The sequence below is a fragment of the Psychrosphaera sp. HA2-10 genome (genome assembly GCF_055693745.1).
In genome coordinates, this window is the sequence record NZ_CM146341.1 from 227,538 (window position 1) to 285,208 (window position 57,671).

The window sequence follows — 57,671 nt, forward strand, 5'->3', positions numbered from 1 at the left end:
TTTGAGTGCCAACTATTATCATTGGCTTGCCAGCGTTAATTTTATTTAGTTTGTCGTCGAACTCGCCTTTTTTACTAGTACTGTCACGATCTAATCGGACTATTTCTGTGTCTGGAAATAAATTAGCTAAATTTGATTCTATTTGCTCAGTGCCTGTGCCAACGGGTGTCATTCTTGTTGAACCACATCCTAAACACTGATGTAACGTCGGGTGTTGAAAACCACAGTGATGGCAAATTAGTAGATTACTATTTTTGTGATAAGTGGTGAAACTACTGCAACGACCGCACTCTGTTAGCCAATGACACTCCTCACACATAAGAACGGGAGCGAAACCTCGACGATTAATAAACAGCATAACTTGGCGGCCTTTATCTAATTGAATTGAAATTTCATCAATTAAAGGTTGGCCTAGTGCAGCTTGAGTTTGGCAACGATTGAGATCTAATAAGTGAGTTGTTGGCATCTGACTGCCTCCGGCCCGACGTTGAAGCTGTAAGTAGCTAAACTTTCCTTGCTCAACGTTATATAAGGTTTCTAAGCTAGGCGTCGCAGAACCAAGTACAACAGGTATGTTAGCTTGATGGGCCCGATATAAAGCCAAGCTACGACAATGGTATTTGAAACCATCCTGCTGTTTAAATGACGCATCATGCTCTTCATCAATAATAATCATGCCAAGTGATTTAAACGGGAGGAAAATGCCAGAGCGAGTTGCGATAACGATGCGGGCTTTACCGCTACGAGTTTGTTGCCAAGTATCAAAACGTTGTTTGTCGGTCATCGCAGAGTGCCAAAGAGCAACAGGGACATCAAATCGTTGCTTAAATCTTGCTATCGTTTGGGGCGTTAGGCCAATCTCTGGAACACATACTAGGACTTGCCACTGATTTAGTAAGCGGTGTTCAATGGCTTGCAGATAAACTTCGGTCTTTCCGCTACCCGTTACGCCATCAATCAAAAAACATTGATGCTGATTAACAGCATTAATTGCAGCCACAGCAATAGCTTGTTCGGTATTAAGCGCTAATCCTTCATTGATGTGACTTGCAGTCACTTCGCTACTGTCTTGACCGCTAGTTGTCCACTCCGCCCAATTTTTATCGATAAACTTTTTGATAGTGGTGCTAGCGATGTCTTTTTTGTTTAGCTCGTCCCTCGTAAAACTTCCAGAACTTATAACATCATATAATTTATGTATTTGTTTGGCGTTTTTAGGTAGCGCTTGCTTGTCTGGAAGTTCATCGCATTTTTGTAAAACTTTGGGTAACTGTTCGTCGATGGTTTTTGTGCTGCGTAAGGCACCAGGTAAAGCCATAGAAAATACATCACCAATTGGGTGTTGGTAATATTCTGCAGCCCAGTTTAATAGTTTAAGTTGTGCGGCGTCAAAACTGGCTTGGTTTTCCACAAATGATAATGCAGGTTTTAATTTGGCTACATCTTGATCAGTGTGGGTGTCGACAGCTAGAACCACGCCGACTAATGTTTGTCGTCCAAAAGGTACAACAACTCTCTGTCCTATCGTAACTTTTTCAATCGTGTTAGCGACATCTACAGCATCAGTGTCCAGCTCACTAGGCAATAAGTAATCAAAAAGCCTTCTTAAGGGAACCGGCAATGCAACGTGCAAAATAACTTGGGAAAATAGCGCCATTAATTAGCAGACCTTTGCTTCTCTTGACAACAAGTGAACAATCACTTACTTTTTTAATGTTGTAATTTATAGTGTTTGTCGATTATTTGTTTTTCAACAACCGCCATTCAAAACTTTTAAACGTCAAAGTAAGGTTAAAATGCGTCATCTAATATTTAGTATTCTGTTTTCGACTTCTTTTTTTATGTTAGCGTTTACTGCACACGCACAAGAAGCTCGCGTTTATTCTACAGAAGGATACTGCATTCTCGCATTTGAGCAAGTGGATCGTGAGTTCTTAGTTAACTATGAAAAGCGCTTAGGGTTTCGACCGAAAAATAAGCTTTGTAATAGAGTGAATCGATTAGTATCTGAGTTTCAGCCAGCCAAGTGGGACTACCAATTTGGTCAACCATATCCAGGTAGTAGTATATATTTAAGCCCAGAACAAATAGCGCAAATTGATAAAGCAAGAGAGAAGCAAAGACAAGCTCGTCGATAGTTACATAAAAAGCGGTTTGACTTTATTTATTGCTTGATCTTTACCCGATACTCATTATAATTCGCGCCCTAATTTTATATAAATCTCGTATGGTATTCGGCATTATTTTTTAATAAGTGACCGTTTGGCGATACGGCCCAATGAGGTAATCCCATGCAAAAAGATATTCACCCTAAATACGAAGAAATTAACGTTTCTTGTTCATGTGGTAACAAGTTTGTAACTCGTTCTACAGTAGGTAAAGATTTACACTTAGACGTTTGTTCTGCGTGTCACCCGTTCTACACAGGTCAACAACGTAACGTTGATACTGGTGGTCGTGTTGATCGCTTCAAGAAACGTTTCAGCATGCTTGGTAAAAAGTAATTTTACCATCTTGCTAAAAGAAGCACCTTCGGGTGCTTTTTTTATGCTTGCAGTTTAGTGTTTTACAAAGACACACTCGTTATGTCGTAAATAGATAACGTGGTAATTATCTTTCAGTTGGCTTTTGTTATCGCATTTCAAAAATCAGAGTTAGACCTTATATTTGTATCGATTTCGACATAAAAAACGCCTTCTGTCGCAATCTCTCACCAATAGCTTTTAACTCCCTAGACTTACGAAAAATTCCTGTTGGCGTCAGATGTTGTTATTATTTTACCAACTGGTATGAGTTCTACTTTTAGCGGTAACTTCTTATCGTTAAAGGCTTTTTAATCCAGTACAGTGGCGACGTTTTGTCACCATACTGGAAGTAACTTAATGTCAGATTTTAAGCAACGCGCACTCGATTATCATAGCCAACCGACCCCAGGAAAAATTAGCATCGCACTAACTACAGCGGCCGAAACGGTAGATGATTTATCTTTAGCCTATAGTCCTGGCGTAGCAGAACCGGTGCGGGAAATCGCAGCAGATCCAGACAATGCCTACAAGTACACTGCAAAAGGCAACACAGTCGCCGTAATTAGCAACGGTACAGCAATTTTAGGTCTGGGTAATTTAGGTCCGTTAGCTTCAAAACCTGTAATGGAAGGCAAGGCATTACTATTTAAGCGCTTTGCAAACATTGACTCCTTTGATATTGAGGTAACCCATCGTACCGTCGATGAGTTTATCAATACGGTGGCTAATATTGCCGACTCTTTTGGTGGTATCAATCTAGAAGATATTAAAGCTCCAGAGTGTTTTGAAATTGAGCAAGAGCTAAAAAAACGCTGTAGCGTGCCTATTTTCCATGATGACCAGCACGGCACGGCGATTGTGACTGCAGCAGGAATGTTAAACGCGCTTGAAATTCAAGGTAAGGAACTACACGACTGTACGATTGTTTGTTTAGGAGCGGGTGCAGCTGCAATTGCTTGCATGGAGTTACTTATTAAATGTGGTGCTCAGAGAGAACGCATTTACATGTTAGATAGAAAAGGTGTTATTCACACCAGACGTGATGACTTAAACGAATATAAGCAATTATTCGCGAATAATACCGACAAACGAACATTAGAAGACGTGATTGATGGCGCTGACGTTTTTGTTGGTGTGTCTGGGGCAAACTTATTAGCACCAGAGGCGTTAAAACTGATGGCGCCTAATCCTGTGGTTTTTGCTTGTTCAAATCCAGATCCTGAAATCAAACCTGAATTGGCGCTCAAGGTACGCGATGATTTAATTATGGCAACTGGACGCTCTGACTATCCAAATCAAGTAAACAACGTACTATGCTTTCCGTTCATTTTTAGAGGTGCGTTGGATGTACGGGCAACGGCAATAAATGATGAAATGAAAGTTGCAGCGGTTGAGGCGATTCGAAGTTTGGCAAAAGAGCCGGTGCCAAAAGAAGTGTTAACAGCATCCGGTATGTCTGAATTAAGTTTTGGTAAGGATTACATTATTCCAAAACCAATGGACCCGCGTTTGTTAGAAAAAGTTGCTAGTGCTGTATCTGCAGCTGCTATTGAGAGTGGTGTCGCAAAACTTGGTATGCCTATACCTAAGGCATAGTGACGTTATTAAGCGAAAAGCGGAGGTGCCATGGCTAATATTAATTATTAATATGCACCTCGCTATTGGTTTTAATCTTTTATGTTAGGGATATCTTTGCCCATTTCAGTAAGAATGTTACGAACTTCTTCTGGAATTTGATCTGGATTCTCTTTCTTCAAGTCATTATCCGAAGGTAATGGTTGTCCGGTAAATGCGTGAAGAAACGCTTCGCACAAGAGTTCACTATTTGTCGCGTGTCTAAGATTGTTAACCTGACGACGAGTTCTTTCATCGGTTAATACTTTTAATACATTTAGCGGGATCGATACTGTGATCTTTTTAACTTTATCCGCTTTTTTTCCATGTTCTGCATAGGGATGAATATATTCCCCGTTCCACTTGGCCATAAAACACCTGTTCATGAGTTATTGCATATACGACATCACATCGCATTTAGTTGATGAAATTGTATTGTATTAACAAAATTAGTCAAACGATCGATTTCTATATGGAAAAACTGCTAGACGGCTTTAAAGTGGAGTTTTGCTTTTCATATAAATTTATTTAGCGCTTTCATTTGATTACGCATATGCATAAGCTAGAGAAAAGACTTCTCGCCAAAGTGATTATTATGCGAAACCAATTAAAAAAAATGAAAACGGCACTAACGGTAAAAAAGAACGCCCAAAGTGCAACAAGCGCCGATGATTCAAAACAACTCAGTCAAGAGTCACAAACTGAACGTTCAGAAGTCGACGCTAATTTAGACGACATCAGTATGCAAGAGATGTGGAAAAAGCTTCACATACAAACCAAACAAATTAATGAGCAACTTCTTCAGTTAAATAACCACAAACTTGTTCACACTTATAACTCTTTACCTCGTTTTATATGGTTTAGTCTTGTTAAAGGGATTGCTGTAGGTTTAGGTAGTGTATTGGGCGCGACAGTTGTGTTGTCATTTCTTGTTTATATTCTTTCTCAAATGGAATTCATTCCTATTATTGGGGAGTGGGTATCGGCAATATTAGAGGTTGTAAAAGGCCCTGAAGCAAATTGATGCGTTAGCGTCCTTTTACTTTTTTTAATCGACAAAAATAGGCATAATGCCGGCCTTAAATTTTAAAGGCTCAATGGAGTATCTAATGTCTATCGAATCAACACTTCAAGAACGCGGCAACAATGCCTGTGAACTTTGCACAAGCGCAGAAAACTTATCCGTTTATGCGGTTCTGCCAAAGGCTGGCGACAATTCCGATGATTGTGTGTTGGTATGCGAAAAGTGTGATGGTGAACTTAACTCCAGCGACACGTTAGACGTTACACATTGGCGTTGTTTAAACGACAGTATGTGGAGTCAGATACCGGCGGTGCAAGTACTGGCCTGGCAACAGCTTAAGCTATTAACCAATCAGGGCGAAACTTGGGCTCAAGACCTTTTAGATATGATGTATTTAGAAGACGAAACCGCATCTTGGGCGGAGTCAGGTTTGGCGCACAGAAACGCTGGTGGTGATGCAGAACATGTCGATTCTAATGGCGACCGCCTATCTGCTGGCGATAATGTTTATTTGATTAAAGACTTACCAGTAAAAGGTGGTGGCTTCACAGCAAAACAAGGCACTACAGTTCGCGGCATTTCATTAACAAATAACCCTGAACATATAGAAGGGCGCGTTAATGGACAGAAGATCGTTATCTTAACTAAGTTTGTTAAAAAAGTATGATGGATAACGCAGGCAACTCTCGTTCAATCACCAGTAATCAAACTGGTGTGCATGAGGATTTAAATAAAGTTGTTGTTAAACACTTAACACACAAGTTTAAAAAGCCGTATGCACCTTTTTCGCTTGAAACATTTGCACAATTAAATCAGCAGGTTATCGATTTTTTAGCACAAGATTCAAGTCGTTACATTATTTTAGACTCATGCTGTGGAGTTGGTGAAAGTACAGTGCACTTGGCGGCGAATCACCCTAATGCTTTAGTTATTGGTATTGATAAGTCGGAGCATAGAGTTGAGAAAATTGAACATCACCTTGTTCATCAGGTTTCTAATTTTATTATTTTACGTGGCGATTTAAATGATCTTTGGCGATTAATTGCCGAAGCAGAATGGCAGGTAAAAGAACATTATTTGTTGTATCCAAACCCTTGGCCTAAAGCAAAACATTTGCAACGACGTTGGCATGGTTCAGCGGTATTTAGCAGTATTCCAAGTATTGCTGAGCAGATAACCGTTCGAAGCAATTGGTCAATTTATATCGACGAATTTGCAGAAGCACTTGTTATAGCTGGGTTTAAGCCTCAAGTTGCGGAATATAAGAGCGATGAAGCAATGACGCCTTTTGAACGAAAGTACTGGGCGAGTGGGCAACAGAGTTTTCAATTAACCTGTCGCTTTAACCAATAGCACTTTGCGTGAAGGCTTTTTGTCTGCTTAACTACAGACTTTAAGGTTAACTTCCAGTAAAGTACCGAAAAATTTATAGACAACCAATTATTTAAAATGGCAGATAAACGTTTAGCCGCAGCGTCGGAAGAAAATTTGTTTAGGATCTTTACTATTCCTGAAGCACCAGATTCAACACTGGCGCGGATTGAACAGGAAGTATCTCAAAATCTAGATGGTTTTTTACGTGACAATATAGTTGCAGTGGAAAAGCCACTTTCTGAAATTGAACAAGACTTTCAAGACTCAGTGGTGCCTGAACATCCGCAGTTTGTTTCGGCGTTAGCTGATGAACTATTAGATAAGTTGGTTGCGCAATCTGTTCATACCTCATCGCCTAGTTTTATAGGTCACATGACATCTGCTTTACCTTATTTTTTGTTACCATTGTCAAAGTTAATGGTAGGTTTAAACCAGAACCTCGTAAAAATAGAAACTTCGAAAGCGTTTACCCCGCTGGAACGTCAAGTTATTGGTATGCTGCATCGAATTGCCTATGGCGAAACTAGAAGCACTGCAGAAAACGATAGTTACTATCAAAGTGTTATGCACAGCGCAGATACCTCTCTTGGCGCATTTTGCTCAGGCGGAACCGTTGCGAATATAAGTGCGCTTTGGATTGCTCGAAATACGTTGTTAGGGCCAGACGGCGATTTTAAAGGTGTTTCAAAGGCTGGTTTGTTCCGAGCGATGAGCCACTATGGTTATGAACGCCTAGTTGTATTGGTATCAGAGCGCGGTCATTACTCTTTGGGCAAAGCCGCAGATGTACTTGGCCTTGGCCGACAAGATATTGTTTCGGTAAAGACTGATGAAAATAATAAAATTTGTATCGACGCATTAGAGCAACGTATAACTGAGTTAAAAGCTGAAAATGCAGGCATTTTAGCTTTAGTCGGTGTTGCTGGAACCACTGAAACTGGCAATATTGATCCATTGGATAAAATGGCGGATATTGCGGAACGAGAAGGCATACACTTTCATGTAGATGCAGCCTGGGGTGGTGCAACTATGATGTCGAATACGCAACGTCCGTTATTAAAAGGGATTGAGCGTGCTGACTCGATTACGGTTGATGCTCATAAACAAATGTATGTGCCTATGGGCGCTGGCATGGTGCTATTTAAAGACGCACACTCTACCGATGTCATTGAACATCATGCTGAATATATCCTGCGTAAAGGCTCTAAAGACTTAGGCTCACATACGTTAGAAGGCAGTCGGCCGGGCATGTCTATGCTGGTTTATGCTTGTTTAAAAGTTATGGGCCGCAGTGGTTACGAGATGCTAATAGATAGAAGTATCGACACAGCCAAATATTTTGCCGAACTTATAAAGCAAGAAGAAGACTTTGAATTGGTTTCTGAGCCTGAACTTTGTTTGCTAACGTACCGCTATGTACCAAAAGTTGTGAAAGACTACATGGCGACGTGTGATACGGAACAGAAGCAAATTATCAATGAGCTTTTAAATGACTTAACTAAGTTTATTCAGAAGAAGCAGCGTGAGTCAGGTCGTTCTTTTGTATCACGTACACGTCTGACACCTAAATCTCACAATGGTCAAACAATAACAGTATTTCGCTGTGTATTAGCAAATCCATTAACCACAAAAGAAATTTTAGCGGACATTTTGGCTGAGCAGAAAGAGATAGCGAAAGAGAGTTGGAGAAGTTTGCCTGCAATTATGAAAAAAGTCGCTTGCCTGTAAGCGAGCGACTTATCTATCGACTTTAGTTTAAGCGTTATTTAGCTTTACCACTAAGTTATCAATTAATCTTGCTTTACCAATAAAGGCGGCCACCAAAATTATGGCTTCCTTGGTATTATTATCCACAGGCGCAAAACTGGCTGCATCACGTATTTCTAGATAGTCAGGCTTCAGTCCCGCAAGTTCAATCATTTCTATGGCAAAGGTCTGTATCTCTGAGATATTCCTTGCGCCATTTTGTAGCGTTTCTCCCACAGCCGTTAAAGCTTGAAAAATAATTGCAGCGGTCGCTTTTTGATCATCATTCAAATAACCGTTTCGAGAGCTTTTGGCTAATCCTGACTTTTCTCGAACCGTTGGAACCGGAACGATTTGAATCGGCAAATTGAGATCTTTTACCATAGTTTGAATTAAGCGAACTTGTTGATAGTCCTTTTGCCCAAACAAGGCGGTATCCGGTTGCACCATATTAAACAGTTTTGTCACAACAGTGGCGACACCATCGAAATGACCAGGACGTTGTGTCGCTTCGGCACAAAACTCAAATTCATTGTTTGGCACTGAGACGACCGTTTGGGCTGTAAGGCCACTTGGGTACATATCTTCAACGCTTGGATAAAAAACTACGTGGTTATTTACTGCTTTTAATTTGTCGCAATCTGCTTCAAACGTGCGTGGATATGCATCTAAGTCTTCGTTTTTACCAAACTGCATTGGGTTAACAAAAATCGACGTAATAACATAGTCAGCATATTGATGCGCTTGCGTTACCAACTCAATGTGGCCTTCATGAAGGTTGCCCATTGTTGGCACAAAAGCGACGGTTTTACCGTCTTTATGACATTGTTGACGCCACGAACGTAGTTCAGTTAGTGATTGAATAATTTGCATATAAGAGGATTCTATTTAAACCAGCGGGCTTCGTCTGGGAATACGCCGCTTTGGACTTCATCAATATATAAACGAACAGCCTCTTGAAGACTGCCAGTTAACTCAATATAATTTTTTGAAAACTTTGGAATATAACCTGAGCTAATACCTAAAATATCATGCATTACCAAGATTTGACCGTCGGTTCCAGCACCGGCACCTATGCCTATCGTTGGAATATTAACAGCTTGTGTAATTGCATTTGCTAAATCAACAGGTACACATTCTAATACCAGAAGTTGTGCTCCTGCACGCTCCAAGCCTTTTGCATGTTCAATCATTTCTTTGGCTTTTTCAGCATCACGGCCTTGGATTTTAAAGCCACCAAAAACATTAACAGATTGTGGCGTTAAGCCTAAATGGCCACAAACCGGTACACCGTTTTGGGTCAACTGAGTAATCGTGTCGTACAGCCACTCTCCACCTTCAATTTTAACCATGTTGGCACCTGCGGCCATTAACGCATGACTATTTTTTAGTGCTTCAGTGGCTGAGCTGTAACTCATAAACGGCATATCCGCTATTACAAGCGCATTTTCCGTACCCGCACGTACACACTTGGTGTGATAGGCTATTTGCTCGTTGGTAACGCTTAGCGTGCTATCCTGGCCGTGCAGAACCATACCCATAGAATCACCAATAAGCATTACGTGAATGCCTTGTTGATCAAATAAGCCTGCAAAGCTGGCATCGTAGGCCGTAATCGCCGCAATTTTTTCGCCGTCTTGCTTCATCTTTAGTAGCTTAGAGGTAGTGATTTTACTCATTTTTCTATCCAGAATTATTATCTAAATTGCGTTCATATCGTTAAAAGCTAATGTTTTTGCGATGTCAGAAAGTGCTGTTCCACAAGGTAAAACTAACAGTGGGTCTATGTCTAACATTGGATAAACAACAAACTCACGTTCTTTTAAGCCATAATGAGGTACTGTCAGTTGGTCGTCGTTTATGAGGTTATCACCATAAAGCAAAATGTCTAAATCTAACGTGCGCGGCCCCCAATGCTCGCCATTACGAGTGCGTCCGTGGGCTTGTTCTAACTGACAGGTAAGTGAAAAAAGAGCGTGTGCAGATAGTGACGTTTTTAGTGCGACAACCGCGTTTACGTAATCTGGTTGGTCTGCTGGGCCCATTGGCTTGCTTGCATAAATTTTTGATTGCCCCACGAATTCACAATCAGCAAGCGTAGAAAGTGCCGTTATCGCAGAACGAATTGTGTCGTAAGGGTTATTCAAATTCGCCCCTAAGCCAATATAAACAAGTTCAGACATTGATTATTGCTCTTTTTTACGGCGACGGCTGCCTCGATACTTACTGCGTTTTGACTTAGCTTTTACACCGCTTTTATCGTCAGTGGGTACGTTTTTGTCGCCATAAGGAGCAGTATTACTGGCTCGCGCTTTTATCGACTTCGCGATGGCGCGTTTAGCTTCATCCGTTTGCTGATAATCGGTCCAGAACTGCGCTATGTCATGAAGCTCACCACCTTCGGCTTCAGCTCTTAATAGTAAAAAGTCATAAGCAGCTCGGAAGCGAGGGTTTTCAACCATTTGCATTGGGCGTTTACCTTGCATCTTCAATAACCTGTGCTGTGAGCTCCATATATCGCGCATCGTAGCGGTAAAACGTTTTGGTATTGCAACGGTTTGAACAGCGCGTTGTAAAATGTCATTCATGGCAAGTTGGAATGCATCATATGGAGACAAGCCACTTTCTAGCTCTAATTCACTGGCGTGGGCTTCAAGCGGATACCAAAACAATGCAGCCAATACGAAGGCTGGAGAAATACTTTTCTCTGCATTAATGCGTGCATCTGTATTGGCTAGCATAGTTGCCAATAAGCGTTCTTCTTTATCAAGAGGATTACCAGTTAGTACTTGCTCTGCAACCGGGAAAAAGTAGCGGAATATACCAAATTCACGAAGCGCAGCTACGTTATCAACAGCTTTGCCCGCTAAAAATAGTTTTAATGCTTCGTCAAATAAGCGCGCTGGTGGAATATTAATAAGTAAATGGTTTAACTCATAAATTGGTTGCTTAGTGCGATCAGCGATTTTCATTCTTAATTTAGTTGAAAAACGAATTGCACGTAACATTCGAACAGGATCTTCACGATAGCGCGTTTCTGGATCTCCAATTAGATCGACAACGCCTTTTTCAATATCGGCCATGCCGTTGGCAAAGTCTAATATCGAGAAATTCCGAATATCGTAATATAACGCGTTGATAGTAAAGTCTCGGCGCTCGGCATCTTCATCAATCGTTCCATACACATTGTCACGTAGCAACTGACCTTCGTCACTTTGACGAGAGACCTTTTTCGCTTGCGTGACTTCATCATTGGCTTTTGTAACACCGTCATCATCAGGTGTGTCGTGGTGACCACGCATGGTCGCTACTTCGATTATCTCTCGGCCAAACATAATGTGCGCTAAACGAAAGCGGCGGCCAATCAAACGACAATTACTAAAGCTTGCTTTTACTTGTTCAGGTGTTGCATTGGTAACAACGTCAAAATCTTTTGGCTGTAGGCCTAATAAAATATCGCGGATACAACCACCAACCAAATACGCTTCGTAACCATTATCTTTTAAACGATAAAGCACCTTTAGGGCATTTGGGCTGATGTCTTTACGAGAAATAGGGTGTGATTCACGTGGAATTAACGTCGCGTTGTTATCAAGAAACGGAGCTTGAGGCTTCTTTGGACGAGGCTTGCTGGATGAATGTTTGGCTGGCTCACGACGTTTACCTTCGAATTCTTTGCGAGGCTCTTTAGTCGCTTCTTTTTTACTTGCGCTTGAATCTTTGCCAAACCATGAAATTACTTTTTTAAAAACCACGTATTTATTTACCTACATTAAATCCAATTACCACAAATCGCTCCTGCGTTTGCGTGTTAGCGGCGCATTTTACAGCAATATGAGCAAAATAAAAAATAAATGAGTAATTAGCTTAAATGATTATTTCTTGTGATGTTGGAAGGCGCTTAAAATCGACGTGTTCTATCGCCCAATCAAGTATTTTTGCACAGCTTAAAAATGTCAATTGAGGCTCATTTTTAACAGGTAGGCCAAGTAACTGCAACGCTTTTAAAAGCTCTGGACGAGGGTTGTTAATATTGATTGCTGGCGCGTGATTTTGTTTACTTAGTTTTTGACCTACAGCTGTTGAAATTACGGGTAGATGAAAAAATTGCGGCGCGGTTACTTCAAACTCGTGATATAGCGATAGTTGCCTTGCCGTCAGTGGCATGATGTCTGAACCGCGCACCACATGCGTAATACCTTGATCTATGTCATCAACAACAACCGCTAATTGATAGCTAAAAAGGCCATCTCGGCGTTTGATCAAGTAGTCTTCTTTACTCAATGATTCTGGCGCTATTTGATGGCCAAAATGTAAATCATAAAAACTAAGTACCGGACTTAATTGTTTAATTCGGACTGGGTGATCGTTGAGCGTTAACTGTTTGTGTCGACATTGGCCAGCGTAACTAGAGCCAGACGCTTTTATTTCTTTGCGGGTACATTCACAACCATATAGCATTGATTTATCAGCTAAATAATCAAAACATTGTTGATAGCGTGTTAGCCTTTGAGTTTGTGTAAGACAACCATGGTCGCTTTGTTGAAGCTGGGATTGCGTTTGTGTATCAATATCCCATTCCATTCCAAATGCGAATAATGCATCTAAAATTTGTTGCCGTGCGTTAGCCTGAACTCGAGTTGTGTCAATATCTTCAATGCGAACAAACCACAAACCTTTGTTTGCTTTAGCATGCAGGTAACTACCTAGCGCAGCATACAAGGAACCAAAATGTAATGGACCACTCGGCGAGGGAGCGAATCGTCCTCTAACCTGAGTATTAGACTTGTTAAATTGAATCTGATTTAAAAACGGGGATGGTGTCACGAAAGGGAAAAAGAGGGTTAAGGCTAAGCCTTAACCACCCAATTGTTTTTCTTTAATTTCAGACAAGGTTTTGCAGTCGATACATTGGTCAGCTGTAGGACGGGCTTCAAGACGACGAATGCCGATTTCAATGCCACAAGTCTTACAAAAACCAAAATCATCACTGTCAATTAGACCAAGTGTCTTTTCAATTTTCTTGATTAATTTACGTTCACGGTCACGCGTACGTAATTCAAGCGCAAATTCTTCTTCTTGAGATGCGCGGTCAACCGGATCTGGGAAGTTTGCTGCTTCATCTTGCATATGGTTCTTAGTGCGATCAACTTCTTCACGCAATTGGTTACGCCATGCTTCCAAAATCTTACGAAAATGTACAAGCTGTTCATCGCTCATATATTCTTCGTTTGGTTTTTCTTGGTACGGCTCAACGCCTGCTGAGGCTAGTAATCCCAATGATTTTTTTTCTGCCATGCGTTGCTTTTCTCCTAAAATTCAACCGGTTAGCGCACAATTTATTATTTTTGTATTAGCAACCAGTGTCTAATGCCAAAAAACGGCGGCTACATATAGCAAAAATAACACTGTTTCGCAACTAAAAGCTAGATTAATGTTCAAATTGGCTTGAGTGAGTTACATATGTTTGTTGCGCGTCTATATGGGTATGCAATACTAAAATTTCTACCCCTTTGTTCACCGCATCGTCAATTAATTTCCCGTAAGCAGGATCTATATGGCGTGCAACGGTCACTTTTTTAATCCCAGTGTGTTGAACTAAAAAGACTAAAACAGCTCGATACCCTTGCTCAACCATTTCTATCAATTCACGGACATGTTTCTGTCCTCGTGTTGTTTTCGCATCTGGAAAGGCGCCCAATCCTGTTTTCTCATCGAGTAACAACGTGGTGGATTTTACTTCTACATAACAAGGCGGTTTTGAGTGTGTGGATGTGGATTCGTCTTCGTCCGATAATAAAATATCTATTCGGCTATTTTCATTGCCATATTTTACTTCGGTTTGCAGGCGAGCGTAATCAGCTAATTCAGGGATTTTGCCATTTTCAATGGCTTCTTTAACAAGGGTATTGGCCAATAAGGTATTAACGCCTATGAAATGTCCAAATTGATTAACTGTCTTTTCCAAAGAATATCTGTATTTCCGTTTGGGGTTATTACTTTCACTAAAATAAGCGCTAAAGCCAGGGTCAGCACAGCCTGTCATTGCGCCGGTATTGGCGCAATAAATAGTAAAAACATGGCTGTGTTTATTGGCATCCAGCTGCTCCACATCCACTAAAAAGCGTTTATACCGCTTTAACAACGTTGCATGTTGTAGTGTTTGTTCGAACATTAGCTTAAGACTTATGGCCAAAAGGTAATATGTGTATCAAGCCGGCGACAACTAAACCAGCCACAACGCCATAGAGACCATCAAGTAATACGCTAGCAATAGAAGTTATTAAAGAAGGCAATGCCAAATCAGTTCCAAGGTAGTTCAACACCAACTCTGAGACGTGGTGCACAGCGCCAATGTTATGCGTCAACATTCCTCCACCAACTAAAAACATCGCGATTAATCCAATGACACTCAAACTTTTCATTAACTTTGGAGCAAAGGAAAGTAAACCCGAACCTAAAAGCTGCAAGACTTTTATTGCCAATGTGTCGCCTTTCAATTGTTGCCAATGCAGCCCCACATCATCTAAACGCACAATTACCGCTACAAGGCCATACACACCGACGGTCATAACAAAAGCAATAAAGGATAACGCAACAATTTGGTTGGTCATAGTTGCTCCAGCAAAGCTGCCTAGTGCAATGATGATAATTTCTGCTGATAATACAAAGTCGGTGCGGATTGCGCCTTTTATTTTGTTTTTCTCAAAATTTAACAGTTCTTCTGGGCTTTGCTTTACTTTTTGTAGTAGCTCATTGTGGTGTTTTTGTTTGTCATCGGTTTTAGTCTGAAAGGTCTCAATAATTTTTTCAGCGCCCTCAAAACATAAAAATAAACCACCTAAAACCAATAACGGAATAATTAACCAAGGCAAAAACGCACTAATGAGTAATGCTGCGGGCACTAATATGGTTTTGTTAAGCATACTTCCTTTGGCGACGGCCCAAACAACGGGAAGTTCTCTATTGGCTTTTACGCCGCTTACTTGTTCAGCATTTACCGCGAGATCATCGCCTAACACACCTGCGGTTTTTTTAGCAGCGACTTTTGACATAGCCGCTACGTCATCGAGTAATAGCGCAATATCGTCAAATAACGCAAAAAAGCTAGCAGAAGGCATATCAAACTCCAAAAAGTTATTATTTTTATCCATGTAAACTCATTATTAAAGATTATTGATTGAGTTGCTAGATAAGAATTAAATGATTGAACATCAGGCGGATTTTACTTGTTTGTTCAAAATTAAGTCCCATATTGAACTGACGAAAGAGATTTAGTTCTCTATGATGGATATAGACTTTAAACAAAGAGATAGGCGTTATGACAAAATTACTCAGTATAAAACTTTCTACGACACCCGCACCTCAAGCTTGGGGCGAAGATAATCAATTAAGTGTGGCGCCAGATGGCTTTACAATCCACATCGGCGACCTATCTCTACAAGACTCTCTGAGTGTTATTCAAAGTACAGCTCGAAAAATTCAAGGTATGGGAGTAAACCAGCTCGCAATCGAAGGAGCCTGGGATATTGAGCAACAGTGGTCGTTATACCAGGGATTAGTGACGGCAAAAGGTGGTCAGTCAGTGGCATGGTTAGCACAAGATACAAAAGAACTAGATGCGCGCAAAAAGACTTTTGATTGGACTCGTGAAATGACTAACCTGCCGCCAGCTGACATGTACCCGCTAGAATTAGCGAATCAAGCGGTAAAGTTTATCAAAGAATTAGCCGGTGATGCGGTTACTCACTCTTTGGTCATCGGCGATGATTTACAAGAAGCTGGGTGGATAGGCATTCATTCGGTAGGTCGCGCCAGTATTCATCCACCAGTTTTATTGAGCTTAGATTATAACCCAACGGGCGATGAGTCTGCGCCAATAGAATATGCTCTAGTTGGTAAAGGCATCACGTTTGATAGTGGAGGTTATTCTATTAAGTCATCGGAAGGCATGCTAACGATGAAGTGCGATATGGGCGGTGCAGCTACCGTAACAGGCGCCTTAGGATTGGCAATTTTACGTGGATTAAATAAGCGTGTTCGTTTAATTTTATGTTGTGCCGAAAATATGATTGCGGGCAATGCTTACCGTTTAGGTGATGTTATTACTTACAAAAACGGTTTAACAGTCGAAGTGGTAAATACCGATGCGGAAGGCCGTTTGGTTTTAGCCGACGGTTTATTACATGCCAATGAATTGGGCGCGAAAAATATTATTGATGCGGCAACACTGACAGGTGCAGCGATGATGGCTGTTGGTGGCGATTACAATGCCATGTTTGCTCTTGATGACTCGATGGCAAACCGTGGTTTAGCAGCTGCTGCTGCGGAATTTGAAGGCGCTTGGCGATTACCGCTTGCTAAGTTCCACCGCAACAATTGTCCATCGGCTTATGCTGATACTGCCAATAGTCGTCCGCAGAAGGGTGGCGGTATGGGTGGCGCTTCAAATGCCGCAGGTTTTCTGTCTAGATTTGTGAATGAAGAAGGCAGCAATTGGCTTCATATGGATTTGGCCGGCGCGTTTAACAACAATTCAACGGGTAAATACGCAGCTGGCGCTACGGCAATGGGTGTAAGAACCATTGCAAAATTAATATCTGAATAATAGCGAATGAAATAAAAAGGCCGATACCGTTCATCAAACTTCGATATCGGCCTTCCCATTGGGGGCTGTGTTAACGAACAATTAGTTTGCTCTTAAAGACGCCTTTTTCGCAAGTCGTGCAGCGTGCAATAGTGGTTCTGTATAACCACTTGGCTGGTTTTTCCCTTTAATCACCAAATCAAGTGCGGCATTAAAAGCAATGGAGTTGTCAAAATCTGGCCCCATTGGTTCATAACCTTCAACATCTTGGTTTTGCTGATCAACCACAGCAGCCATCTTCTTCATAACAACAACGATACGTTGTTCGCTACATAAGCCGTGTGTCAACCAGTTCGCCATATGCTGAGATGAAATACGACACGTTGCTCTGTCTTCCATCAAACCTACATTGTTAATGTCAGGCACTTTTGAACAACCAATACCAGCATCAACCCAGCGAACCACATAACCTAATATACCCTGGGCATTGTTATCCAGTTCATGGTTTACTTTTCCTGGAGTTAACGGCTCATCTTTACTAAGTAATGGTATTTCTAGAATGTGTTCTAAACGCTGTTGTTCTTCAGCAAGCACTTTGTCGTCCGAAGTTTGTGTAACTAAACTATCTTGGATGCTAGGTACAAAAACTTGATGGTAATGAAGTGCGTGTAAAGTCGCCGCTGTTGGAGATGGAACCCAAGCGGTATTGGCGCCGGCCTTTGGATGGCCAATTTTAGCTTCCATCATGTCCGCCATGTTATCCGGAATTGGCCACATGCCTTTACCAATTTGTGCTTTACCTAAGAAACCACTATTTAAGCCACTGGCTACATTTGACTCTTCGTACGCACTTATCCACGGCATGGTTTTTAAAATTGCTTTGGGTTTAAATGGACCCGCTAACATGCTGGTATGAATTTCATCGCCTGTTCGGTCTAAAAAGCCAGTATTGATAAATACAACACGCTCTTTTGCTTCTTTGATACAGGCTCTTAAATTAACAGAAGTGCGTCGTTCTTCGTCCATTATGCCCATTTTTAGGGTGTATCTGGTTAAACCTAGCGCATCTTCAATGGCATCAAATAAATTTTGAGTAAAGGCCACTTCTTCCGGGCCATGCATTTTAGGTTTTACGATGTAAATTGAACCTTGTTGGCTATTTTTAATATCGGCAGTTGGCTGTTTGTTAACATCAATTTTGCCTATGGCAGCGGTAATAATGCCGTCCAAAATGCCTTCAGGAACATCTTCACCAGCAAATTGCATCACTGGGTTTGTCATTAGGTGGCCAACATTACGAACAAACATAAGTGCTCGTCCTGGTAATGTCTGTGCAAAACCATCTTTGCTTATAAAGTCGACATCCGCATTCATTTTGCGTTCAAACACTTTGCCGTTTTTATTGATTTGTTCAGAAAGATCGCCTTGCATTAAACCTAGCCAGTTTTTATATACCGCAATTTTGTCTTCGGCATCAACGGCTGCAACTGAGTCTTCACAATCCATAATTGTTGTTAATGCCGACTCCATTAATACGTCTTTAATAAAGGCGTTATCGGTTTTACCAACAGGGTGGTTTGCATCTATCTGAACAATAAAATGAAGATTGTTGTGTTTAAGGATTAGGCCAGTAGGGCTATCGGATTTACCTTGAAAACCAATAAACTGTTGGCTATCCAATAAAGAAGTTGTATTACCGTTAGATAGAACGATGACCAATTGCTCACCTTCTACTTTAAAAGACTTAACTTCAGTCCAACAGCCATCAATTGGCGAGTTTTCATTTAGAAACTGACGTGCGTAAGCAATAACTAAATTGCCGCGAACTGGATTATAGGTTTTACCTTTTTCAGCTCCATTTTCTTCACTTATAACGTCGGTACCATAAAGTGCATCGTATAAACTGCCCCAGCGAGCATTTACTGCATTAAGCGCATATCGGGCGTTCATTACAGGAACAACTAGCTGAGGGCCTGCCATTGTCGCAATTTCATCATCGACGTTTGTAGACTCGATGTTAAATGGTGCTGGTGGCTCAACAAGGTAATTAATATCTTTTAAAAATGCCTTGTATTCTTTTAAGTCTGTGGAGCGACCTTCGACGTGATATTCATCTATTTGGCGTTGCAATTCGCTGCGTTTTTGCAACAAGGCTTTATTAACAGGAATATATGTTTCAAAAATACTTTCTACTTTACGCCAAAATACTTCTTGCGGTAACTGGATTTGTGGTAATACAGATGAGTTTACAAAATCGTAAAAACCAGCATCTATTTTAAGCTGATTAATCTGTACGTCTTTATTGTTCAATTCTTTACGCAATGTGTTTGGCATAACTGACTCGCATTTGTTTAAAAAAGTTAGCGCGGTAATTCTAGATCCGAACCCTTATATAAAAATACCTTTGTATTTATATGTTCATCATAACTATTGTGAATAGTACTACTCAGCGCCGACATCAACAATTAATCTGCGCAACCAAATATGACCAGTATCATGGTGAAGTAGCGGAGACCAAGCCATTTTTAGCGCGATAGGTGGTATGTCAAATGGAGGTTCAACTACAACTGTATCAGGGTTGTCAGCGTAGAGTTCGGCAGCCTTAGTGGGTAGTGTAGCAATGAGACCTTGTTCTTTAGCTAGCCACATCGCCATATGGTAATGACGAGTGAACACGCTGATATCTCGTTTTTTACCAAACTTTGATAGCTCATTGTCTACCCAACCAAGCTTTTGTACTTCTGTAGGATCAATACCAACACCAACGCCAAAGCCCGTTTTACTTACCCATACGTGTTTATGCTTTAAATATGTATCTAAGTCTAAATTGGGAAGACAAGGGTGCTTTGCACTGACCATGCACGAAAAGGTGTCGTACCAAATGACTTTTTGGTGAAATGATAAAGGAAGGTCATCAAACCGGTTAATGGCCATATCGACTTTACCTAACTCTACATCATGAAAACTGACGTCTGAAGGCGTGACAATATCAAGTGTTACACCGGGTGCGCGGCTGCGTAGTCTGCCTATGACTCGTGCCAACAAAGTCGTTTCTGCATAGTCACTTGCCATGATTCTGAAGGTTCTGTTGGATTCTAACGGATCAAAATTCTTTTCTTTTTGAAGGGTTTCTTCCAGTTTTGAAAGAATATTACGTATTGTTGGCTGTAGCTCAAGCGCTCTTGCGGTTGGCACCATACCCTCTGAGGTTCTTATTAGTATTGGGTCTGAGAATAATTCTCGAAGCCTTTTTAGGCCATTGCTCATTGCGGGTTGTGTAATTGATAGCTTATCGGCAGCCCTAGTTACATTTTTTTCTCGTAATAATACATCTAGGTATACCAAAAGATTGAGATCGATCTTACTAATATTCATTTGGTGAATTCCATGTATGGAAATTATTTATTTCATGAATCCTAGTCGAATGACATAGAGTTGTCAGCAGAAAAATTCATGGAGATACAAATTAGTCTCTCCAACTAATAATAAATGATGTGAATAGAGGAAGTGCATATGTCTGCATATACTAACGAAATAGAACTATTAAAAGCAATTAAAGCGCGTCACGGTGAAAGCTGGGCTGCGATTGAGCCAGAGTATGCAGCAAGAATGCGAGCGCAAAACAAATTTAAAACGGGCTTGGACATTGCTAAATACACCGCTGATATCATGCGCAAAGACATGGCCGATTACGACCGTGACTCTTCTCAGTACACTCAGTCTTTAGGTTGCTGGCATGGTTTTATTGGCCAACAAAAAATGATTTCTATCAAAAAGCACTTCCAAACAACAGAGAAAAAATACTTGTACTTATCAGGTTGGATGGTTGCGGCACTTCGCTCTGAGTTTGGCCCACTACCTGACCAGTCAATGCACGAAAAAACATCTGTAGCATCATTAATTGCTGAGCTTTATACCTTCCTACGTCAAGCTGATGCGCGTGAGCTAGGCGGTTTATTCCGTCAACTAGACGATGCTCGTGAAGCGGGCGATGACGTACTAGCACAAAAAGTACAAAACGAAATAGACAACCACCAAACACACGTTGTTCCAATTATTGCTGACATTGATGCTGGTTTTGGTAACGCAGAAGCAACGTACTTGATGGCTAAACAAATGATTGAAGCGGGTGCCTGTGCTATTCAAATTGAAAACCAAGTATCTGATGAAAAACAATGTGGTCACCAAGACGGTAAAGTAACGGTTCCTCACGAAGACTTCTTAGCAAAAATTCGTGCTGTTCGTTATGCTTTCCTTGAACTAGGGATTGATGACGGTGTTATTGTTGCTCGTACTGACTCATTAGGTGCTGGCCTAACAAAACAAATTGCGGTAACTCGTGAGCCTGGAGATTTAGGTGACCAATACAACAGCTTCTTAGATTGCGAAGAAGTGGCACCACAAGATCTAAACAACGGTGACCTAGTCTTAAACCGTGAAGGCAAATTATTACGTCCTAAGCGCCTACCTTCAAACTTATTCCAGTTCCGCGCTGGTACAGGTGAAGATCGCTGTGTTCTAGACTGTATTACATCATTGCAAAACGGTGCAGACTTACTTTGGATTGAAACGGAAAAACCACACATTGGACAAATCGGCGGTATGGTTGACCGTATTCGTGAAGTAGTTCCAAATGCGAAACTGGTTTATAACAACAGCCCGAGCTTCAACTGGACTCTTAACTTCCGACAGCAAGTATTTGATGCATGGTTAGAAGAAGGTAAAGACTTAGCGTCTTACGACCGCGCTAAGCTTATGAGCGAAGAGTATGATGCTACAGAATTAGCACTTGAAGCTGATGCACGTATTCGTACGTTCCAAGCTGACTCGGCGCAACAAGCGGGTATCTTCCACCACTTGATTACGCTTCCAACTTACCATACAGCGGCATTGTCTACAGACAACTTAGCGAAAGAGTACTTTGGTGATGCGGGCATGTTAGGTTATGTAGCAGGTGTTCAACGTAAAGAAATTCGCCAAGGTATTGCGTGTGTTAAACACCAAAACATGGCTGGATCTGACATGGGCGATGATCACAAAGAATACTTTGCTGGTGAAGCGGCGCTTAAAGCTGGCGGTAAAGACAATACAATGAACCAGTTTGGTTAATAGCTGATTATTAATGGTTAATTGTTGGTTAATAACCTGCAAAGACCATAACTAAGCTGTAAGTTCAAAGCTTCCAAAGTTATCCTTTCTTTGGTTACAAGACGCCTGTTAGCAATTACGGGCGTTTTTTTTTTGCGTTTATCTGTTTTTAGTAAAACCGCTGCAACTTATATAGTTGAAGTTGAAATTGCATTTTAGATTGTTTGTTTAATTGTTATGAAGTTTAAGTTGAGATTGAAATTTGAGGGAGATTGTTTGGCGCAATTGTCATCAAATTGAAATTGTTTGTTCAACTTTCTGTCATCAAACTCACTTAAGTTTATTCCTGTTCGCATAAACTTAAATAGGTAAGTTCCATGATTTCAGTTGAAAGTGTGGTAGCAGAGCAATTCCCAGCAATTGAACGCAGCAATCCATTTTTGAAAAACTCGTTTTTACGCTTCTTACGATTTATTTTTCATGAACGCGAATTTCAAAGGTTCGAAGCATCTTATCCACATCTAAAAGGCCTCGACTTTGTTGAGCAAGCTCTAGAATTTTTTGAGTTTGACTATAGCGCCAATGAGCGAGAGATCCGAAATATCCCTACATCAGGAAAAGTTGTGGCTATAGCCAATCACCCGATAGGCAGTTTAGATGGCTTGGTATTGCTTAAGTTATTGAGCAAAGTTCGCAAAGACGTAAAAGTGGTCGCTAATGAGTTACTTTGGGCCATTGAACCTCTAAGACCTATGCTATTGCCTGTTAATAATATGGGTGGTCGAAATGCAAAAGAAAACATGGCGGCTATTGAGCAGCACCTAACTGATGGCGGCGCCTTGCTTATTTTTCCAGCCGGAGAAGTGTCAAGATTATCAGCAACAGGCATAAAAGATGGCAATTGGCGTAGCGGCTTTTTAAAGTTCGCACAAAAAACACAGTCTGACATTTTACCAATACATGTTGACGGCAAAAACTCGGCGTTTTTTTATGGTTTATCGATGTTGGCTAAACCTCTTAGCACCATCTGGTTAGTTCACGAAATGTTTAAACAACATGATCAAGAACTAAGGCTTAGAATTGGCGCGGTTATAAAACCAAGTACTTACAATAATATCCCTATCGATAATAAGCGATTAATTAAACTATTCAAAAAACACGTTTATGCGCTTAATAAACGTCGTTCAGTGCCAGAGTTTAGTTCTCGGCTGGAAAGTATCGCGCATCCAGAAATGCCCAGTGCCGTTCGTGAAGAGTTGAAACAAAGTCAGCGACTAGGTGAAACGACAGACGGCAAACAAATTTATTGTTTTCAGCCTAAACACACCGACTCATCGTCGGTAATGAGAGAGCTGGGGCGATTACGCGAGTTTACCTTTCGTGCCGTGGGTGAAGGTACCGGTAAAATTCGAGATTTTGACAATTACGACTGGTTTTACGACCACGTTATTTTGTGGGATGACAATCAACTGGAAATTGTTGGTGCCTATCGAATGGTATCTATGAAAAAAGTGTTTACTCACCATAGCGATATTGGCTTGTATAGCCAAACCCTGTTTAACATCGCGGAGATGCCTGAGTCTGTGCGTTTAAAAACTCTAGAACTAGGTAGAAGCTTTATTCAGCCTAAGTATTGGGGCAAACGCAGTCTAGATTATTTGTGGCAAGGTGTTGGGGCCTATTTAAAAAATAACCGTGACATCCAGTATCTTGTGGGTCCAGTCACGATTAGTAATGAATTACCTAGCGACTGTAAAGCGAGTTTAATACGATTTTATAAAACGCATTTTGGTAGCTCGTTACAATGGGTGCAACCTAAAAATCCATATCAGTTAAGTGACAGCGTTGGGCTTCATTATGAAGGCCTTGATGTTGGGACTGACTTTGTCGCGTTAAAAGCATTCATGAAATCCAAGCAACAAACAATTCCAACCTTGTTTAAACAATATACCGAACTTTGTGATGACAACGGGGCCCAATTTTTAGGCTTTAACATAGATCCTGACTTTGCGGACTGTATAGATGGGTTTGTGTTTATCGATATTAACCAAATGAAGCCTGCGAAACGCAGCCGTTATTTAAAGTTTTAAGGCAAATTATGACTTCTCAACATCATTATGAAAGCATGTGGCTATCGGACATTCATTTAGGATGCAAAGACTGTAAAGCAGACTTTTTACTGTCATTGTTGGATAGTTGTACCGCCAAAAAAATCTTTCTGGTCGGTGATATTGTTGACTTCTGGGCGTTAAATCGCCGGCTGTATTGGCCCGAAGCTCATAACAAAGTGTTTAATAGGTTACTGACATTATCGCAGCAAGGTGTTGAGGTGATTTATATCCCAGGTAATCACGATGATGTTATAAGAACTTATCAGTCTTTTAATTTTTCCGGTATGCAAATTTATAAAGAGTACATTCATGAAACCGTTACTGGTAAAAAGTTACTTTTATTACACGGCGATAAGTTTGATCAACAAGTCTGCTTTGGTCGTTTTCACGCTAAACTCGGCGATGTACTTTATGATTTATTACTGTTTTTAAATCGACAACTACATAAAGCTAGAAAAGCCATCGGCTTGCCATACTGGTCGTTAGCATCGTATTTAAAATCAAGAGTGAAAAAAGCAAATGAGGCAATTGAAAGATATAAATTAGCCGCTTTAAATGAGGCTATAAAACAGCAAGTTGATGGTGTGGTTTGTGGTCATATACATCATCCACAAATATGCTTAGAAAACGGCATTATGTATTGTAATGATGGTGATTGGGTTGAGAACTGCACCCTTTTAGTTGAAACAGAACAAGGAGATCTGAAGTTGCTTCAATGGAATGATGCTATTGATAACATTGAAGTTTTAGGCCAAGTAAATTGGAGCAAACCGCAACAGAACAACAAAAATCGACAAGTTGACCGGAAATGGGTATCTTAACTGTCATAAAACGGTAAAAATACTTTTATTGGACAACATTTTAGATGACAAATTCCCAACCGGGATCTGGCGATTTAGCATTTAGTGATACCACCAAAATCGCAGTACTGGATATAGGCTCAAATAGCTTTCACTTTGTCGTGGGCGAAATGAGTAACAACTCAGTGAAGATCTTATATAAATTAAAACAGAAAGTTCGTCTTGCAGACGGCCTTTCAGACCAGATGGTGCTATCAGAAGCGGCAATATTACGCGGATTGGAAGCACTAGAAAAAATTGAACAACGCATTCAAACCTACAAGCCAGACTCAGTTAAGGTTGTCGGCACCTACACACTAAGAAATGCTATCAACGTCGATGTTTTTATTCAGCGCGCGAAAAGCATCTGTAGTTACCCAATTGAAATATTGTCAGGTGAAGATGAGGCTAAGCTGATTTTTAACGGTGTAGCACAAACGTATTCGCTAGATAAACCAACATTAATTATTGATATTGGTGGTGGCAGCACAGAGTTTGTTATTGGCCAACATAAAGAGCCCGAGATAGCGACCAGCTTAGATATGGGTTGTGTTAGCTATACCAACCGATTCTTTGCAGACGGACAGATGACAGACCTCGCTTTTGATAACGCCATATCAGCAGCCTCAAATAATTTACAACAAGTTCAAGCTGCTTTTAAAGCGTTAGGTTGGGATAAATGTTTAGGCACTTCAGGCTCTGTAGAAAGTCTGGTTAGTGTGATTGCACAACAAAGTGGACTGAGCTTATTTAAGCAATCTTTGACGTTAGACGACTTATATATTTTAAAAGCGTTATGTATCCATACTAAAGATAGCGATAGGCTAACAATTGGTGAAGTGAACGAATGCAGAAAACATGTTTTTGCTGCTGGTTTATCTATCATGATCGCAGCCTTTCAAGTGTTAGAAATTAAAGAACTTAATGTGGTTTCCGCGGCACTTCGAGAAGGCGTAATGTTTAACATCCTGGATACAATGACTCAATAGCTCCGCAGTTTGATGTATAGGGTGCAAATTTAACTAACTTGTCTTCGAAAGGTAACATATACGCAACATAGCTCATCTAATCTCAAAATATGCAGAAGATGCATATCACGATTAGGTGAGGTAATTATGTCCGGACTAATAAAAGACAATAAGCTACAACAGTTAGACACTCAGCTTTTTTATCAATTAAATCGAAACTCCAAATCATCAATTATAAAATTAAGTAAATGGCTTTCTAAGTCAGGCGATGGCTATTTATACCTTGTTATCTCTATAGCAACGGTGATGCTGCATCAAGAATATGACACTCGTTTTTTTAAAACCGCTTTGTTGGCGTTTGCTATTGAATTGCCGGTTTATTTAATACTTAAAAATATAGTTAAACGTCATCGTCCTTTTGACAAACTAGCGTCTTATCAATCGCATATTGCGCCATCAGACAAATTTAGTATGCCGTCCGGTCACAGTGGAGCCGCATTTCTTTTTGCAACTATCGTGTCGTTTTATTATCCCGAATTATCCATGTTGGCCTACACGTGGGCCACCGGTATTGCATTATCACGGGTTCTATTAGGCGTGCATTTTCCCAGTGATACCGTTATTGGAGCCTTGCTAGGCATAGCTTGTGCCGAGATAGCGATAGACGCATTTCTGCTTTTGTAGAAGGAATAGAACCATGAAGATTTTATATGGCGTACAAGGTACAGGAAATGGACATATTACTCGGGCAAGAGTGATGGCAAAAGCGTTAGCTAAAAAAGGGATAAAGGTGGATTACGTTTTTTCTGGAAGACCAGCGCAGCAATATTTTGATATGGGCGTGTTTGGTAATTATCGTGCTTATAAGGGGCTTAGTTTTGTCTCAGAGCATGGTTCTATTAGCTATTTAAAAACGGTCCAACAGGCTTCTCTTGTTAAATTATACAAAGACATTGTTGCTTTTAACGTGGATGATTACGACTTAGTACTAAATGATTTTGAGCCGATTACTGCTTGGGCTGCCACCCGTGCAGGAAAAAAAGTAATTAATATTAGTCACCAAGCGGTATTTACTAAAGATCAGGTTCCTTCATTAGGGTTAAGCTGGTTAAATCGACAAATATTAAAACACTTTGCGCCTAGTGATATCGCGCTTGGTGTTCATTGGTTTCATTATGGGCAGTCTATTATGCCACCCTTTATTGAGCGTGAGGTCGTTAATAAGTCTGAGTCCGACAATGTTTTGGTATACATGCCATTTGAAGAGCTTTCTGAGGTCGTTGAATTGTTGGAAACTCAACTAGATCAAGAGTTTGTATTGTATCACCCAAACATAAGCGCAGCTCAAAAGATAAACAACATCACCTATAGAGTGGCTTGTCGCCAAGGTTTTTTATTCGATTTAGAATCATCAAAAGGTGTTATTGCCAATGCCGGTTTTGAATTGAGTAGCGAAGCTTTGTGTTCAGGAAAAAAGCTACTACTAAAGCCATTACAAGGCCAGTTCGAGCAGGAGTCTAATGCAGAAACTCTCAGAAATTTGGGGCTAGCAACGGTGATCAAAGGCTTAGACGAAGCAGAGTTAGAGCGCTGGTTGCAATTACCGGCTAATGACGCAATTAACTACCCAAGCGATCCTACGCCCGTGGTAGATTGGCTTATTAGTGGCGACCATACGAAACCTGAAATTCTTTGCCAACAGTTGTGGAAATCAATATCTTTACCTCAGTTTTCCAGGAGCGTTTGGTCTAAATAAAAGAGAAGTGACGATTCGGTCTTATTAAGACTCGGCTCTTGTCATATAATGCTCTCACTTCGTGCTGTGGTGAGTTTTTAAATGAGTCTTCATGCTTTACCGGTAGATAATATATTTTCTGAATTAGATATGCTTTTACAGCAGCACTCTAGAGTGGTGTTGCAAGCAGAGCCTGGTGCCGGAAAGTCAACACGGTTGCCATTATTGTTACTGCAACAAGGGCGAAATACCCAAGGCGTCTATTCCCATAAAAATCAGATCCTTATACTGGAACCGCGTCGAGTCGCGGCACGACAAATTGCCCACTTTTTAGCAACGCAACTTAATGAAACCGTAGGACAACGCATTGGTCTGGCAATGCGAGGTGAAAATCTCACAAGTGAAAAAACAGTATTAACTGTGATTACTGATGGCGTGTTGGTAAAAATGCTCCAACAAGACCCTGAGCTTACCGATGTTGGTCTGATTATTTTTGATGAATTTCACGAACGTTCTTTGTCTTCTGATTTAGCACTTGCCTTGAGTATCGATAGCCAACAGCTCAATGAGGCCTTAGCATTACTCATCATGTCCGCAACAATAGATACCCAACAACTAGCAAAACAACTTGAAGCCAACGTCATTAGCGCACAGGGGCGTCAGTTTCCCATCGAATATAGATATGTGCCTAGTGAGTTAATACCAACAATTGATAATGTGGTTTCCGCTATAAAACAGGCCTTAATAGATGAGCAGAGCTCGATACTTGTATTTTTACCAGGTATTGCAGATATTAACCGGGTAAACGCTAAGCTTAACGGAACTATACCAAAGGATACCGATATTTTTCCGCTATATGGTGGCTTGTCGATGAGCGATCAGGTTAAAGCAATAGAGCCCGCGATTGCTGGGCGGCGAAAGATAGTTTTAGCAACAAATATTGCCCAAACAAGTTTAACCATAGAAGGTATTGATGTCGTAGTAGATAGTGGTCAAGAGAAAGTAAACATTTACCAACCAAGAGTAAATGCAGACACTCTTGTTAGCCAATCCATATCAAAGGCGTCAGCAACACAGCGAGCTGGCCGTGCCGGTAGATTAAGGGCTGGAGTTTGTTATCGATTAGGTAGTGAAGAGCATTGGCAAAGAAAAGTCCAGTTTGATACTGCGGAAATAGAGAGAAGTGATTTATCTCAATTGTTATTAGAGGTCACTATTTGGGGCGCTGAATTTGACGAGTTATTTTGGGCAACTAAACCCGATGATAGTTCGATAGGCGCCGCTGAAAAAAAGTTATTAGGCCTACAATACTTAGAAAAGCGCAATAACAGGTTACAGAGTACCGGCTTGTGTGAGCAATATCAGCAATTCGGGACTGATCTTAGATTAACTCGTTTGCTTAGTTATGCAGCAAGTCTTGAAAACACGTTTGCAATTAACGCATGTTATTTAGCAGCGTGGTTAGAGGTAGGTTTAAATGAAGCTCAAATAAGAGTGCCCAATAACATTGGCGAGTTGCCGTTGCAGCCTCAAAATCTGCCACAAAAAATGCCCAAAAAAATCCAGCACCAGTTTCGAAAGTTCATAAGTACATTGTCGTTACGGACTGAAAGTGATAGCCAGAAAAATAATCTCATCGACAGCGACCTTTTTGGGGTTTTGTTGGCACATGCTTTTCCAGATCGCATTGCGAAAAAGACAAGTAAACGATGGAAAATGAGCAATGGTGGAGCCGTCGAATTTCATCATTCAAATATACCAAGCAATAGTGAATTTATTGTTGTGATTGATTTTAGCGCTAGCCAATATGGCCATTATGTTCGCCACTATGCGGAGTTATCGAAATCGCAAATAGAGCAGCATTTAGCAAGTCTAATTGAACGTAAACAGCGAGTTTATTGGTCTGAACAAAAACAAGCGCCAGCAGCGGTTGCTGAAGTAAAAATAGGTGAACTGGTTATTGAGCAAACGCCAATGAAAGTAAATCTTGACGCAGACCAGTGGCAACAAGTGTGGTTAGACTATTTTGATCAACATGGCTTGGCTAGTTTTGGTAATGGACAGGCAAAAATCAACGAGTGGTTAGTTAAGATGACATTGATGCAACAATGCCTGCCTGACACTTGGCCCGCGGTTAACGAATTGACACTAAAGCATTCAAAATCAGTATGGTTAACGCCTTATTTGAACAACGTTCGAAGTTTAGCTCATTTACAAAAATTAGATGTAATAGCTATGCTCAATAGCACGCTTGATTGGAGTCAACAACAAGTACTAAAGGAGTACTGCCCAAGCCATTATGAAACACCTGCAGGAACTCGAGCCAAAATAGATTACACTGTTACGCCACCAAAGATCTCGGTTCGGCTGCAAGAGATGTTTGGTGAACCGACGTCGCCCGCAATATGCAATGGTAAAGTGCCATTGTTATTAGAGTTACTTTCGCCAGCTCGTCGCGCTATTCAGTTAACGCAAGATTTAGCGCATTTTTGGAACAACGCCTATGTCGAGGTGAAAAAAGAAATGAAAGGACGCTACCCAAAACATCGTTGGCCTGATTCCCCTCAAACAGAAACGCCGGGTCATTCATTGAAGAAAAAAATGTCTGCTAAGTAGTTTCTTTAATTAGAGCTAAAAGGTAAGGTTAAAATTGATAGTTTAATGCTAGTAGTTCAATAAATTAGAGAAAGATTAAGCAATTATATGAGTAACGATGTAGATCCGAATCAAGTATTAAAATCAGGCAGTTACCGAGTTCTAAAGGTAGTGATCTTCATTTGTGTCTGTTTGGCATTTTATACCTTGTATATGGATGCGTGGGTGCAAAAGCGCATGGCAGGCCAAAAGTGGGATACACCTGTTCAGGTATTTGCCAGACCTTTATCAATTTACAGTCACAAATTCTTGCCTAAACAAGAAGTTATCGATGAACTAAAATTATTAAACTATAAGTCAGCTCCTCAACCCGACTCTCCAGGCCAATTTACGATTAAACAGTCTTTTATCGAGATTTATCGTCGAAGTTATATTGGTTTTGATGGTTTGATTGCACCGCAAAAAATACGAATTGGATTTCAACAAAATAGAGTAGCCGCGGTTGAAAGTTTTAAGGATGGGCAATGGCTACCGCAGTCGATCACTTATTTAGAGCCAATGTTAATCTCGAGACAAGCCACTGACAGTAATGAAGACCGAGAGATTTTAGATCTTTCAACCATTCCCGAATGGATGATTGATGCGTTGTTGGTAGTAGAGGATAAAAACTTCTATCATCACCATGGCGTTGCACCTTTAGCGATTGTTAGAGCCTTATTCGCCAATATCTCAGCCGGTAGAAAAGTTCAAGGCGGTAGCACCATTACGCAACAATTAGCAAAAAACCTCCTACTTAACGACAATCGCAAGTCCTACTTTAGAAAGTTTAAAGAAGCTATTATTGCCTTGATTCTTGATTACCGATATAGCAAAGACGCAATATTGGAGGCTTACTTTAATGAGATTTATCTTGGTCAAAATGGCAGTCGAGGTGTACACGGTTTTGCCTTAGCTAGTAAGTTTTACTTTAATCAAAGGTTAGCCGACTTAACGCCTGAAAAATTTGCGTTATTGGTCGCCATTGTAAAAGGACCCTCGTATTACAACCCAATTCGTCACAAGCAACGCGCGCAAGAACGACGCGACTTAGTACTTCAGTTGATGGTATCCGATAATGTTATTTCTAAGGATGATTATCAATGGTATGTAAACCAACCACTTGCCTTAACAGTGAACAAAAGCAAATATCGCACGCGCTTCCCATCCTACTTACAACAAGTTGAACGAGAGCTAAAAACATTAGATGTTGTCGCGCCTTTGAATAGCGGTTTGATGGTATTTACTGGTTTAGACCCTCTTTTACAAACAAGATACGAAAGACTATTTGCACAAAGTATCAAGCAGTTGGAGTCTGGATATAAACAAAAAGATCTAAACGGTGCGATCGTTTCTATTAGTTTGGAAAATGGCACTATTAGCGCCTTGGTCGGAGATAAAAATAATACTGCTGGTGGATTTAATAGGGCGCTTGATTCTCAAAGAAACATAGGTTCATTAGTAAAACCTGCGGTTTATCTTACTGCTCTAGATCAACCGGATTATCATTTGGGGACCATGTTGCCGGACGAAAAAATATCGATGCAAAGTAATCAAGGAAAACGTTGGGAGCCAACCAATTATGATAAGAAATTGAGGGGCGAGGTGTTGTTGTTTGATGCGTTAAGTCAGTCCCTAAACTTGCCTACAGTGCACTTAGGCATGGATGTTGGATTAACTTCAGTGATTAGCACACTACGCAAAATGGGTGTTGATCAACAAATCAATAAATACCCTTCTTTGTTACTAGGCGCGCTTCCTATGTCGCCGTTGCAAGTGGCTGAAGTGTTCCAGCCAATAGCAAATTTTGGGCAAAAGTTTCCTGTTCAAGCAATTACGCATGTTACTGATAATAATGGTATTAAGTTATTAACAAGCAACGTAGATAGCCAAATTATATTTGATTACGCCACCAGTTATGAACTGGCGTATGCACTAACACAGGTTACAAAGGTTGGCACAGCAAAGCGTTTAGCGAATGAACATAAAGACATTCAATTTGGTGGAAAGACGGGAACTACTGATGATTTAAGAGACAGTTGGTTTGTCGGTTTTGATCAAAATAAAGTGACTAGTGTTTGGGTAGGGAAAGACGATAATTCGCCAATTAATCTAACCGGTAGCCAAGGTGCCCTATTTGTATTTAGCCAAATACAGCAAGCTCGCATTCCAGAATCGGTTAATAAGCCAAAGCCTAATAATGTCGAGTTACGTTACGTAGAAAAATCAACAGGCTCGATATTGTCGGGTGAATGTGGCGAGCATATTCAACTGCCTATTCGAGTAGACAAAATCACCAAAATAAAGGACTGCCCATCATTGTTTGATTGGCTATAAAAAAAGCCACATAAAGTGGCTTTTTCATCAAATATTGAATTTGTAGACGTTAGCCCTTGGCCAACTCAGCGAATGCTTCGCCTATAACTGCGATTGTTTTGTCTAACATCGGGCGGTCATGTTTAATAGAGACAAAACCGGCTTCAAATGCAGATGGTGCCAGATAAACACCACGGTCGAGACATAAATGGAAGAACTTCTTAAATCGCTCACCGTCACACTCACAAACTTGTGCAAACGTTGTGACTTTTGGCGCATCTGTAAAGAAGATACCAAACATACCGCCAGCTTGCGCGGTTGCGACAGGAATGCCATGTTTTTTAGCTTCCGCCTCAACGCCTTCTAGTAAATAGGCGGTTTGCGCAGTTAGTTGTTCATGAAATCCATCTTTTTCCAATTCCGCTAATGCAGCTAAACCGGCAGCCATTGCCACTGGGTTACCGGATAATGTACCTGCTTGATATACCGGACCTTCTGGCGCTAAGTGAGCCATTACCTCTTTTTTACCACCAAACGCGCCAACAGGCATGCCACCACCGATGACCTTACCTAATGTTGTAAGATCTGGCTCTACATTATACAAACCTTGCGCGCTGCCTTTGTGCACACGAAAACCTGTCATCACTTCATCAAAAATAAGTACGGCATTGTACTCATCACAAATCTCTCTCAGGCCTTCAAGAAAACCTGGTACCGGAGGAATACAATTCATGTTGCCCGCGACAGGCTCTACAATAATACAAGCAATATCATCGGCGTATTGTTTACATAACTCTCGAACTGAGTCTAAGTTGTTAAACTCTGCTGTAATGGTGTGAGCTGCAACATCGGCAGGAATACCTGGTGAGCTAGGTACACCCATTGTTAAAAGACCTGAACCGGCTTTAACTAACAATGAGTCCGCATGACCGTGATAACAACCTTCAAACTTAAGTAACTTATTTTTACCTGTATAGCCGCGGGCCAAACGGATCGCGCTCATTGTGGCTTCAGTGCCTGAATTAACCATACGCACACGTTCGATCGACGGAAGGAATTCAGTAATTTTTTCCGCCATGGTTACTTCTATTTCCGTGGGAGCACCGAAGCTTAGACCATTTTGAACTGCGGCAACTACCGCGTCTTTTATAGCTGGGTGGTTGTGGCCAAGAATCATAGGGCCCCATGAACCTACATAATCAATATAAGCTTTGCCGTCGACATCATAAGCAATTGCACCGTCTGCTTTTTCAAAAAAGATCGGTGTTCCACCTACGCCATTAAATGCACGAACCGGAGAATTAACGCCGCCAGGGATATGTTGTTTAGCTTGTGCAAAAAGATCTGCTGATTTAGTCATAAAACGTTAGTTACCTATATTAATTTATTTAGAGCTTACCCAAGGTACATCACATTGGTATTTGTCGACTTTATCGGCAACACCCAATGTTAACGCAAACAACGCCATTCGAATAAGAACACCGTTGTCAGCTTGGCGAAATATCGCCAAGTTTGGATTTTGGTTTAAATCGTTATCAAGCTCATTGGCATCAGCACGTGAATCTCGTGGTAATGGATGCATGATAACTGTGTTTGACTTACAATATTTCGTATATATTTCGTTGTTTAGACGGAACTGACCACGGTATTTATTAGCTTCATCTTGGCTCTCAAATCTTTCTTCCTGAATACGCGTCTGGTAAACAATATCTGCATCGATATTGTGTTCCATCTTATCGCTAATTGTCACTTTATGACCGGCGTCTTCAAGGCTATCAATAACATAAGTTGGCATTGATAAAGCATCAGGCGAGACTAAGCTAATATGCATGTTTTTGTACATGGCCAATAACTTCGACAATGAGTGTACGGTTCTGCCATTTTTAAGATCACCGACCATCGCGATATGCATGCCATCAATAGTTTGGTCAAATGCGGCTAACTCTTTTTGAATAGTAAACAAATCTAATAAAGCTTGAGTCGGGTGTTCGTTAGCACCGTCGCCACCATTAATAACGGGAACTCGACTTCCTTCAGCAAACTCGGCGACCGATCCAGCTTGTGGATGACGCATCGCAATGACATCGCTATAACTACTGATAACCCGTGCAGTGTCGTAAAGTGACTCACCTTTAGCTAATGCTGAACTTTGCATGCCTGTGGTTTCTCGTACTTCACCACCTAATAAGTTAAAGGCACAACCAAAACTCACTCGAGTACGTGTTGAAGGCTCAAAAAACAAGTTTCCTAAAATTGCACCGTCTAGCACCTTGGTCCTTAATTCACGTTTTGCGTAAGGCTCCATGCGACTCGCAATATCAAAGATATTTTGTAGATCATCACGATTAAATTGATTTACAGAAAGAATGTGTTGCCCAGTAAAGTTCATCAGCTTGATAGCCTATTCATAAAGAGTGGAACGTTGTTGGAAGGCAATTTTAGCAGACCAACCCAGACTTCGACAATTAGAAAGGCTTAACCACCGCCAAGATAATTATCGCAAGTAAAATTAATACTGGTATTTCGTTAAAAACCCGATAAAAGCGCGCAGTTTTTGTGTTTTTATTGTGCTTAAAGTCACTCAACAATTTAAAACAATAACCGTGGTAAACATATAAAATAGCAACGAGTAACAGTTTTGCATGCAGCCAATGACTAGCTTTAAACCAAGCTAGTCCATAACTATGGATGAGCAATAAGCCAAATATCAACGTGAAAATTGCAAATGGCGTAACAAAATAAAGCAACCTACGCTCCATCACTTTTAAGGTTTCAGATGTGTACTGCTTAGCCGTGTTAATGCTCAAATTATTACTAGGGCTAATAGCGCAATCACTACCGGATTCCTTATCAGTAATGTCATTTTCTATATGGTTGTTTTCGGCGTGATATACAAACAGCCTTGGTAAATAAAAAATACCAGCGAACCAAGCGATCATAAAAAAAACGTGAAAAGCCTTAAACCAAAGTAAGGTCATAATAATGCGTTCCTGTTCATTAATATTGTGCGAAGTTGCTCCCAAGTAACTATACCAACAATTTTTTCACCACTGGTGCTGGTTATAAGTGTTGCACCATCACGTTGGTCTTTAATGAGTTCCCACACATGGGCCATTGTTGAGCGGGTATCAATAGTTAAAAGTGGGGTATATTTAACTTTATCGTTATTTCGAGAGTAACTTGTATCAAACTCAGCTAGAGAATAGTCCACACCTAAGTCGTGTTTCATGGCAACAATTAACCATTGCTCAGGCTGTTTGTCGTTTAAGTGAAAACGGACATCTTGTTCCGTAACGTAATTAATTAATTTTAAATTAGTGTCCATTTCCGCAAGTACACCAATTTTTTCCAACACCGTAGTCGCAGGTGGCGTTTGATACATCAAACCTTGGAAGTCCAACTGCTGAAGGAAAATAGAACGATTTTTTAACCCTTGAGAACTTGTGATGTAAGCACTGGCAATTACAATAATTGCCGGTGTAATCGCCGCCGGGTTGTTAGTAAGTTCCACTACCGCCACCAATGCTGCAAGCGGTGCATGCAAACTTGCCGCCATCAATCCTGACATACCTAATACTGCGTAAGTGCCCATAAAGTGAATACTTGGGTCGATGAGCAAAACTAAATTAGCAACAATAAGACCTATTAAGACACCTAACCCAAAAACAGGACCGATAATACCGCCGGGAACACCGAGTCCTATCGCAACTAATGTTAAAAACAGTTTAGATACCAATAAGATAATCAACAATTCTAAGTTGGTCGGTGAAATCATTGCTTGGTTAATTGCGCTTGTACCGTCACCTAAGGCTTCTGGCACAAAATAACCGACAATTGCGGTAAGTACACCAGCCAATAACAAACGTGGAAACATATTTACGTATCGGAAAGTACGAATGATGCGCATCAAGTTAGTATTAAAGATATAAGCACTTATTCCTAACGTTATGCCTAATAATATTAACCAAGGGTAGTGACTGCCAGGTAGGGTAAATACACTCAATTGTGCAAATTCGATATGTGGGCCAAACACAAATTGAGTGATAATTGATCCTGCCGATGACGCTAGCATCACAGGAATAAAGATATGAATTTTGTATTCTCTTAGCACCACTTCCATCACAAAGATAACCGCGGCAAGTGGTGTGTTAAACGATGCTGAAATACCAGCCGCGATGCCACAAGCTGTGAGTGTGCGTACCGCGTTATGAGGTAGTCGTAGCCATCGACCAAAGTAACTCGCACCAGTAGCGCCAATATGAACAGACGGGCCTTCTCGACCAACTGAAAAGCCGCTTGATAACGCTAGAATACCACCGACAAATTGGTTAGCAGTGTTCCAAAAGGGCATATTGCCATAATGTGCTTTAATACGGTGCAAAACAAAAGGAATACCTAAACGATAGTGTTTGTAACCAGTAAAGTCGGCAAAAATAGCAATTAAGATGGCAGCAAAAATAGGCAGGGTTGGTAAAATATAGTCCAGTAAATCGTCAAAACCGCCCCCGGTAGAGAAGGTTTGTTGAATAAACTCGATAGCTAAGCGAAACACAACTATGAGTAATGCCGCAGCGATGCCGCCCAACAAACCTAGAATACTAAGTTGTATACTAGTTTGAGGAATTGCTAATCGTTTGCGCAGGGCATATAGACTGTTAGATAGCATCTATGTTCCGAAATACTATGGTTACCATCCACGGTAACAAACCATATAAAAGTGATTATTCTAGTTAAACACACCTAGTCAAACTAAGGTCGCAAAGTGTACCATAAACCTATGACATGTAATAAAAATTATCAACTATGAATTATTGGCTAAGTTTTGAAGGTCTAAAAGAAAGGTTAGGCCGTTTTAGGTTCCTAATGTTACTGATATTTGTAATATCAATAACAGCGTATACCAGTTACCAAATTGGTGGCAGCGTTAATAAGTGGCAACAGCAACAGTTAGTTAAGCAACAAGCTCGACTAGACAATCTCTATCAAGAGATCGATCAACATGTAAGAAAAAACAACTATTTAACCGTTGAATTGCAAGTTGAAAAAAAAGCGGGCAAACAAACACAAGAAGAATTGGTGATCTTGCGTGAAGAACTATTTCAGTTGCGTAAAGAGTTGAGCTTTTATCAAAAAGTACTGGCGCCAGAGTTAGTTGCAGACGGGTTAGCCATTGAGCAGTTTAATATTGAACAAGACAAAGGACAAAATAGATACACGCTTCATTTTGCGGTAGTACAAACTGACAGTAAAAAAAGAAATGCAAAAGGTAACATCAGCCTTAATATTGTTGGTTATGAAGATGGACAACGCACAACGTTAGACTTAGCGAAACTTGCAAACTTGTCATCATCAGATTTAAAATTTAGTTTTCATTATTTTCAATACTTTGAAGGTAAATTTCAGCTTCCAGAGGGTTTTGTGCCTGCCAACATAGAGATAAAAGTCGTGCAACCTAAAACACGTTGGCAACCGTATAAAGCCTTTACGGAAAAGAGAGATTGGCCTGATTTATAGGCGCTGGAATACTTGATTAAATTTGTCAGGTATTAGATAATCGCGCCCCGTTTTTATGAGGTATTTTTTATGACTGACATTGTGACACCGACTGCAGAACCAACAGAGACGCCAGAATTACCGATTCAATTTTCTGATGCCGCTGCGATCAAAGTGAAGCAGTTAGTTGATGAAGAAGAAAATCCAGCTTTAAAACTGCGTGTTTACGTTACTGGTGGCGGTTGTTCAGGATTCCAATATGGCTTTACGTTTGATGAAGACGTGAATGCTGGTGATATGGAAATAGAAAAGCAGGGCGTGTCTATGGTGATTGATCCAATGAGCTTGCAATACCTTGTTGGTGGCATCGTCGATTATACGGAAGGATTGGAAGGTTCTCGCTTTTTTGTAAACAACCCAAATGCCACTACAACATGTGGATGTGGTGCGAGTTTTAGCGTTTAAAAACAACGCCCTCAACAAATGAAAAAAATAGTTACAGAAAAGGTCGATTAAATCGGCCTTTTTTTGTGCGCGTCGCTAGGTTTCACACTACCATTGAATTACTATTCTAATATAACGTTTTGGTATATTTAGGAAATTCATGAGCACTTCAACGTCTAAATCAGGCTTACTAGAGAAAAAACCTTATATTCTAGCCATCGCTATTACAATACTGCTTATTGTGTGGATGGCTTCTGGCATTATTGGTAAGAAAGATAAAACCTTATCAAGTGATGCTAGTGAAGATACCGAAAAGTTACCCACAGTAGAAGTTACGTTGTTTAACACAGAACCTGTGCAAAGAAGCATAGAGCTATATGGCCGCACTGAGCCTGATCGTGTTTTAGTGCTGGACTCTGAAGTTGATGGTCGTGTTGTTGAAATTTTAGTATCAGAGGGGCAATTAGTTCAGGAAGGGCAAGCCATCCTGAAACTTTCACTAGACGATAAACTGGAACAGCTCAATTTTGCGAAATCGTTAGTTAAACAACGTGAAATTGAATATAAAGGCGCAAGTTCACTACAAGCAAAAGGCTTACAAGGTGAGTCGTTATTAGCACAAGCTAAAGCCGCTCTTACCGAAGCTAAAGCACTTGTAAAACTAAGAGAATCCCAATTAGAAAAAAGCACAATAGTCGCCCCATTTTCTGGAGTTATTAATAATCAAAGTGTTGAATTAGGCAGTGTAGTAAGTAAGGGGCAGGCGCTATTTGAGTTAGTGGACTTATCTCCTTTGGTAGTTACAGCGCACGTAACGGAGAACTATGTCGACCTAATCGATGAAAACGCCCAAGTTGAGGTCCTTTTGGTTAATGGCAAGCGTGTTCCAGGTTCATTGCGCTATATATCAAGCATGTCTGAAGTAGGCACAAATACCTTTGTAATAGAAATTGAAATTGATAATCCAGAACAAAAAATGAAAGCGGGTATTAGTACGGAAATCGACGTCATGTTTGCACAAGAACAAGCGATCAAGGTTTCACCAGCTTTGTTATCTCTTGATAAAGATGGAAACTTAGGTGTAAAAACCGTCGTAAATGAGCGGGTAGTGTTTACTCCAATCGATATGATTAAAACAGAACAAGACGGAGTGTGGTTAGCGGGTTTTTCTGGTGAAACCCAAGTGATCACGCGAGGGCAAGGTTTTGTTCGTCCCGGTGACGAAGTAGCAGTTTCAATAACGCAAGCAGGAAACTAAATCATGCGAGGAATTATTGACGCCGCGCTAGACCGCACTCGTACCGTATTAATGATTTTTTTATTGCTACTTGTATCAGGCGCAATTACTTACAAGAACATTCCTAAAGAGTCTGATCCAGACATCACTATTCCTATTATCTATGTTTCTATAGTACACGATGGCATTTCCCCTGAGGACGCTGAACGGATGTTAATCAGGCCGATGGAGATTGAGCTGCGGTCACTCGAAGGCGTTAAAGAAATGACCTCGACAGCCAGTGAAGGGTATGGCTCGGTGCAAATAGAGTTTGTTGCTGGTTTTGATCCTAAAGACGCGATCGCTGATGTCCGTGACAAAGTAACCATTGCTAAAGCCAAGTTACCAGCAGACTCGGAAGAGCCGGTTATTAAACAAGTGAGCATGGCGGACCAGCAACCTGTAATTACCATTGTCCTATCGGGGCCAGTGCCAGAACGAGGATTGGTGACTGTTGCTCGAGCGTTAAAAGATGAAATTGAGGGATTAAGTGAAGTCTTGGAAGTCGAGGTCGGTGGCGATCGCGAGGATATTGTAGAAATTGTTGTAGATCCATTGTTGATGGAAAGTTACGGCTTAGATCAAAACGATATCCTTAATCTGTTACAACGAAATAACCGTTTAGTTGCTGCTGGGACTTTAGATACGGGAGCCGGGCGTTTTGCTGTAAAGGTCCCGTCTGTTTACGAAACAGTAAAAGATGTATATGAACAACCCATTAAAGTCGTTGGCGATAGAGTGATTACTTTTGGTGATGTTGCATCGGTTCGTCGCTCATACAAAGACCCTAGTAGCTTTGCGAGATTAAATAATCACCCTTCGGTTTCATTAGAAATTAAAAAGCGCCCAGGTGAGAACATCATCGAAACAATAGACAAGGTCAAGGCAATTGTCGCAGCGGGCCAATCAATGTGGCCTGAGCATATAGAGGTGACCTATACAGGCGATAGATCAAAAGATGTGGAAAAAATGCTTACTGATCTACAAAACAATGTTCTTTCAGCCGTGTTATTAGTTGTGATTGTTATTATTGCGACATTAGGTGTTCGGTCTGCAACCTTAGTTGGAATAGCTATTCCTGGATCATTTCTGACGGGAATATTAGTCATTTCTTTAATGGGCATGACGGTCAACATGGTGGTGTTATTTTCACTCATTATGGCGGTTGGCATGTTGGTTGATGGCGCGATAGTGGTGACTGAATTTGCCGACAGGATGATGAGCGAAGGGAAACCTAAGCGGGAGGCTTATCGCCTTGCATCTAAGAGAATGGCTTGGCCAATCATAGCCTCAACAGCTACAACGTTAGCAGCGTTTGCGCCTTTAATATTCTGGCCAGGAATGATGGGCGAGTTTATGAAGTATTTGCCCATTACTCTTATTGCAGTATTGACGGCCTCACTTGTAATGGCATTAATTTTTGTGCCAGCAATGGGCACGCTTATCGGTAAAGTTCGTCCCGTTTCAAAAGAGACAAAAGAACAATTGCTACAAGCAGAAGATGGCGATATTCGAACCTTGCATGGCTTTACTGGCAAGTACGTTCGCTTTTTAGAAAAAGCGATTACTAATCCACTGAAAAGTCTAGCTGTTTCAATCGTGATTGCAGTGACAGTTTTCACAGCGTTTAATTTTAGTGGTTTAGGATCTGAGTTTTTTCCAGACGTTGAGCCTGAGGGCGCAAGTATTGTTGTTCGCTCACATGGTGACTTATCAATATATGAGAAAGACCAAATCATGCAGCAAATTGAGCGACGACTAGTCACTCTTGATGAAATTGAGACTTTATATGCTCGCACCGGCGGAAGTGATCAAGTCGGTTATATGAGAATGAACCTTGTGGATTGGCAATTGCGACGTAAAGCGAATGAGATTATCGAAGACGTACATGAGCTGACCAAAGACATTGCAGGCGTTGAGGTTGAGGTTCGAAAAGACGAAAATGGACCAAGTGGCGGTAAGGCGTTGGTTCTTGAACTAAGTTCTCGTTATCCTGAAGAATTAAGTGATGCTGTTCGTACTATTCGAGCTGCGCTTGAAGAAAATGGTAATTTTATCAACCTTTCAGATACGGCGGACAAAGACGGTATTGAATGGCAATTACTAATCGACCGTAGTAATGCCGCACGTTTTGGTGCTGATGCAACCTTGCTAGGTAGTACTATTTCTATGGTGACCAACGGTCTTAAAATTGGTGAGTATAGACCCGACGATGTTGACGATGAATTGGACATTCGTGTTCGATATCCAGAGCACAAACGAAACATTGGCCAATTAGAAGCTGTTCGAGTGAAAACTCAATCGGGAATGGTCCCTGTCAGTAATTTTGTTGAACAAAAAGCCGTTCCAAAAGTGGATGTTATCCGACGCGTAGATGGTAGAAGAGTCGTACAAATAGCCGCCGATATGGCGCCGGGCGTATTATTGTCGCAGCAACTTCCTATTTTGACAGAAAAGTTACCTCAATTAGGCTTGAGTCCAAATATCGCGGTAAAAGTAAGAGGCGAAAACGAAGATCAGGAAGAGTCGCAGGTGTTTCTGCAAAATGCATTTATGGTTGCATTATTTGTAATGGCGATAATTTTGGTCACACAATTTAATAGTTTCTATCAAGCTGCATTAATTTTAAGTGCGGTTGTATTCTCAACGGTTGGTGTATTTTTAGGTTTGTTAATAGTCCAAAAACCTTTTGGTATTGTAATGTCTGGGATAGGGGTAATATCGCTTGCCGGTATTGTAGTGAACAACAATATAGTATTAATTGACACATATAACGTGTTGCGCAAGCAGGGCTTAAAATACACAGAAGCGATTTTGCGAACCGGCGCTCAACGTTTACGACCTGTAATGTTAACTACAGTAACAACGGTGTTAGGCCTTATGCCTATGGTATTAGAGGTGAATATTGACTTGCTCAATAGGGTAATGGAGTTTGGGGGGCCGTCAACGCAATGGTGGTCGCAACTTTCCATTGCGGTAGCTGGTGGATTAACGTTTGCTACTGTGCTGACCTTAGTTTTAACACCTTGTTTATTGGCGCTTGGTGAGCGAGTCAGAATCGCCTTGCGCACCAAGCCAACAAGTATGGCGACCAACGTTAATTGATATAGTGATTTAAACCATACATAAGACCAAAAAATACCGCAAGGGCAACGGAAAAGGCAATAATATAATAAAAGCCTCGTTTCCCTTGCTCTATTGTCCAGTCATTCATACGCAGGTATTGCCACCAAACAAGGCTTAATAACAGCGGTATAAAAAAGAAAAACTTAATCATCAAAATATCCCTTCTTCTTCATCAATGATGTCTTTTTCTTCATCAATGGTAATAGGTGAAAACTCATCTACGTATTTAGTTGGTTCAGTACCTTTAATAAAATACTCAAACTCTGTGGTATGGTCGGTTTTTCTTGATAACAGACCTGTTTTTCTGTCAATTCTTACGGAAACAATTCCTTCAGGGATCTCTCGTTTAGCAACAGGGATGCTATCTGATATTTGCGATATAAAGTCTATCCAGCCCGGTAACGCAGTAACCGCACCAGCTTCTGCACCTGATTCTTGTTCGTCGTTACTCAAATTTGCATTAAACGATGTGCGGCCAAGCGCTCGTCCTGGTGCGTCAAAACCAACCCAAGTTGTTGCAACAATTGACTCGTTAAAGCCGGTAAACCAAGTATCTGCGGCATCATTAGTTGTACCGGTTTTACCACTAAAGTCTCGACGTTTAAGCTTTTGAGCACGCCATGATGTGCCATTCCAGCCATTTCCTTTAGACCAAGTACCACCGCCCCAAATTGAGCTATTTAAGGCCTCAGAAATTAAAAATGCATTCTCTGTAGATATTACCCTTGGAGCAGCCATCTCATTGCGTGGTTGTGGACTTGTCTCCAGCATGTCGATATTCATATTGGTTAATTCAATATCATCTAAATTCGCTACCGTTTTAGTTGCTTGGTAAACCACCTCACCAGAAACTGTCTCAATACGCTCTATTAGATTGGGTTCAACTAAAAAACCACCGTTAGCAAAGGTACTCATACCTGTCACAACGGATAATGGAGTTAAAGCTGCTGATCCTAAAGAGATAGTCTCGTTTTCCGGCAAATCACTTTTAGCAAAACCAAATCGGGTTAAAAAGTCTACCGTTTTATCAACGCCTAAGGTTCTCATCACGCGAACCGCCATCACGTTTTTTGACTCCGCTAAACCACGTCTAACTCTTGTTGGACCGTTATAAGTCTCTGGTGAGTTGGCTGGTCGCCAAACACTATTTCGTTCCCATTTAGTAATAGGCGCGTCGTTGATTAATGTCGCTAGTGTGGTGCCGTTCTCTATAGCGCCTGAATAAACGAAGGGCTTTATGTTAGAGCCAATCTGGCGTTTGGCTTGAGTAATTCGGTTATACTGGTTATGAGCAAAATCGTACCCGCCAACTAACGCTAATATATCGCCATTATTCGGATTCATCGCCACTAATGAACTACTCACCAGTGGCTTTTGGCTCAGTCGATAGCTTAAGTCGTCATTTTGACGTAGCCAAATCAACGCGCCCTCTTTAAGTATTTGAGCAGCAAATTCTGGTGCATCGCCTTGTTTGTTATCATTAATATATGGTCTTGCCCATTTCAAATTATCCCAATCTAAAACTTCGACTTTGCCACCTTTTGCTAAAACATAAACAGAGTTATCCATGACATTAGTAACAACGGCAGGAATGACATCGCCATAGGCTTTTATCCTAGCTAAGTAGTTTACGATTTTGTCGCTATCCCAAGCTGCATTTTGCTCAGACGTTGAGTCTATATTTTCCGAGTCCCAAAGAAATCGGGTAGGTCCTCTGTAACCATGACGCTCATCGTAACTATGGATATTGTTGCGTACTGCTTTGCGAGCGGCAACTTGAGCGTCACCATTAATAGTCGTGTATACGTTAAATCCTTCCGTGTATGCTTTTTCTAAGCCATATCGGTCGACCATTTCTTTACGAACTTGTTCGGCGACATACGGTGCTGGTGCTGTAATTTTTGCTCCGTGGAGTTTTGCAGTTATTGGTGCCAGTTTAGCTTCTTCATAGGTTTGCTTATCAATGGCACCAACGGCAAACATTCGACCTAGTACAACGTTTCTGCGCCATTTTGCTAAGTCTGGATTACGTATCGGGTTATATCGAGTTGTCGCTTTTGGAATGCCTGCAATCATTGCTAATTGTGGCAATGTCAGCTCGCTGATATCTTTACCATAATAAACTTGCGCAGCAGCTCCGATGCCAAACGCTCGATTCCCAAAAGGAATTTTATTCAAGTATAAGGTCAGAATCTCTTCTTTACTCATGATTTGTTCTATATGCAATGCGATATAAATTTCTTTGATTTTTCGCATCCAGCGCTTATCTAGCGATAAAAATACATTTCGTGCTAATTGCATCGTAATAGTACTGGCACCTTGGGCTTTACGACCGGTTGAAATTACGACAAGTGCAGAGCGAACAACGCCAATTGGATCGATACCAAAGTGATCATAAAAACGAGAGTCTTCAGTGGCAATGATTGCATCTTTAAGCGCTTGAGGAATTTCTGAATATAAAACGGGATCTCGTCTTTTTTCACCAAATTGGGAAATTAACTCACCCTCAGCAGTGTAAACTCTCATCGGAATTTGAAAGCGGACGTCGCGAATAGAATCTTCATTTGGTAAGTCGTCTTTTACATAAAAATAAAACGCAACTATCAAGAAAACAGACAGTAACGTTCCAAAAATCATTAGCGCTACTAATTTTTTGAGCCAACTCATTGAATAAACCTAGAAAAAAATCTGCTATAAGGATAATGTAGGTAGTATAACCGGAACAGGATGATAGAAAAGGCTTTTTATTCACTCAAAAAAAGTCTAATCTTTAGTTTGTAGGATAAATAACAGGCAGCTCAGTGACTTGACATGTTAGACACAATTAGGAAGTTATTTACAAAAAGTGTTCCCTATATGGTTGGGATTGATATTGGTTCGCACTCGGTAAAAGCAGTATTGTTATCGGAACAACACGGCGTTTATAGAGTAGAGGAAGCCCTTGTCGAGCCTATGCCAAAGGGAATGATAAAGGATAGCGAAATTCAAGATATTGAAGCCGTCGCTAGAGTTATCAGCAAAATTAGAAAGCATATTCCAAAATCAGTGAAATATGCAGCGGTAGCTATTTCAGGATCCAGCGTGATTACTAAAGTCATCTATATGGATGTGACGCTTTCTGACTCTGAGTTAGAGAGTCAAATTGAAATTGAAGCTGATTCACTTATTCCATATCCGCTCGATGAAGTTAGCCTTGATTTTGAAAAGATTGACGTCAACCGAGCAGACCCATCAAAAATCGATATTTTGCTCAGTGCAGCACGTACAGAAAACATAGAAGCTCGTTCACACGCAGTGTCCGAAGGTGGTTTTGAACCTAAAGTACTTGATGTTGAAAGCTATGCTTTGAGCCGAGCTGGACAATTATGTATTGGTCAATTGCCAGACGATGCTAATGAAAAAGTCGTTGCTTTTGTAGATGTGGGCTCTCAAATTACGCTGCTTAGCATAATCCAAGGAGAGCGCTCTCTTTATACTCGTGATCAGGTTTTTGGTGGCGAACAATTTACCAATTCAATTGTTTCTTATTATGGCCGTTCTTATGAAGAGTCTGAAAAAGCAAAAGTAAATGGTGATTTACCGCCAAACTACACATTTGAAGTGTTGGCACCATTCCAGACAGCATTGTTGCAACAGATCCGCCGTTCAATTCAAATGTTTTTGAACACTAGTGAGAAAGATAATGTTGATTACATCGTTTTATCAGGCGGCACGTCGTTGATATCTGGCTTAGATAGGCTGCTTATCGACGAGTTAGGAATTCATACGGTTGTAGCTAAGCCTTTTGCCGAACTAGAAATCGCTGCTGAATTAGATTCTGAAGAAATTGAACTTGTGCAGTCACAGTTAATGATTGCGACAGGTTTAGCATTAAGGAGCTTTTCAGAATGCCATATATAAATTTACTGCCGTGGCGGGAAACAGCGCGTAAAGAGTTGCAACAACAGTTCCTTGCGATATTAGGGGCGTTGTCCGCAGTCGTCATTTTTTTATTGTTTTTATTATCTATATATTATGGTCAGCGACTTGAGGGTCAGGAATATAGAAATAATTATCTTCAAAGCGAAATTTCAATACTCACTCAACGTATTAATGAAATTCGAAACTTGAATGATAAGAAGAGTGATCTTAACAAGCGTATAGCGCTGATAGAACAGCTTCAAGAAAGTCGAAACCTAGGTACAGAAATATTTAATGAAGTAGCAGGAATGGTTCCGACAGGTATATATTTAACAAAAATAGAGAAAAAAGGGCCATCACTTTTAATTAATGGCAAAAGCGAATCAAATAACCGCTTATCGAACATGATGAGAAATATTGAGCGTTCAGAGTTACTGGAAGCTGCGGATCTTGATTCTATTATCGCCGGAGAAAAAGACACAGCCTTACTTAGCGATTTCACCATGACAGTTTCAGTTAAGAAATATGTGCCAGAAACTGAGGAGAAGAAAAAATGAATCTAGATAAATTCAATTTTGACTTCTCTGATTTTGATATCAATGATATCGATTTCGAAAATATGGGGTCATGGCCTAAGCCTGCCAAGATAGCAATGGCCGCATTTGTTGCGATAGCGGTTGCTATCGCAAGTTACATGCTACTAGTCAGTAGCAAGGTTGAAGCGCTAGACAACGCAAAATTGCAGGAAGTGCAATTAAAAAACAACTACCGTATTAAATATGGTGCTGCCGTTAATTTAGACTCATACAAAAAGCAAATGGTCGACATGGAAGGCAAGTTCTCATTATTATTAAAGAGACTTCCTACGTCGCACGAAACACCGGGTTTATTAGATGACATTACTTATGTTGGTACAACATCTGGTCTGTCTTTTATTAAAATTAACTGGTTACCTGAAGTTGAAAAACAGTTTTATACTGAGCTTCCAATTCAAATAGAAGTGTTAGGTGATTATCATGAGTTTGGACAGTTTGTTAGCCAGGTAGCGGCTTTACCGCGAATTGTAACCCTCCATGACTTTACAATTACCGAAGCTAATAACGACAAACTTCGTTTAAATGTTGTTGCTAAAACATACCGTTACAAGGAGGCAGAAAAATGATCCGTTTAGTCGTTATTCTTCTTTCTCTTACGTTAGTAGGTTGTTACGATGATGTTTCAGATATTCAGCAATATATGAATAAAATTAAGAGTGGAACACCGGTAAAAATTGAACCGATTCCCGCTGTTAACGAATTTCAGCATATTGAATACTCAATGACGTCTTCACGTAGTCCGTTTGATTTACCATCACCCGAAGTAATTCAGGATAACTACGAACCAGCACAAAACTGCTTGGCGCCAGATCCTCGTCGCCGCAAGCAGCCCTTAGAAAAATTTGCGTTGGACAATTTGAGTATGAGGGGTACTCTAGGCACAGATAAAGAAGTTTGGGCACTAATTCAAGCTTCAGATGGGTCGTTACACCGCGTGACAGAAGGGAACTTTGTTGGCCTCTTTAATGGCCGTATTACGTCGGTAAATGATAACCGAGTTGTACTTGTAGAGTTGATTCCGGACGGCGCTGGTTGCTGGAAAGAACGTACTGCTCGTGTACAGTTAGCCGATAGTTCGGCAAATGAATAAAACTAATAAGAATATGGATTGCTAAATACAATGAAAAGTAACGTTAAGTTTTATAAAGTATTGACGGCATTTTTTGCGCTATTTTTGACTTTTACCGCTGCGTCAGTGCCGCTTTTGTACGATATTAGATACTCACCTATCGTAAAAGGCGAAACCGAGTTGGAGTTTGTTTTTGATGAAAATCTATATTCAGATCCAAGTATTCAGGTATTTAATGAGCCTGCGCGAATAGAACTATTTTTTGAAGAAACGGATTTTGATGAAAGTTTAGTAAATATTCTTATTCAAAAAGAAGGCGTTATAAATATTGAAACCCAACGTCAAGATAACGGCGTGCTGGTTAGCATTCTTTTAGACTACCTAAAGTTGTATAAGTCTAGAGTGGAAGGCAATAAATTTTTTATTCGAGTATCGGACAACGCGACTACAGAAGCTCAGTCTAACAACGACACAAACATAGAGCTAATTAACCGAATTCAAGCCCTTGACTTTAGACGAGGCGCAGAAGTTAATTCAGCTACAGAAGGTAGAGTATTAGTCTTCTTAAGAGACAATATGGCTGCAGTTGACGTTACGTCAAAAGAACAACAAATATTTATCCAATTTCACAACACCGACATCCTGACAGATCTTTTATATAAAATGGATGTAGTTGATTTTGGTACTATTGTTACAGGTTTAGAAACATTCCAAAATGGCAATAATAGCCAGCTAGTGATAGATGTTGAAGGTGATTTTGAATACGATTTTCAACAATTAGATAATATTTTTACATTAACAGTAAACAAAGCGCCAGAACAACAAGGCACGCTTGCAGGCGGTTCTGAGTATCAAGGTCAACCAATGTCCTTGAACTTCCAAGACTTACCAATTAGAACTGTATTGCAAATTATCGCAGATTTTAATGGTTTCAATTTAGTGGTATCAGATACCGTATCTGGTACGTTAACGCTTCGTTTAAATAGTGTACCTTGGGACCAAGCGCTTGATATCGTGCTTCGCACCAAAGGCTTAGATAAACGTATGGAAGGTAATGTTCTTATGGTTGCGCCCTCTGATGAGTTAGCAGCTCGCGAGGCCAGAGAATTAGAAGCTAAGAAAAAGGTAGAAGAATTCGAAGTTCTTGTATCTGAATTTATCCAAATTAATTATGCAAAGGCAGCAGAAATAGCCTCGTTGTTAAAGTCTGAAGGTACGTCAATTTTGACACCGAGAGGTCAAGTTTCAGTTGATGCCCGCACTAATACATTACTTGTTAAAGATACAGCAAGTGGTATTGAGACTGTAAAAAAAGCGGTTAAGACATTAGATATCCCGATTAAACAGGTTTTGATAGAAGCGCGTATGGTAACAATTCGCGATAATATCGATGAGCAGTTAGGTATCCGTTGGGGGATCTCAGGGAATAGTTCGGACGGTAATGGCGCTACCGGTGTGTCAGGCTCGTTAGAAGGGGCTCGTCAAACTAGAATTGGTTCTATAGGCTCTGATGCAGGTCCACGCCTTAATGTTAACTTGCCTGTTGCAAGCCCTGCAGGTAGCATCGCGGTTCAAATTGCTCGCTTAGCTGATGGCACTCTACTTGATTTAGAATTGTCAGCGTTGGAACGTGAGAATAAAGGCGAAATCGTTGCGACACCAAGAATTACAGCATCAAATCAGCGTATGTCTCGAATTGAACAGGGTACAGAGATCCCTTATGTTCAAGCTGCATCAAGTGGTGCAACTTCTGTGTCATTTAAAAAAGCTGTGCTAAGTTTAGAGGTGACACCTCAAATTACGCCAGATAACAGCGTTATTTTAGATTTAAACATAACTCAAAATGCTCGTGGTGATACAGTATCTACACCAACTGGTCCTGCGGTAGCAATTGACACTCAACAACTACAAACTCAGGTTACAGCTCGTAATGGTGAAACCATCGTATTAGGTGGCATTTATCAACAACAAGTAATTAATAGTGTTAGTAAAGTGCCATTATTAGGTGATATACCATTCATTGGAAGAGTATTTAGGACGGACACATCCTTCAACGAAAAGAGAGAGTTACTAATTTTCGTAACACCTAAAATTGTGACGGATGCGTTATAAAAACATCCAATCACCAACTCTTTCTTGCATTTTAGCTACTTTTTTTGCGATAATTCGCGCCTTATTTTTGGGGCGCGACTTTTTGTGTCTGGGCTTGTTTGTTAACACACTAAAAATGTATTTGAATTAGGTAATATGGCTGAAAAACGTAACATCTTCTTAGTAGGTCCTATGGGCGCAGGTAAAAGTACTATTGGTAGGCACTTAGCAGACCAACTACATTTACAATTTGTCGACTCAGATCAGGAAATTGAACGTCGTACCGGTGCAGATATCGCCTGGGTTTTTGATATTGAAGGTGAAGAAGGGTTTCGTCAACGTGAAGAAACTGTTATCACCGACCTTACAGAAAAACAGGGAATCGTGTTAGCGACTGGCGGTGGATCAGTTGTTAGCAAAGAAATCCGCAATAGGTTATCGGCACGTGGGATAGTAGTGTATTTAGAAACACCTATCGAAAAACAAGTGGCTCGTACTCAACGAGACAAGCGTCGCCCTCTTCTTCAAACTGAAGAGCCAGCAAGAGACGTATTAATCCGTTTAGCGGAAGAGCGTAACCCGCTTTACGAAGAAATCGCTGATATTGTCGTTAAAACTGATGAGCAAAGTGCTCGTGTGGTAGCGAACGAGATTATTAGTAAATTAGATTTCTAAGCGTTGTTAGGGAGCTGTGAATGAAAAGCCTTACAGTAAATCTGGCGGAACACAGCTACCCAATTTATATTGAGCAAGGTATTGATAACTTAAATAGCTTGCTCACCCCTCATATCAAGTCTCGTCAAGTCGTCGTCGTTTCCAATGAAACCGTATTGCCGATTTTTAAGACTTCGATCGCGTTATCGCTTGAAAACTATGACGTCCGTTATTTTCAAATGGAAGATGGCGAACAGCATAAAACCTTGTATACCTACGAGCGCATAATGTCGTTTTTGCTAGAGCAACAGGTTAGCCGAGACGTAACTTTAATAGCACTAGGTGGTGGTGTTGTTGGCGATATTACCGGCTTTGTAGCTGCTACCTTTATGCGCGGCGTCGATTTTATACAAATACCAACGACTTTATTGTCCCAAGTTGATTCATCTGTTGGCGGCAAAACTGCAGTAAATCACCCACTTGGTAAAAATATGATAGGGGCCTTTTATCAGCCTAAAGCGGTGATTATAGATGTCGAGTCGCTATCAACTTTGCCCGCAAGAGAACTATCAGCTGGGTTAGCTGAAGTAGTAAAATACGGCATATTAGGTGATAAAGACTTTTTTGAATATCTAGAAGCAAATGCAGCTCAAATAATGTCACTAGATAAGGCTGTGCTGTCATATGTCATTGCAAAATGCTGTCAACTAAAAGCTGACATTGTTAGTCAAGACGAAAAAGAGCAGGGTGTAAGAGCACTATTAAATTTAGGCCATACATTTGGTCATGCCATAGAAGCAGAGCAGGGTTATGGTAACTGGCTTCATGGTGAGGCAGTTGCCGTAGGTATGGTCCAAGCAGCGACGCTTGCAGAAGTACGAGGGTGGTTATCTCAGGATGACGTTACTAGAGTCGTTAACTTGTTAAAGTTGTTTAATTTGCCGGTTGAAGGTCCAGCCAACATGAACCTTGCCTCGTATCTTAAGCATATGAAAAAAGACAAAAAGGTACTATCCCAAACGATCAGATTTATATTGCCCAAATCACTTGGTCAAGCGATACTGGTTTCAGATGTCAGCGAAAAAGAACTACAAAAAATACTGGAATGACGAATAATACATTAGCAAACGGCTTTTATATTCCTCCTTCACGTCTTCAATTTTTGGAAACTGTTCAAGAGCTATTAGCTCAGACGGGAATTGTGGCGATGGAAGGTGCTGTGGGCATAGGTAAAACCACCTTGCTTGAAGAGTTACTGACGTCAGCACTTCCTAACGCGAATAAATGTTATATAACAGCGACTAACTCATTAAATGATATTCAGGTAAGAAGTCGCATTATCGAGCAGCTGTTTGGAAACGTTTTATTTGATCCTGAAAAGCCATTGTTAAACGCCTTTCTAGAATTCTCTGGTGACAGTCAGATACTACTTGCTATTGATAATGGTCATTTTTTATCGGGTCAGCTAGTCGGCGAGCTGTTACAAGTTGTCGCGGAGTTGAAAAAGCGTGGTCTAAACATTTCGGTACTAATCGCATTTGACAAACAAATGTCAAAAACGCTAGCTAGCATTACTTCGGCTATGATAAGTGTATTGGCTATTCCACGCTTCAATGAAAAAGAAAGCTATACCTTATTAAAACAGTCCTTTGAAAATTTACCCTCTGCAGATAGTGCAAAAGTAAAGCGATGGATTGAGAACTCTCAAGGTAATCCTATTCAACTACTTGCTTTTGATACATCAGACAGCTTTAAAGTAGTTAGCCCTTTACAGATGAACTTAAAGCTTTGGGTGTCAAGCTTAGTGCTTGTAAGCTTGCTTCTAGCCATTGGTGTATATGTTTATCGACAATATTTCACACCTTCGCAAACGCTACCTAAGCCTTTATCAGAAAGCACGGTTAAATCTATTCCAGAGCCCATAGTTTCAGACTGGTCCAGCGCTAAAGTTAAGAAACAAGTAAATCAAGCTAAACTAAAAGATGACATCGTTGATAAAGCAACTCGTCAAGATATAGTGTCGGCCTTGCAAGTATCGATGCAACCAGAGACGCCAGTTAAAGAGGCGGTTATCGCGCCTATTGATACAAATATTGCCGAAGATACATCTGATAGCATAGAACATCTAAATCGTGAAAATAATCCGGTAAATGAAGGTTCACAAATTCTTTCTCAAGACTCTGAAGCTGCGATTGATAGTACAGAAAACAAAATTATCGAACCCGAAAATACACCTAAACAATCGTCAGATGTATTGCCTCCGATTGAAGTATTAAAAGTTGCAGGCTATGAAATTAATAATAGTCAAATGATGAGCTTACCTTCATCAAAATACGTGTTGCAGTTAACGGCAGTGAGTCAAGAGTCAACGTTAGAAAGTTATTTAAAAGCCCGAAATTTAGATTCAACTCAGACTCGAATATATAAAATTAGTAGAAATAATTCAGATTGGTTAGTCGTGACTTATGGTGTTTTTGATACCATATCTTCAGCAAGGGAAACAGCAAAGAAGATAGATAATAATGCTTGGGCAAAGTCAGTTGATGCCATACAGCAACAAATAAAGTCATTTAATGAATCCATAAGCCAATAGAGTTATAGATGAAAAAGAAAACGAGAGCCTTTTTAAAGTGGGCCGGTGGAAAATATAGCTTGGTAGAACAAATAAACAGCCGTTTGCCGGAAGGTAAAAAGTTGATTGAGCCGTTTGTTGGCGCTGGTTCAGTATTTTTAAACTCAGATTATGACAACTACTTATTAAACGACGTAAATCCAGATTTAATCACTTTGTATAAGTATGTAAAAGCTAGACCTGTTACATTTGTTAAAGACGCAAAAAAGCTATTCGTTCCTAAAAATAACGATAAAGTCGCGTATTACGGACTTAGAAAAGAGTTTAATGAAACAAACGATCCTTATCTAAGATCTTTGTTATTTCTGTATTTAAATCGCCACGGCTTTAATGGTTTATGTCGTTACAATTTAAAAGGTGGTTTTAACGTCCCATTTGGCGATTATGGCAAACCTTACTTTCCTGAAGACGAAATTTTCGCTTTTTCCGAAAAGGCTAAAAAAGCAAAATTTGTTTGTGAAGACTACAAAAAGACGTTCTCTAGAGCACGCAAGGGCTCAGTAATCTATTGTGATCCTCCATATGCACCTCTGTCTTCCACAGCTAATTTCACTAGTTACGCAACTGGTGGATTTGATGCCAACGAACAAGCTAAGTTAGCTCAGGTTGCGGAAAGAGCTGCATTTAAAAGAAATATACCAGTATTAATAAGTAATCATGATACTGAGTTGACGAGAAAGTTATATGATCAAGGCGATCAAAGTTTTGTAAAGGTAGCAAGAAGCATAAGTCAAAATGGAGCTGGAAGACAAAAAGTCAGTGAGATTTTTGCGTTTTACGCGGCTAAATCAGATTGATTTTAAACGCCATGCCTTTTAACAGATCAAGATAGTACCAGATTTACGATAGTGATGAGTAATAAAACCAGCCCCACGGCCAGTATGACGCCGGCTAATATAAAAGGAAAAGGAGTGTCGGTGGCAAAATCTTTTTTATGTGTCTCAGATTTTTGCACGCCAAAGAAAGCCGCTGCTACGCTTTTAAACGCCTGAATTAAATTCAAATTGAATTACCTTATGCTTTTACTCGGGGTGTTATCAGAGAACTCAGGGTATTTATTGGTCTCTTCACCATACATCAATTCGATTAAATCAAAAAAATGAAACTGTGTTGTATTGCTGTCAGTAATCCAGCCCCACCATGTTGGTTTTTTTACAACTACAGGTGAGCACTCAGTTACTTCTTCTTTTTCAGTCAGGCACGAAATACCGTCAGCATTGACTGATAATCCTATTCCGACGAAAAACAGCGAAGCGGCAACAAATTTTAAGGGTTTAATCATTTGACTGCCTCCCTAAACAAGTTTGAGTAATAAGCATAATGTTAATTTGCTACTTTACATGACTAGTGCGATAAATCACCAACTTTTTGAGGTAAATATGAAAAAAGTTAATTTTTCATATGTGTTATTATGCACAGATAATTTTACGGGATTTGTAAACATATGAAATTGCCTAAACTACAACAACTAAAATATTTAGTTGCACTCCATGATACTGGTCATTTTGGTCAGGCTGCCAAGAAGTGTTTTGTTTCTCAATCTACATTATCAAGTGCAATTCAGGCGTTGGAAGAGCAGTTAGACTCACAACTGGTTGAGCGAGATCATAAAACATTTGTTTTCACTGCGTTAGGCCAAGATGTTGTGCTCAAAGCTCGGAAAATAATTGAATTAAGTTCAGATCTTGTTGCAACGTCTACCTCCAATGGTGATGAGTTTGTAGGTGAGTTACACGTTGGTATTATCCCAACGATTGCCCCGTTTGTGTTATCTGAGCTAATCCGTCACAGTAGTAAAACTTACCCTAACTTAAAACTCTTTTTGCGCGAAGACACATCTGAAAACAGTTTAGCGTTACTTCGTAGTGGGCAACTAGATATGGTGCTGTTAGCAACACCTTACGACACTACGGAATTTGTTGAGCTTACCTTAGCGAGAGACCCATTTTTTAAGGTTTCACATCCCGATAACACGAATGGTCAAATATACTTATTGGAGAGTGAGCATTGCTTATCTGATCACGCCATTTCAGGCTGTCATTTGACCGACAACTCTCATATCCATCCATTTCAAGCAAGTAGCCTAAATTCTCTTTTAGCTATGGTTGAGGGACATAAAGGAGAAACGTACTTACCAAAACTTGCCATAAACTCGGGCGTATTAAATCACTCTGAGTTAGTTTCAGAGCCTTTAGGATATGAAAATGCAGCCAGAAACCTCAGCTTAGTGTGGCGAAAGACCAGTCAACGTCGCGAGTTTTACGTAGCTGTAAGCTCTATGTTTAAAGCAGTGGTCGATAATAAGTTACTGTAAACTGGACTTAAAACTGAACTGAACTGCACTCGAAAATTAAACGTTCTTAGTTAAACCTTAGGGTGGGAAATAAGTCCCACTCAAGGAGAAATTATGAAAAGTTTAATTATTGTATCGCTTTTATTTGCTGGTATTTTCGGTGCTCAGTTTGTTCATTCAAGTGAAGTAACTAATGAAAACAGAGCTGTTCAGTTGCAAGGTATCGATCAAAAAACGCAAGTTGCGGAACAGTCTACAAATTCAAAGCTAGACGTAAATGAAGCAACGGCAGAGCAACTTGTTGCGGTAAAAGGCATAGGGCCATCAAAAGCTGCTGCTATCATTCAATACAGACGTGAAATTGGTGGGTTTAAAACAATTGACGAACTTATAGAAGTGAAAGGTATTGGCCAAAAAGCATTGGCCAAACTTAAACTGGTATTAAAGGTTTAGAGTTCACTATTGCTCTGAAGTACTGAGATTTGCTCATCCGCCCAATTTAGCGCACTTGCGTAAATCTCAGGCACTTGCACACCAACAAGACCTAACGCTTTTTCCGCTTCAGACTCTGACTCCCAATCGCCTCTCTCATAAGCTTTGGCCAGTCTAAGAAATTCAGCTAACTTACCTTCATTATTTATTAGGGCGACCTTGATTTCATTAGCTAAAGGTAACTGTTCCATTACCTTTTCAATTGTTTCATCTAAAATTGCATCAATTAGTGACATCATTCCAGTTAAAAACGCTTTGCCTATATCCTGGCTTTTTTCTGCTAGGGCAAGTTGTTCACAGAATCGCGCTCTGACCATAGACATTTTTAACAGTTCATCAGGCTTTGAGCTGTTTGCCTGTGTAGAAAAAAGAAGAGAGATAAACTTCTTTAGCTCTAAATGACCCAAAGCGATAATAGCTTGCTTAATCGTTGATATTTCACTAACTCTTGAGAATGCAGCGGAGTTTGCGTATCTGAGCAGTTTGTACGAAAGGTTAATATCTCGTTCAAAAACTTGTGTAATTTTAGGGATGTTTACGTCTTCGTTTGATGTCTCGTATAAAAGTTCAGCTAACGTCATTTGTGCCGGAGAAAGGTTTTTTGTTTTTACCATTTCTGGTTTGGAAAAGAAAAAGCCTTGAAAATAAGTGAAGCCGGCTTTTTTGCACCACTCAAACTCTTCCAATGTTTCTACTTTTTCCGCCAGCATTATAATTTCTGGATACGCTTTGAGATCTTCCAGAACTTGTAAAATTTCGTCTTGAGGCATACTGCGAAGATCAATTTTTATCATTTGTATATAAGGATAAAAGTGCTTCCAAACGGGCTTATGCTCATAATCGTCAAGTGCAATGGTGTAGCCTAACTCGTGTAGCTTTTGCACTTCAGCGAGTAACCTTTTACCCGGTTGTATCGTCTCTAACAGCTCAACAACAAGCGAATTGGGAGACATCATGCTAGGGTATTTTTTGACTATAGTTTCGAGGGTGAAATTGATAAAGGCAGGTTTGCCGTCTGTTAAATCTTCCAAACCGAAATTTATTTGT

52 protein-coding genes (2 of these 52 cut by a window edge) are annotated in these 57,671 nt (G+C 40.5%); 31 read left to right on the forward strand and 21 right to left on the reverse strand.

Going from position 1 to position 57,671, the window contains the following annotated elements; genetic code table 11:
* A protein-coding gene (gene priA, locus ACZ1GV_RS01190) for a primosomal protein N' (protein WP_472674889.1) crosses the window boundary here: on the reverse strand, nucleotides 1-1,657 show its 5' portion. 569 nt of this gene lie to the left of the window's left edge; the window shows 1,657 of its 2,226 coding nt (coding positions 1-1,657); the start codon lies at nucleotides 1,655-1,657; the stop codon falls past the left edge of the window.
* Between the two features lie 139 nt (nucleotides 1,658-1,796).
* Between priA and ACZ1GV_RS01195 the strand changes: the two genes are divergently transcribed.
* From ACZ1GV_RS01195 to ACZ1GV_RS01205, 3 genes are all read left to right on the forward strand, one after another.
* Nucleotides 1,797-2,138, forward strand: a complete 342-nt coding sequence (locus ACZ1GV_RS01195) for a hypothetical protein (protein WP_472674890.1) — start codon at nucleotides 1,797-1,799, stop codon at nucleotides 2,136-2,138.
* Nucleotides 2,139-2,291: 153 nt separating this feature from the next.
* Complete coding sequence (gene rpmE, locus ACZ1GV_RS01200; RefSeq protein ID WP_210560367.1) at nucleotides 2,292-2,504, forward strand: 50S ribosomal protein L31; 213 nt, start codon at nucleotides 2,292-2,294, stop codon at nucleotides 2,502-2,504.
* Nucleotides 2,505-2,882: 378 nt separating this feature from the next.
* Nucleotides 2,883-4,121 carry a malic enzyme-like NAD(P)-binding protein gene (locus ACZ1GV_RS01205; RefSeq protein WP_472674891.1) on the forward strand — a complete coding sequence of 413 codons (1,239 nt, stop codon included), beginning with the start codon at nucleotides 2,883-2,885 and terminating at the stop codon, nucleotides 4,119-4,121.
* A gap of 71 nt (nucleotides 4,122-4,192) precedes the next feature.
* Here ACZ1GV_RS01205 and metJ read toward each other — a convergent pair whose 3' ends face one another.
* Complete coding sequence (gene metJ, locus ACZ1GV_RS01210) at nucleotides 4,193-4,510, reverse strand: met regulon transcriptional regulator MetJ (protein ID WP_472674892.1); 318 nt, start codon at nucleotides 4,508-4,510, stop codon at nucleotides 4,193-4,195.
* A 224-nt stretch (nucleotides 4,511-4,734) separates the two neighbouring features.
* Between metJ and ACZ1GV_RS01215 the strand changes: the two genes are divergently transcribed.
* From ACZ1GV_RS01215 to panP, 4 genes are all read left to right on the forward strand, one after another.
* Complete coding sequence (locus ACZ1GV_RS01215; RefSeq protein WP_472674893.1) at nucleotides 4,735-5,163, forward strand: DUF5665 domain-containing protein; 429 nt, start codon at nucleotides 4,735-4,737, stop codon at nucleotides 5,161-5,163.
* Nucleotides 5,164-5,248: 85 nt separating this feature from the next.
* Complete coding sequence (locus ACZ1GV_RS01220) at nucleotides 5,249-5,830, forward strand: PhnA domain-containing protein (RefSeq protein WP_472674894.1); 582 nt, start codon at nucleotides 5,249-5,251, stop codon at nucleotides 5,828-5,830.
* Nucleotides 5,830-6,516 carry a tRNA (guanine(46)-N(7))-methyltransferase TrmB gene (gene trmB / locus ACZ1GV_RS01225; protein WP_472675851.1) on the forward strand — a complete coding sequence of 229 codons (687 nt, stop codon included), beginning with the start codon at nucleotides 5,830-5,832 and terminating at the stop codon, nucleotides 6,514-6,516. The genes ACZ1GV_RS01220 and trmB overlap by 1 nt, the downstream gene beginning before the upstream one ends.
* A gap of 96 nt (nucleotides 6,517-6,612) precedes the next feature.
* The gene (panP, locus tag ACZ1GV_RS01230; RefSeq protein WP_472674895.1) at nucleotides 6,613-8,265 is read left to right on the forward strand and encodes a pyridoxal-dependent aspartate 1-decarboxylase PanP; all 1,653 of its coding nucleotides are present in this window, start codon (nucleotides 6,613-6,615) and stop codon (nucleotides 8,263-8,265) included.
* Between the two features lie 27 nt (nucleotides 8,266-8,292).
* On the opposite strand, the gene panC is transcribed toward panP, so the two are convergent.
* The 8 genes from panC to ACZ1GV_RS01270 all read right to left on the reverse strand — a co-directional run bounded on the left by panC (nucleotide 8,293) and on the right by ACZ1GV_RS01270 (nucleotide 15,404).
* Nucleotides 8,293-9,156, reverse strand: coding sequence for a pantoate--beta-alanine ligase (panC, locus tag ACZ1GV_RS01235; RefSeq protein WP_472674896.1), 864 nt, complete (start codon nucleotides 9,154-9,156; stop codon nucleotides 8,293-8,295).
* An 11-nt stretch (nucleotides 9,157-9,167) separates the two neighbouring features.
* A complete protein-coding gene (gene panB / locus ACZ1GV_RS01240) occupies nucleotides 9,168-9,962 on the reverse strand; it encodes a 3-methyl-2-oxobutanoate hydroxymethyltransferase (protein ID WP_472674897.1) in 795 nt (264 codons plus the stop codon).
* A gap of 21 nt (nucleotides 9,963-9,983) precedes the next feature.
* The gene (folK, locus tag ACZ1GV_RS01245; RefSeq protein ID WP_472674898.1) at nucleotides 9,984-10,466 is read right to left on the reverse strand and encodes a 2-amino-4-hydroxy-6-hydroxymethyldihydropteridine diphosphokinase; all 483 of its coding nucleotides are present in this window, start codon (nucleotides 10,464-10,466) and stop codon (nucleotides 9,984-9,986) included.
* A gap of 3 nt (nucleotides 10,467-10,469) precedes the next feature.
* Nucleotides 10,470-12,038 carry a polynucleotide adenylyltransferase PcnB gene (pcnB, locus tag ACZ1GV_RS01250; RefSeq protein ID WP_472674899.1) on the reverse strand — a complete coding sequence of 523 codons (1,569 nt, stop codon included), beginning with the start codon at nucleotides 12,036-12,038 and terminating at the stop codon, nucleotides 10,470-10,472.
* Between the two features lie 112 nt (nucleotides 12,039-12,150).
* Nucleotides 12,151-13,110, reverse strand: a complete 960-nt coding sequence (gluQRS, locus tag ACZ1GV_RS01255; protein WP_472674900.1) for a tRNA glutamyl-Q(34) synthetase GluQRS — start codon at nucleotides 13,108-13,110, stop codon at nucleotides 12,151-12,153.
* Nucleotides 13,111-13,140: 30 nt separating this feature from the next.
* Nucleotides 13,141-13,581, reverse strand: coding sequence for an RNA polymerase-binding protein DksA (dksA, locus tag ACZ1GV_RS01260; RefSeq protein ID WP_210560357.1), 441 nt, complete (start codon nucleotides 13,579-13,581; stop codon nucleotides 13,141-13,143).
* 133 nt (nucleotides 13,582-13,714) lie between these two features.
* Nucleotides 13,715-14,458: a DNA/RNA nuclease SfsA gene (gene sfsA, locus ACZ1GV_RS01265; protein ID WP_472674901.1), complete on the reverse strand. Its 744-nt coding sequence runs from the start codon at nucleotides 14,456-14,458 to the stop codon at nucleotides 13,715-13,717.
* Nucleotides 14,459-14,462: 4 nt separating this feature from the next.
* On the reverse strand, nucleotides 14,463-15,404 hold the full coding sequence (locus tag ACZ1GV_RS01270) for a DUF808 domain-containing protein (RefSeq protein WP_472675852.1): 942 nt from the start codon (nucleotides 15,402-15,404) through the stop codon (nucleotides 14,463-14,465).
* A 200-nt stretch (nucleotides 15,405-15,604) separates the two neighbouring features.
* Between ACZ1GV_RS01270 and pepB the strand changes: the two genes are divergently transcribed.
* On the forward strand, nucleotides 15,605-16,891 hold the full coding sequence (pepB, locus tag ACZ1GV_RS01275) for an aminopeptidase PepB (RefSeq protein ID WP_472674902.1): 1,287 nt from the start codon (nucleotides 15,605-15,607) through the stop codon (nucleotides 16,889-16,891).
* Between the two features lie 81 nt (nucleotides 16,892-16,972).
* Here the strand turns inward: pepB and ACZ1GV_RS01280 are convergent, their stop codons facing one another.
* Together ACZ1GV_RS01280 and ACZ1GV_RS01285 are read right to left on the reverse strand one after the other, a co-directional pair.
* Nucleotides 16,973-19,204, reverse strand: a complete 2,232-nt coding sequence (locus ACZ1GV_RS01280) for a malate synthase G (RefSeq protein ID WP_472674903.1) — start codon at nucleotides 19,202-19,204, stop codon at nucleotides 16,973-16,975.
* 108 nt (nucleotides 19,205-19,312) lie between these two features.
* A complete protein-coding gene (locus tag ACZ1GV_RS01285) occupies nucleotides 19,313-20,245 on the reverse strand; it encodes a LysR family transcriptional regulator (RefSeq protein WP_210560352.1) in 933 nt (310 codons plus the stop codon).
* 138 nt (nucleotides 20,246-20,383) lie between these two features.
* Here ACZ1GV_RS01285 and ACZ1GV_RS01290 point away from each other — a divergent pair, with 138 nt between their 5' ends.
* The 8 genes from ACZ1GV_RS01290 to mrcB all read left to right on the forward strand — a co-directional run bounded on the left by ACZ1GV_RS01290 (nucleotide 20,384) and on the right by mrcB (nucleotide 32,579).
* Nucleotides 20,384-21,979: an isocitrate lyase gene (locus ACZ1GV_RS01290; protein ID WP_472674904.1), complete on the forward strand. Its 1,596-nt coding sequence runs from the start codon at nucleotides 20,384-20,386 to the stop codon at nucleotides 21,977-21,979.
* A 356-nt stretch (nucleotides 21,980-22,335) separates the two neighbouring features.
* A complete protein-coding gene (olsF, locus tag ACZ1GV_RS01295) occupies nucleotides 22,336-24,048 on the forward strand; it encodes a bifunctional ornithine lipid synthase OlsF (RefSeq protein ID WP_472674905.1) in 1,713 nt (570 codons plus the stop codon).
* A gap of 8 nt (nucleotides 24,049-24,056) precedes the next feature.
* The gene (locus ACZ1GV_RS01300) at nucleotides 24,057-24,890 is read left to right on the forward strand and encodes a UDP-2,3-diacylglucosamine diphosphatase (RefSeq protein ID WP_472674906.1); all 834 of its coding nucleotides are present in this window, start codon (nucleotides 24,057-24,059) and stop codon (nucleotides 24,888-24,890) included.
* A 44-nt stretch (nucleotides 24,891-24,934) separates the two neighbouring features.
* Nucleotides 24,935-25,897: a Ppx/GppA phosphatase family protein gene (locus tag ACZ1GV_RS01305; RefSeq protein ID WP_472674907.1), complete on the forward strand. Its 963-nt coding sequence runs from the start codon at nucleotides 24,935-24,937 to the stop codon at nucleotides 25,895-25,897.
* A 126-nt stretch (nucleotides 25,898-26,023) separates the two neighbouring features.
* Nucleotides 26,024-26,560, forward strand: a complete 537-nt coding sequence (locus ACZ1GV_RS01310; protein ID WP_472674908.1) for a phosphatase PAP2 family protein — start codon at nucleotides 26,024-26,026, stop codon at nucleotides 26,558-26,560.
* Nucleotides 26,561-26,573: 13 nt separating this feature from the next.
* Complete coding sequence (locus ACZ1GV_RS01315) at nucleotides 26,574-27,632, forward strand: MJ1255/VC2487 family glycosyltransferase (RefSeq protein ID WP_472674909.1); 1,059 nt, start codon at nucleotides 26,574-26,576, stop codon at nucleotides 27,630-27,632.
* 81 nt (nucleotides 27,633-27,713) lie between these two features.
* The gene (gene hrpB, locus ACZ1GV_RS01320) at nucleotides 27,714-30,227 is read left to right on the forward strand and encodes an ATP-dependent helicase HrpB (protein ID WP_472674910.1); all 2,514 of its coding nucleotides are present in this window, start codon (nucleotides 27,714-27,716) and stop codon (nucleotides 30,225-30,227) included.
* An 87-nt stretch (nucleotides 30,228-30,314) separates the two neighbouring features.
* Nucleotides 30,315-32,579, forward strand: a complete 2,265-nt coding sequence (mrcB, locus tag ACZ1GV_RS01325; RefSeq protein WP_472674911.1) for a penicillin-binding protein 1B — start codon at nucleotides 30,315-30,317, stop codon at nucleotides 32,577-32,579.
* A 49-nt stretch (nucleotides 32,580-32,628) separates the two neighbouring features.
* Here mrcB and hemL read toward each other — a convergent pair whose 3' ends face one another.
* The 4 genes from hemL to ACZ1GV_RS01345 form a co-directional block, all read right to left on the reverse strand.
* The gene (gene hemL / locus ACZ1GV_RS01330; protein ID WP_472674912.1) at nucleotides 32,629-33,918 is read right to left on the reverse strand and encodes a glutamate-1-semialdehyde 2,1-aminomutase; all 1,290 of its coding nucleotides are present in this window, start codon (nucleotides 33,916-33,918) and stop codon (nucleotides 32,629-32,631) included.
* A gap of 24 nt (nucleotides 33,919-33,942) precedes the next feature.
* The gene (locus ACZ1GV_RS01335) at nucleotides 33,943-34,947 is read right to left on the reverse strand and encodes an aspartate carbamoyltransferase (protein WP_210560343.1); all 1,005 of its coding nucleotides are present in this window, start codon (nucleotides 34,945-34,947) and stop codon (nucleotides 33,943-33,945) included.
* Nucleotides 34,948-35,023: 76 nt separating this feature from the next.
* Entirely contained in the window at nucleotides 35,024-35,536 is a 513-nt protein-coding gene (locus ACZ1GV_RS01340; protein WP_472674913.1) for a CopD family protein, read from the reverse strand.
* Complete coding sequence (locus tag ACZ1GV_RS01345) at nucleotides 35,533-37,224, reverse strand: chloride channel protein (RefSeq protein WP_472674914.1); 1,692 nt, start codon at nucleotides 37,222-37,224, stop codon at nucleotides 35,533-35,535. Before ACZ1GV_RS01345 ends, ACZ1GV_RS01340 begins: the two co-directional genes overlap by 4 nt.
* Before the next feature lie 197 nt (nucleotides 37,225-37,421).
* On the opposite strand from ACZ1GV_RS01345, the gene ACZ1GV_RS01350 reads away from it, so the two are divergent.
* From ACZ1GV_RS01350 to ACZ1GV_RS01365, 4 genes are all read left to right on the forward strand, one after another.
* Nucleotides 37,422-38,072: a DUF6776 family protein gene (locus ACZ1GV_RS01350; RefSeq protein ID WP_472674915.1), complete on the forward strand. Its 651-nt coding sequence runs from the start codon at nucleotides 37,422-37,424 to the stop codon at nucleotides 38,070-38,072.
* Between the two features lie 69 nt (nucleotides 38,073-38,141).
* Nucleotides 38,142-38,516: an iron-sulfur cluster insertion protein ErpA gene (gene erpA, locus ACZ1GV_RS01355; RefSeq protein WP_472674916.1), complete on the forward strand. Its 375-nt coding sequence runs from the start codon at nucleotides 38,142-38,144 to the stop codon at nucleotides 38,514-38,516.
* 139 nt (nucleotides 38,517-38,655) lie between these two features.
* Nucleotides 38,656-39,753: an efflux RND transporter periplasmic adaptor subunit gene (locus tag ACZ1GV_RS01360; protein WP_472674917.1), complete on the forward strand. Its 1,098-nt coding sequence runs from the start codon at nucleotides 38,656-38,658 to the stop codon at nucleotides 39,751-39,753.
* 3 nt (nucleotides 39,754-39,756) lie between these two features.
* The gene (locus ACZ1GV_RS01365) at nucleotides 39,757-42,876 is read left to right on the forward strand and encodes an efflux RND transporter permease subunit (RefSeq protein ID WP_472674918.1); all 3,120 of its coding nucleotides are present in this window, start codon (nucleotides 39,757-39,759) and stop codon (nucleotides 42,874-42,876) included.
* Here the strand turns inward: ACZ1GV_RS01365 and ACZ1GV_RS01370 are convergent.
* Both ACZ1GV_RS01370 and ACZ1GV_RS01375 read right to left on the reverse strand, forming a co-directional pair.
* The gene (locus ACZ1GV_RS01370; RefSeq protein ID WP_210560336.1) at nucleotides 42,869-43,048 is read right to left on the reverse strand and encodes a hypothetical protein; all 180 of its coding nucleotides are present in this window, start codon (nucleotides 43,046-43,048) and stop codon (nucleotides 42,869-42,871) included. The genes ACZ1GV_RS01365 and ACZ1GV_RS01370 overlap by 8 nt on opposite strands.
* Entirely contained in the window at nucleotides 43,048-45,564 is a 2,517-nt protein-coding gene (locus ACZ1GV_RS01375; RefSeq protein ID WP_472674919.1) for a penicillin-binding protein 1A, read from the reverse strand. Before ACZ1GV_RS01375 ends, ACZ1GV_RS01370 begins: the two co-directional genes overlap by 1 nt.
* A 144-nt stretch (nucleotides 45,565-45,708) precedes the next feature.
* Between ACZ1GV_RS01375 and ACZ1GV_RS01380 the strand changes: the two genes are divergently transcribed.
* From ACZ1GV_RS01380 to ACZ1GV_RS01420, 9 genes are all read left to right on the forward strand, one after another.
* Nucleotides 45,709-46,797, forward strand: a complete 1,089-nt coding sequence (locus tag ACZ1GV_RS01380) for a pilus assembly protein PilM (protein WP_472674920.1) — start codon at nucleotides 45,709-45,711, stop codon at nucleotides 46,795-46,797.
* Nucleotides 46,785-47,354 (forward strand): PilN domain-containing protein, encoded by a 570-nt coding sequence (locus ACZ1GV_RS01385; protein WP_472674921.1) that lies wholly within the window; start codon nucleotides 46,785-46,787, stop codon nucleotides 47,352-47,354. The genes ACZ1GV_RS01380 and ACZ1GV_RS01385 overlap by 13 nt, the downstream gene beginning before the upstream one ends.
* On the forward strand, nucleotides 47,351-47,959 hold the full coding sequence (locus tag ACZ1GV_RS01390) for a type IV pilus inner membrane component PilO (RefSeq protein WP_472674922.1): 609 nt from the start codon (nucleotides 47,351-47,353) through the stop codon (nucleotides 47,957-47,959). Before ACZ1GV_RS01385 ends, ACZ1GV_RS01390 begins: the two co-directional genes overlap by 4 nt.
* A complete protein-coding gene (locus ACZ1GV_RS01395; protein WP_210560331.1) occupies nucleotides 47,956-48,483 on the forward strand; it encodes a pilus assembly protein PilP in 528 nt (175 codons plus the stop codon). Before ACZ1GV_RS01390 ends, ACZ1GV_RS01395 begins: the two co-directional genes overlap by 4 nt.
* A gap of 30 nt (nucleotides 48,484-48,513) precedes the next feature.
* A complete protein-coding gene (locus ACZ1GV_RS01400) occupies nucleotides 48,514-50,574 on the forward strand; it encodes a type IV pilus secretin PilQ (protein WP_472674923.1) in 2,061 nt (686 codons plus the stop codon).
* 135 nt (nucleotides 50,575-50,709) lie between these two features.
* Entirely contained in the window at nucleotides 50,710-51,228 is a 519-nt protein-coding gene (aroK, locus tag ACZ1GV_RS01405) for a shikimate kinase AroK (RefSeq protein WP_155696334.1), read from the forward strand.
* A 20-nt stretch (nucleotides 51,229-51,248) separates the two neighbouring features.
* Entirely contained in the window at nucleotides 51,249-52,316 is a 1,068-nt protein-coding gene (gene aroB / locus ACZ1GV_RS01410) for a 3-dehydroquinate synthase (protein WP_472674924.1), read from the forward strand.
* Nucleotides 52,313-53,800 carry an AAA family ATPase gene (locus tag ACZ1GV_RS01415; RefSeq protein WP_472674925.1) on the forward strand — a complete coding sequence of 496 codons (1,488 nt, stop codon included), beginning with the start codon at nucleotides 52,313-52,315 and terminating at the stop codon, nucleotides 53,798-53,800. Before aroB ends, ACZ1GV_RS01415 begins: the two co-directional genes overlap by 4 nt.
* 8 nt (nucleotides 53,801-53,808) lie before the next feature.
* Nucleotides 53,809-54,636 (forward strand): Dam family site-specific DNA-(adenine-N6)-methyltransferase, encoded by an 828-nt coding sequence (locus ACZ1GV_RS01420; RefSeq protein WP_210560327.1) that lies wholly within the window; start codon nucleotides 53,809-53,811, stop codon nucleotides 54,634-54,636.
* A gap of 26 nt (nucleotides 54,637-54,662) precedes the next feature.
* Here the strand turns inward: ACZ1GV_RS01420 and ACZ1GV_RS01425 are convergent, their stop codons facing one another.
* Both ACZ1GV_RS01425 and ACZ1GV_RS01430 read right to left on the reverse strand, forming a co-directional pair.
* Nucleotides 54,663-54,842 (reverse strand): DUF2970 domain-containing protein, encoded by a 180-nt coding sequence (locus tag ACZ1GV_RS01425; protein WP_210560326.1) that lies wholly within the window; start codon nucleotides 54,840-54,842, stop codon nucleotides 54,663-54,665.
* A gap of 6 nt (nucleotides 54,843-54,848) precedes the next feature.
* Nucleotides 54,849-55,121 carry a hypothetical protein gene (locus ACZ1GV_RS01430; protein WP_472674926.1) on the reverse strand — a complete coding sequence of 91 codons (273 nt, stop codon included), beginning with the start codon at nucleotides 55,119-55,121 and terminating at the stop codon, nucleotides 54,849-54,851.
* A 162-nt stretch (nucleotides 55,122-55,283) separates the two neighbouring features.
* Here ACZ1GV_RS01430 and ACZ1GV_RS01435 point away from each other — a divergent pair, with 162 nt between their 5' ends.
* Entirely contained in the window at nucleotides 55,284-56,153 is an 870-nt protein-coding gene (locus tag ACZ1GV_RS01435; RefSeq protein WP_472674927.1) for a hydrogen peroxide-inducible genes activator, read from the forward strand.
* 93 nt (nucleotides 56,154-56,246) lie between these two features.
* Nucleotides 56,247-56,585 carry a ComEA family DNA-binding protein gene (locus tag ACZ1GV_RS01440; protein ID WP_472674928.1) on the forward strand — a complete coding sequence of 113 codons (339 nt, stop codon included), beginning with the start codon at nucleotides 56,247-56,249 and terminating at the stop codon, nucleotides 56,583-56,585.
* Here the strand turns inward: ACZ1GV_RS01440 and ACZ1GV_RS01445 are convergent.
* Nucleotides 56,582-57,671, reverse strand: partial view of an EAL and HDOD domain-containing protein gene (locus ACZ1GV_RS01445; protein WP_472674929.1) — the 3' portion only. Its footprint extends 143 nt past the window's final position; the window shows 1,090 of its 1,233 coding nt (coding positions 144-1,233); its start codon lies beyond the right edge, outside the window; the stop codon is at nucleotides 56,582-56,584. The two genes, ACZ1GV_RS01440 and ACZ1GV_RS01445, sit on opposite strands and share 4 nt — an antisense overlap.

Coding starts and splice junctions, on each gene's coding strand:
- ACZ1GV_RS01195 (WP_472674890.1), top strand. CDS start 1,797: ATGCGTCATCTAATATTTAGTATTCTGTTTTCGACTTCTTTTTTTATG.
- rpmE (WP_210560367.1), top strand. CDS start 2,292: ATGCAAAAAGATATTCACCCTAAATACGAAGAAATTAACGTTTCTTGT.
- ACZ1GV_RS01205 (WP_472674891.1), top strand. CDS start 2,883: ATGTCAGATTTTAAGCAACGCGCACTCGATTATCATAGCCAACCGACC.
- metJ (WP_472674892.1), bottom strand. CDS start 4,510: ATGGCCAAGTGGAACGGGGAATATATTCATCCCTATGCAGAACATGGA.
- ACZ1GV_RS01215 (WP_472674893.1), top strand. CDS start 4,735: ATGCGAAACCAATTAAAAAAAATGAAAACGGCACTAACGGTAAAAAAG.
- ACZ1GV_RS01220 (WP_472674894.1), top strand. CDS start 5,249: ATGTCTATCGAATCAACACTTCAAGAACGCGGCAACAATGCCTGTGAA.
- trmB (WP_472675851.1), top strand. CDS start 5,830: ATGGATAACGCAGGCAACTCTCGTTCAATCACCAGTAATCAAACTGGT.
- panP (WP_472674895.1), top strand. CDS start 6,613: ATGGCAGATAAACGTTTAGCCGCAGCGTCGGAAGAAAATTTGTTTAGG.
- panC (WP_472674896.1), bottom strand. CDS start 9,156: ATGCAAATTATTCAATCACTAACTGAACTACGTTCGTGGCGTCAACAA.
- panB (WP_472674897.1), bottom strand. CDS start 9,962: ATGAGTAAAATCACTACCTCTAAGCTACTAAAGATGAAGCAAGACGGC.
- folK (WP_472674898.1), bottom strand. CDS start 10,466: ATGTCTGAACTTGTTTATATTGGCTTAGGGGCGAATTTGAATAACCCT.
- dksA (WP_210560357.1), bottom strand. CDS start 13,581: ATGGCAGAAAAAAAATCATTGGGATTACTAGCCTCAGCAGGCGTTGAG.
- sfsA (WP_472674901.1), bottom strand. CDS start 14,458: ATGTTCGAACAAACACTACAACATGCAACGTTGTTAAAGCGGTATAAA.
- ACZ1GV_RS01270 (WP_472675852.1), bottom strand. CDS start 15,404: ATGCCTTCTGCTAGCTTTTTTGCGTTATTTGACGATATTGCGCTATTA.
- pepB (WP_472674902.1), top strand. CDS start 15,605: ATGACAAAATTACTCAGTATAAAACTTTCTACGACACCCGCACCTCAA.
- ACZ1GV_RS01280 (WP_472674903.1), bottom strand. CDS start 19,204: ATGCCAAACACATTGCGTAAAGAATTGAACAATAAAGACGTACAGATT.
- ACZ1GV_RS01285 (WP_210560352.1), bottom strand. CDS start 20,245: ATGAATATTAGTAAGATCGATCTCAATCTTTTGGTATACCTAGATGTA.
- ACZ1GV_RS01290 (WP_472674904.1), top strand. CDS start 20,384: ATGTCTGCATATACTAACGAAATAGAACTATTAAAAGCAATTAAAGCG.
- olsF (WP_472674905.1), top strand. CDS start 22,336: ATGATTTCAGTTGAAAGTGTGGTAGCAGAGCAATTCCCAGCAATTGAA.
- ACZ1GV_RS01300 (WP_472674906.1), top strand. CDS start 24,057: ATGACTTCTCAACATCATTATGAAAGCATGTGGCTATCGGACATTCAT.
- ACZ1GV_RS01305 (WP_472674907.1), top strand. CDS start 24,935: ATGACAAATTCCCAACCGGGATCTGGCGATTTAGCATTTAGTGATACC.
- ACZ1GV_RS01310 (WP_472674908.1), top strand. CDS start 26,024: ATGTCCGGACTAATAAAAGACAATAAGCTACAACAGTTAGACACTCAG.
- ACZ1GV_RS01315 (WP_472674909.1), top strand. CDS start 26,574: ATGAAGATTTTATATGGCGTACAAGGTACAGGAAATGGACATATTACT.
- hrpB (WP_472674910.1), top strand. CDS start 27,714: ATGAGTCTTCATGCTTTACCGGTAGATAATATATTTTCTGAATTAGAT.
- mrcB (WP_472674911.1), top strand. CDS start 30,315: ATGAGTAACGATGTAGATCCGAATCAAGTATTAAAATCAGGCAGTTAC.
- hemL (WP_472674912.1), bottom strand. CDS start 33,918: ATGACTAAATCAGCAGATCTTTTTGCACAAGCTAAACAACATATCCCT.
- ACZ1GV_RS01335 (WP_210560343.1), bottom strand. CDS start 34,947: ATGAACTTTACTGGGCAACACATTCTTTCTGTAAATCAATTTAATCGT.
- ACZ1GV_RS01340 (WP_472674913.1), bottom strand. CDS start 35,536: ATGACCTTACTTTGGTTTAAGGCTTTTCACGTTTTTTTTATGATCGCT.
- ACZ1GV_RS01345 (WP_472674914.1), bottom strand. CDS start 37,224: ATGCTATCTAACAGTCTATATGCCCTGCGCAAACGATTAGCAATTCCT.
- ACZ1GV_RS01350 (WP_472674915.1), top strand. CDS start 37,422: ATGTTACTGATATTTGTAATATCAATAACAGCGTATACCAGTTACCAA.
- erpA (WP_472674916.1), top strand. CDS start 38,142: ATGACTGACATTGTGACACCGACTGCAGAACCAACAGAGACGCCAGAA.
- ACZ1GV_RS01360 (WP_472674917.1), top strand. CDS start 38,656: ATGAGCACTTCAACGTCTAAATCAGGCTTACTAGAGAAAAAACCTTAT.
- ACZ1GV_RS01365 (WP_472674918.1), top strand. CDS start 39,757: ATGCGAGGAATTATTGACGCCGCGCTAGACCGCACTCGTACCGTATTA.
- ACZ1GV_RS01370 (WP_210560336.1), bottom strand. CDS start 43,048: ATGATTAAGTTTTTCTTTTTTATACCGCTGTTATTAAGCCTTGTTTGG.
- ACZ1GV_RS01375 (WP_472674919.1), bottom strand. CDS start 45,564: ATGAGTTGGCTCAAAAAATTAGTAGCGCTAATGATTTTTGGAACGTTA.
- ACZ1GV_RS01380 (WP_472674920.1), top strand. CDS start 45,709: ATGTTAGACACAATTAGGAAGTTATTTACAAAAAGTGTTCCCTATATG.
- ACZ1GV_RS01385 (WP_472674921.1), top strand. CDS start 46,785: ATGCCATATATAAATTTACTGCCGTGGCGGGAAACAGCGCGTAAAGAG.
- ACZ1GV_RS01390 (WP_472674922.1), top strand. CDS start 47,351: ATGAATCTAGATAAATTCAATTTTGACTTCTCTGATTTTGATATCAAT.
- ACZ1GV_RS01395 (WP_210560331.1), top strand. CDS start 47,956: ATGATCCGTTTAGTCGTTATTCTTCTTTCTCTTACGTTAGTAGGTTGT.
- ACZ1GV_RS01400 (WP_472674923.1), top strand. CDS start 48,514: ATGAAAAGTAACGTTAAGTTTTATAAAGTATTGACGGCATTTTTTGCG.
- aroK (WP_155696334.1), top strand. CDS start 50,710: ATGGCTGAAAAACGTAACATCTTCTTAGTAGGTCCTATGGGCGCAGGT.
- aroB (WP_472674924.1), top strand. CDS start 51,249: ATGAAAAGCCTTACAGTAAATCTGGCGGAACACAGCTACCCAATTTAT.
- ACZ1GV_RS01415 (WP_472674925.1), top strand. CDS start 52,313: ATGACGAATAATACATTAGCAAACGGCTTTTATATTCCTCCTTCACGT.
- ACZ1GV_RS01420 (WP_210560327.1), top strand. CDS start 53,809: ATGAAAAAGAAAACGAGAGCCTTTTTAAAGTGGGCCGGTGGAAAATAT.
- ACZ1GV_RS01430 (WP_472674926.1), bottom strand. CDS start 55,121: ATGATTAAACCCTTAAAATTTGTTGCCGCTTCGCTGTTTTTCGTCGGA.
- ACZ1GV_RS01435 (WP_472674927.1), top strand. CDS start 55,284: ATGAAATTGCCTAAACTACAACAACTAAAATATTTAGTTGCACTCCAT.
- ACZ1GV_RS01440 (WP_472674928.1), top strand. CDS start 56,247: ATGAAAAGTTTAATTATTGTATCGCTTTTATTTGCTGGTATTTTCGGT.